General features: G+C 72.1%; 45 protein-coding genes and 1 pseudogene (1 of these 46 cut by a window edge). 30 read left to right on the top strand and 16 right to left on the bottom strand.

Annotated elements, in window-relative coordinates:
• The first annotated feature begins 114 nt into the window (after positions 1-114).
• From ACIOC0_RS29125 to ACIOC0_RS29085, 9 genes are all read left to right on the top strand, one after another.
• Positions 115-759, top strand: a complete 645-nt coding sequence (locus tag ACIOC0_RS29125) for an HAD family hydrolase (RefSeq protein ID WP_402158713.1) — start codon at positions 115-117, stop codon at positions 757-759.
• 69 nt (positions 760-828) lie between these two features.
• On the top strand, positions 829-1,626 hold the full coding sequence (locus ACIOC0_RS29120) for a VC0807 family protein (protein WP_402158712.1): 798 nt from the start codon (positions 829-831) through the stop codon (positions 1,624-1,626).
• 66 nt (positions 1,627-1,692) lie between these two features.
• Positions 1,693-2,922 carry an MFS transporter gene (locus ACIOC0_RS29115; RefSeq protein WP_402158711.1) on the top strand — a complete coding sequence of 410 codons (1,230 nt, stop codon included), beginning with the start codon at positions 1,693-1,695 and terminating at the stop codon, positions 2,920-2,922.
• Positions 2,873-4,045, top strand: a complete 1,173-nt coding sequence (locus tag ACIOC0_RS29110) for an acetoin utilization protein AcuC (protein ID WP_402158710.1) — start codon at positions 2,873-2,875, stop codon at positions 4,043-4,045. The genes ACIOC0_RS29115 and ACIOC0_RS29110 overlap by 50 nt, the downstream gene beginning before the upstream one ends.
• Positions 4,046-4,147: 102 nt before the next feature.
• On the top strand, positions 4,148-4,963 hold the full coding sequence (locus ACIOC0_RS29105; RefSeq protein WP_402158709.1) for a phosphatase: 816 nt from the start codon (positions 4,148-4,150) through the stop codon (positions 4,961-4,963).
• A 134-nt stretch (positions 4,964-5,097) separates the two neighbouring features.
• On the top strand, positions 5,098-5,307 hold the full coding sequence (locus ACIOC0_RS29100) for a helix-turn-helix domain-containing protein (protein WP_130440726.1): 210 nt from the start codon (positions 5,098-5,100) through the stop codon (positions 5,305-5,307).
• A gap of 153 nt (positions 5,308-5,460) precedes the next feature.
• Positions 5,461-5,559 carry a 30S ribosomal protein bS22 gene (locus tag ACIOC0_RS29095; protein WP_003948845.1) on the top strand — a complete coding sequence of 33 codons (99 nt, stop codon included), beginning with the start codon at positions 5,461-5,463 and terminating at the stop codon, positions 5,557-5,559.
• A 216-nt stretch (positions 5,560-5,775) separates the two neighbouring features.
• Positions 5,776-6,837, top strand: a complete 1,062-nt coding sequence (locus tag ACIOC0_RS29090) for an NAD-dependent epimerase/dehydratase family protein (protein ID WP_402158708.1) — start codon at positions 5,776-5,778, stop codon at positions 6,835-6,837.
• 14 nt (positions 6,838-6,851) lie between these two features.
• Positions 6,852-7,922 carry a lysophospholipid acyltransferase family protein gene (locus ACIOC0_RS29085; protein WP_402158707.1) on the top strand — a complete coding sequence of 357 codons (1,071 nt, stop codon included), beginning with the start codon at positions 6,852-6,854 and terminating at the stop codon, positions 7,920-7,922.
• Between the two features lie 68 nt (positions 7,923-7,990).
• On the opposite strand, the gene ACIOC0_RS29080 is transcribed toward ACIOC0_RS29085, so the two are convergent.
• The 3 genes from ACIOC0_RS29080 to ACIOC0_RS29070 form a co-directional block, all read right to left on the bottom strand.
• Entirely contained in the window at positions 7,991-9,241 is a 1,251-nt protein-coding gene (locus tag ACIOC0_RS29080) for a DUF5667 domain-containing protein (protein WP_402158706.1), read from the bottom strand.
• Between the two features lie 259 nt (positions 9,242-9,500).
• The gene (locus ACIOC0_RS29075) at positions 9,501-10,328 is read right to left on the bottom strand and encodes an ECF subfamily RNA polymerase sigma factor, BldN family (protein ID WP_402158705.1); all 828 of its coding nucleotides are present in this window, start codon (positions 10,326-10,328) and stop codon (positions 9,501-9,503) included.
• Positions 10,329-10,720: 392 nt separating this feature from the next.
• Positions 10,721-11,629 carry an HAD-IB family hydrolase gene (locus ACIOC0_RS29070; protein WP_352245151.1) on the bottom strand — a complete coding sequence of 303 codons (909 nt, stop codon included), beginning with the start codon at positions 11,627-11,629 and terminating at the stop codon, positions 10,721-10,723.
• A gap of 153 nt (positions 11,630-11,782) precedes the next feature.
• On the opposite strand from ACIOC0_RS29070, the gene ACIOC0_RS29065 reads away from it, so the two are divergent.
• From ACIOC0_RS29065 to ACIOC0_RS29035, 7 genes are all read left to right on the top strand, one after another.
• Entirely contained in the window at positions 11,783-12,070 is a 288-nt protein-coding gene (locus tag ACIOC0_RS29065; protein ID WP_402158704.1) for a glutaredoxin family protein, read from the top strand.
• A gap of 400 nt (positions 12,071-12,470) precedes the next feature.
• Positions 12,471-13,235, top strand: a complete 765-nt coding sequence (locus tag ACIOC0_RS29060) for a redox-sensing transcriptional repressor Rex (RefSeq protein ID WP_130440740.1) — start codon at positions 12,471-12,473, stop codon at positions 13,233-13,235.
• On the top strand, positions 13,232-15,013 hold the full coding sequence (locus ACIOC0_RS29055) for a glutamyl-tRNA reductase (RefSeq protein ID WP_402158703.1): 1,782 nt from the start codon (positions 13,232-13,234) through the stop codon (positions 15,011-15,013). Before ACIOC0_RS29060 ends, ACIOC0_RS29055 begins: the two co-directional genes overlap by 4 nt.
• Positions 15,010-15,981, top strand: coding sequence for a hydroxymethylbilane synthase (gene hemC / locus ACIOC0_RS29050; protein WP_402158702.1), 972 nt, complete (start codon positions 15,010-15,012; stop codon positions 15,979-15,981). Before ACIOC0_RS29055 ends, hemC begins: the two co-directional genes overlap by 4 nt.
• Positions 15,978-17,687 carry a uroporphyrinogen-III synthase gene (locus ACIOC0_RS29045; RefSeq protein WP_402158701.1) on the top strand — a complete coding sequence of 570 codons (1,710 nt, stop codon included), beginning with the start codon at positions 15,978-15,980 and terminating at the stop codon, positions 17,685-17,687. The genes hemC and ACIOC0_RS29045 overlap by 4 nt, the downstream gene beginning before the upstream one ends.
• 125 nt (positions 17,688-17,812) lie before the next feature.
• Positions 17,813-18,805 carry a porphobilinogen synthase gene (hemB, locus tag ACIOC0_RS29040; RefSeq protein WP_402158700.1) on the top strand — a complete coding sequence of 331 codons (993 nt, stop codon included), beginning with the start codon at positions 17,813-17,815 and terminating at the stop codon, positions 18,803-18,805.
• A gap of 147 nt (positions 18,806-18,952) precedes the next feature.
• Positions 18,953-20,194: a PLP-dependent aminotransferase family protein gene (locus ACIOC0_RS29035; RefSeq protein ID WP_402158699.1), complete on the top strand. Its 1,242-nt coding sequence runs from the start codon at positions 18,953-18,955 to the stop codon at positions 20,192-20,194.
• Positions 20,195-20,218: 24 nt separating this feature from the next.
• Here ACIOC0_RS29035 and ACIOC0_RS29030 read toward each other — a convergent pair whose 3' ends face one another.
• The 4 genes from ACIOC0_RS29030 to ACIOC0_RS29015 form a co-directional block, all read right to left on the bottom strand.
• Complete coding sequence (locus ACIOC0_RS29030; RefSeq protein WP_402158698.1) at positions 20,219-21,016, bottom strand: DUF4253 domain-containing protein; 798 nt, start codon at positions 21,014-21,016, stop codon at positions 20,219-20,221.
• Positions 21,017-21,070: 54 nt separating this feature from the next.
• Entirely contained in the window at positions 21,071-22,840 is a 1,770-nt protein-coding gene (argS, locus tag ACIOC0_RS29025; RefSeq protein WP_402158697.1) for an arginine--tRNA ligase, read from the bottom strand.
• 76 nt (positions 22,841-22,916) lie between these two features.
• The gene (locus ACIOC0_RS29020) at positions 22,917-24,062 is read right to left on the bottom strand and encodes a hypothetical protein (protein WP_402158696.1); all 1,146 of its coding nucleotides are present in this window, start codon (positions 24,060-24,062) and stop codon (positions 22,917-22,919) included.
• A 29-nt stretch (positions 24,063-24,091) separates the two neighbouring features.
• A complete protein-coding gene (locus ACIOC0_RS29015) occupies positions 24,092-25,306 on the bottom strand; it encodes a hypothetical protein (protein WP_402158695.1) in 1,215 nt (404 codons plus the stop codon).
• Between the two features lie 230 nt (positions 25,307-25,536).
• On the opposite strand from ACIOC0_RS29015, the gene lysS reads away from it, so the two are divergent.
• The gene (gene lysS, locus ACIOC0_RS29010) at positions 25,537-27,279 is read left to right on the top strand and encodes a lysine--tRNA ligase (protein WP_402158694.1); all 1,743 of its coding nucleotides are present in this window, start codon (positions 25,537-25,539) and stop codon (positions 27,277-27,279) included.
• Between the two features lie 41 nt (positions 27,280-27,320).
• Here the strand turns inward: lysS and ACIOC0_RS29005 are convergent, their stop codons facing one another.
• The 3 genes from ACIOC0_RS29005 to ACIOC0_RS28995 form a co-directional block, all read right to left on the bottom strand.
• Positions 27,321-28,601, bottom strand: coding sequence for a DUF2637 domain-containing protein (locus ACIOC0_RS29005; RefSeq protein WP_402158693.1), 1,281 nt, complete (start codon positions 28,599-28,601; stop codon positions 27,321-27,323).
• Between the two features lie 76 nt (positions 28,602-28,677).
• Positions 28,678-29,619, bottom strand: coding sequence for a DUF3558 domain-containing protein (locus tag ACIOC0_RS29000; protein ID WP_402158692.1), 942 nt, complete (start codon positions 29,617-29,619; stop codon positions 28,678-28,680).
• 133 nt (positions 29,620-29,752) lie between these two features.
• The gene (locus ACIOC0_RS28995; protein WP_402158691.1) at positions 29,753-30,652 is read right to left on the bottom strand and encodes a DUF3558 domain-containing protein; all 900 of its coding nucleotides are present in this window, start codon (positions 30,650-30,652) and stop codon (positions 29,753-29,755) included.
• A 183-nt stretch (positions 30,653-30,835) separates the two neighbouring features.
• On the opposite strand from ACIOC0_RS28995, the gene ACIOC0_RS28990 reads away from it, so the two are divergent.
• On the top strand, positions 30,836-32,029 hold the full coding sequence (locus ACIOC0_RS28990) for an RtcB family protein (RefSeq protein ID WP_402158690.1): 1,194 nt from the start codon (positions 30,836-30,838) through the stop codon (positions 32,027-32,029).
• A 48-nt stretch (positions 32,030-32,077) separates the two neighbouring features.
• Here ACIOC0_RS28990 and ACIOC0_RS28985 read toward each other — a convergent pair whose 3' ends face one another.
• The gene (locus ACIOC0_RS28985; protein WP_402158689.1) at positions 32,078-33,355 is read right to left on the bottom strand and encodes a GNAT family N-acetyltransferase; all 1,278 of its coding nucleotides are present in this window, start codon (positions 33,353-33,355) and stop codon (positions 32,078-32,080) included.
• A gap of 138 nt (positions 33,356-33,493) precedes the next feature.
• Here ACIOC0_RS28985 and ACIOC0_RS28980 point away from each other — a divergent pair, with 138 nt between their 5' ends.
• Together ACIOC0_RS28980 and ACIOC0_RS28975 are read left to right on the top strand one after the other, a co-directional pair.
• Positions 33,494-33,781 (top strand): hypothetical protein, encoded by a 288-nt coding sequence (locus ACIOC0_RS28980; protein ID WP_402158688.1) that lies wholly within the window; start codon positions 33,494-33,496, stop codon positions 33,779-33,781.
• On the top strand, positions 33,769-34,092 hold the full coding sequence (locus ACIOC0_RS28975) for a hypothetical protein (RefSeq protein ID WP_402158687.1): 324 nt from the start codon (positions 33,769-33,771) through the stop codon (positions 34,090-34,092). The genes ACIOC0_RS28980 and ACIOC0_RS28975 overlap by 13 nt, the downstream gene beginning before the upstream one ends.
• 63 nt (positions 34,093-34,155) lie before the next feature.
• Here the strand turns inward: ACIOC0_RS28975 and ACIOC0_RS28970 are convergent, their stop codons facing one another.
• Together ACIOC0_RS28970 and ACIOC0_RS28965 are read right to left on the bottom strand one after the other, a co-directional pair.
• Positions 34,156-34,932 (bottom strand): SDR family NAD(P)-dependent oxidoreductase, encoded by a 777-nt coding sequence (locus tag ACIOC0_RS28970; RefSeq protein ID WP_351094751.1) that lies wholly within the window; start codon positions 34,930-34,932, stop codon positions 34,156-34,158.
• Positions 34,933-35,073: 141 nt separating this feature from the next.
• Positions 35,074-35,413 (bottom strand): annotated as a pseudogene (locus ACIOC0_RS28965) (YnfA family protein).
• 99 nt (positions 35,414-35,512) lie between these two features.
• On the opposite strand from ACIOC0_RS28965, the gene ACIOC0_RS28960 reads away from it, so the two are divergent.
• The 3 genes from ACIOC0_RS28960 to ACIOC0_RS28950 are packed head-to-tail and all read left to right on the top strand — an operon-like array spanning position 35,513 to position 37,911.
• Entirely contained in the window at positions 35,513-35,986 is a 474-nt protein-coding gene (locus tag ACIOC0_RS28960; RefSeq protein WP_130440789.1) for a MarR family winged helix-turn-helix transcriptional regulator, read from the top strand.
• Between the two features lie 3 nt (positions 35,987-35,989).
• Complete coding sequence (locus ACIOC0_RS28955) at positions 35,990-37,057, top strand: permease (protein WP_402158686.1); 1,068 nt, start codon at positions 35,990-35,992, stop codon at positions 37,055-37,057.
• Positions 37,054-37,911, top strand: a complete 858-nt coding sequence (locus ACIOC0_RS28950; protein WP_402158685.1) for a TIGR03943 family putative permease subunit — start codon at positions 37,054-37,056, stop codon at positions 37,909-37,911. The genes ACIOC0_RS28955 and ACIOC0_RS28950 overlap by 4 nt, the downstream gene beginning before the upstream one ends.
• On the opposite strand, the gene ACIOC0_RS28945 is transcribed toward ACIOC0_RS28950, so the two are convergent.
• Positions 37,881-38,711 (bottom strand): DUF6597 domain-containing transcriptional factor, encoded by an 831-nt coding sequence (locus ACIOC0_RS28945; RefSeq protein WP_402158684.1) that lies wholly within the window; start codon positions 38,709-38,711, stop codon positions 37,881-37,883. The two genes, ACIOC0_RS28950 and ACIOC0_RS28945, sit on opposite strands and share 31 nt — an antisense overlap.
• A 158-nt stretch (positions 38,712-38,869) precedes the next feature.
• Between ACIOC0_RS28945 and ACIOC0_RS28940 the strand changes: the two genes are divergently transcribed.
• The 6 genes from ACIOC0_RS28940 to ACIOC0_RS28915 all read left to right on the top strand — a co-directional run bounded on the left by ACIOC0_RS28940 (position 38,870) and on the right by ACIOC0_RS28915 (position 45,158).
• Entirely contained in the window at positions 38,870-39,955 is a 1,086-nt protein-coding gene (locus ACIOC0_RS28940) for an LLM class flavin-dependent oxidoreductase (RefSeq protein WP_402158683.1), read from the top strand.
• Positions 39,952-40,542 (top strand): CE1759 family FMN reductase, encoded by a 591-nt coding sequence (locus ACIOC0_RS28935; RefSeq protein WP_402158682.1) that lies wholly within the window; start codon positions 39,952-39,954, stop codon positions 40,540-40,542. The genes ACIOC0_RS28940 and ACIOC0_RS28935 overlap by 4 nt, the downstream gene beginning before the upstream one ends.
• 207 nt (positions 40,543-40,749) lie before the next feature.
• Positions 40,750-41,466: a response regulator transcription factor gene (locus tag ACIOC0_RS28930; RefSeq protein ID WP_402158681.1), complete on the top strand. Its 717-nt coding sequence runs from the start codon at positions 40,750-40,752 to the stop codon at positions 41,464-41,466.
• A 4-nt stretch (positions 41,467-41,470) separates the two neighbouring features.
• The gene (locus ACIOC0_RS28925; RefSeq protein WP_402158680.1) at positions 41,471-42,940 is read left to right on the top strand and encodes an ATP-binding protein; all 1,470 of its coding nucleotides are present in this window, start codon (positions 41,471-41,473) and stop codon (positions 42,938-42,940) included.
• 188 nt (positions 42,941-43,128) lie between these two features.
• Positions 43,129-43,332, top strand: a complete 204-nt coding sequence (locus tag ACIOC0_RS28920; protein WP_007502648.1) for a cold-shock protein — start codon at positions 43,129-43,131, stop codon at positions 43,330-43,332.
• Positions 43,333-43,418: 86 nt separating this feature from the next.
• Positions 43,419-45,158, top strand: a complete 1,740-nt coding sequence (locus tag ACIOC0_RS28915; RefSeq protein ID WP_402158679.1) for a DEAD/DEAH box helicase — start codon at positions 43,419-43,421, stop codon at positions 45,156-45,158.
• Positions 45,159-45,225: 67 nt separating this feature from the next.
• On the opposite strand, the gene ACIOC0_RS28910 is transcribed toward ACIOC0_RS28915, so the two are convergent.
• Together ACIOC0_RS28910 and ACIOC0_RS28905 are read right to left on the bottom strand one after the other, a co-directional pair.
• Positions 45,226-46,080, bottom strand: coding sequence for a serine hydrolase domain-containing protein (locus ACIOC0_RS28910; protein WP_402158678.1), 855 nt, complete (start codon positions 46,078-46,080; stop codon positions 45,226-45,228).
• 59 nt (positions 46,081-46,139) lie between these two features.
• Positions 46,140-46,793: a hypothetical protein gene (locus tag ACIOC0_RS28905; RefSeq protein WP_130440804.1), complete on the bottom strand. Its 654-nt coding sequence runs from the start codon at positions 46,791-46,793 to the stop codon at positions 46,140-46,142.
• 322 nt (positions 46,794-47,115) lie between these two features.
• Here ACIOC0_RS28905 and hemL point away from each other — a divergent pair, with 322 nt between their 5' ends.
• Positions 47,116-47,964, top strand: partial view of a glutamate-1-semialdehyde 2,1-aminomutase gene (hemL, locus tag ACIOC0_RS28900; RefSeq protein ID WP_402158677.1) — the 5' portion only. Its footprint extends 468 nt past the window's final position; the window shows 849 of its 1,317 coding nt (coding positions 1-849); its start codon is at positions 47,116-47,118; the stop codon falls past the right edge of the window.

Below are 47,964 nucleotides of genomic sequence, written 5' to 3'. Positions count from 1 at the left end.
GCGCCGATGGTACTGCAGGGGGGACCCTGTGGGAGAGTAGGACGCCGCCGAACAATCATTGGGAAAACCCCCGCACCTCACGGTGCGGGGGTTTTCTGCGTTTAGGGTCTGTATATGCCCTACGACTTGATGATCTTCGACAATGACGGTGTCCTGGTGGACAGTGAGCCGATCTCCAACCGGCTGCTGGCCGCGTATCTCACGGAGCTCGGGCATCCCACCTCGTACGAGGACTCCGTTCGCGACTACATGGGCTCCGCGATGCACCGGATCCACGACCTGGTCCTGGAGCGCACCGGGCAGCGACTGCCGGCGGAGTTCGACGACGAGTTCCACCGGCGGGTGTTCGAGGCCTTCGCGCGCGAACTGCGGCCGGTGGACGGCGTCGTGGGCGTGCTCGAGAAGCTGACCGCCGGCGAGGTGCCCTACTGCGTGGCGTCCTCGGGGAGTCATGAGCGGATCCGGGTGGGCCATCGGACGACGGGGCTCGACCGGTGGTTCGAGGAGTCGCGGATATTCAGCGCCCAGGACGTGGGCAAGGGGAAGCCGGCGCCCGATCTGTTCCTGCACGCCGCCGAGCGGTTGGGCGTCGCGCCCGCCCGCTGCGTGGTCGTCGAGGACTCACGGCTGGGCGTGCGGGCGGCCGTCGCGGCCGGGATGGACGTGTACGGGTTCACCCGCATGACGCCCGCAGCCGACCTGGCGGAGGCCACCCAACTCTTCTCCGACATGAGCGAGTTGACGGCGCTGCTCGACTGACATCTGTCATACCGAGCTCCGGACGATCGTCTCTGGTGACCGGCCCCCACCGGCCGCGAAGCTGAGGGCATGACGACGAACCCGGTTCCCCAGGGCCGCAACACGAAGCAGAACACGAGGAAGAACTTCGCTCCGCTGATCGTGGACGTGGCGGTGCCGCTCGGCTCGTACTACCTGTTCAAGGACGGCTTCGGGATGAGCACCTTCGCGGCGCTCGCCTGGAGCAGCGTCGGGCCGGCTCTGCGGACCGTGTGGAGCGTGGTCAAGGAGCGCAGGGCCAACGCGCTGGCGGGGCTGATCCTCGTCGTGAACATGGTGTCGCTGCTGCTGAGTTTCGTCTCCGGCGACCCGCGGCTGATGCTGGCCAAGGACAGCGCGGTCAGCAGCACCGTCGCGGTCGGGATCCTCCTCTCCGTGGTGCTCGGGAAGCCGATGATGACCGCGGGGATGAAGCCCTTCCTGGTGAAGGGGGACGCGGCCAGGGAGGCCGCCTGGCAGCGGCTGGCCTCGGGCGGCTCGGTCCGCTCGGCCGACTTCCTGCGCCGGGAGCGGGTGTTCTCCGTGGTCTGGGGTGTGGTCCTGCTCGCCGAGTGCGTGGCGCGGGTGGTCGGGGCCTACACCGTCCCCGTGGACACCATGGTGTGGCTCGGCGGGGTCGTCATGGCCGTCTCGATGGTGGGCGGGTTCCTGGTCAGCGGCGCTCTCGGCGCCGGACCGATGGCGGCGATCCTCGCAGCCGAGCTGAAAGAAGTCCCGACCGACGCCGCCCCTGCCGACGCCGAGCCGCAGGCTCCGCAAGCGGCGAACCCGCAGGAGAACACGGCCCGGATCCGCGAGCCCGGGCTCGCCCTCCAGGCCACCCGGTAGAGCTGAGGGAAACTCACCTTTGGCGGAATCTATCCACGATCACCCCGGGGCCCTACGCTCGCCGCCATGACAGACGTACTGCGGCGGGGCAGGGCCTCGTTGGCGTTCAGCTTCTTCGCACAGGGAGTGGCCTTCGCTCTCCTCGTGACGCGGATTCCGGCCGTCCAGGACCGGTACGGCGTCTCCGACGCCCTGCTGCCCGCCTTCCTCGCCGCGGTGCCCGTCCTGGCCGGCGTCGGCAGCGTGACCACGGAGCGGCTGGTGCGGCGGATACCGCCCAGCCGGGTGCTGCGCTGGTCCCAACCGGTCGTGCTGCTGGCGCTGCTCGGGGTCGGCCTCGGCGAGCGGATGGCAGAGCTGGGGATCTCGCTCGCCTTGTTCGGTCTCGCGGTGGGCGCCCTGGACGCCTCGATGAACATGCTCGGGGTCAGCCTCCAGCGGGCGTACCGGCGGAGCATCATGCTGAGTTTCCATGCCGCGTACAGCCTGGGCGGGATCGTCGGGGCCTCGCTGGCGTGGGCGGGGGCGCACTGGCATCTCACGCTGTGGGTGTCGTATCTGCCGGTGGTGGCGGTGCTGTTGCCGGTGGTGCTGGCGGGGAGCCGGTGGTACGTCGACGGAGACGCCCACGCCGGCTCCGGGGCCGCGCCGGTGGACGCAGGGCGGGGCGGCGAGGAGGGCCTCGTCTTCCGGATGCTGCTGCCGCTGTGTCTGGTGATGACCTTCGCCTACATCGGGGACTCGACCGTCTCCAACTGGAGTGCCAAGTACCTCCAGGACGTGTTGGGGAGTTCGGAGCAGCTCGCGACCGTCCCGTACAACGTCTACATGGTGACCACGCTGCTGGGGCGGGCCATCGGGGACTTCGGGGTGCGGCGGTTCGGGGCCGTGGTGGTGGTGCGGCTGGGGGCGACGGTGGCGGCGCTGGGGTTCGGCGTGGTGGCGGTCGCGCCGGGGGCGTGGGCGGGGATGGGCGGGTTCACGCTGGTGGGCCTCGGGCTGTGCGTGCTGGTGCCGCAGACGTTCGCCGCGGCGGGGCGGCTGTTCCCGGGGGCGTCGGACGCGGCGGTCGCGCGGCTCAACGTCTTCAACTATGTGGGTTTCCTGGTCGGCTCGCCGTTGGTGGGGGCGTTGGGGGACGCGTGGAGCTATCGCGGGGCGATGGCGGTGCCGATGGTGTTGGTGCTGGTGACGTCGGTGTACGCCAGATCGTTCGCGCCTTCGCCGGACCGATACGGTGGCGGGCATGAGCGGCCGTGCACAGCTGATGTGGGACGAGGCAGTAACGGGCTATGACTTCGGTCCGGACCATCCGATGGATCCGGTCCGGCTGTCTCTGACGCGTCGACTGGTCGACGCCCTCGGTCTCGACCGTGAGGTGCGGATCGTGTCGGCCAGGCCGGCGGGGGATTCGACGCTGCGGCTCGTCCACCGGGAGGACTACATCGCGGCGGTGAAGGCGGCCTCGCTGGATCCGGGGGCCGCGGACATGTCGTACGGGCTGGGGACGGTGGACGATCCGGCCTTCGCGGGGATGCACGAGGTGTCCTCGCTGATCGCGGGGCTGTCGGTGGGGGCGGCGGAGGCGGTGTGGCGGGGGGAGGCGCTGCACGCGGTGAACTTCGCGGGCGGGCTGCACCACGCGATGCCGGGCGGCGCTTCGGGGTTCTGCGTCTACAACGACGCGTCGCTGGCCGTGGCGCGGCTGCTGGAGCTGGGCGCGGAGCGGGTCGCGTACGTGGACGTGGACGTGCATCACGGGGACGGTGTGCAGGCGGCGTTCTGGGAGGACCCGCGGGTGCTGACGATCTCGTTGCACGAGCATCCGCGGACGTTGTTCCCGCAGACCGGGTGGCCCGAGGAGACGGGCGCGGACTGTGCGCGGGGGTCGGCGGTGAACGTGGCGCTGCCGGCCGGGACGGGGGACGCGGGGTGGCTGCGGGCGTTCCACGCGGTGGTGCCGGAGCTGATCGCCGACTTCCGGCCGGACGTGCTGGTGACCCAGCACGGGGCGGACACGCACTTCGAGGATCCGCTGGCGCATCTGGCGGTGTCGTTGGACGCGCAGCGGGCGGTGCAGGTCGCGTGCCACGACCTGGCCCATGAGCATGCCGGGGGGAAGTGGGTCGCGCTGGGCGGGGGCGGTTACGCGGTGGTGGACGTGGTGCCGCGGTCCTGGGCGCATCTGGTGGGCGTGGCGGCGGGGGCGCCGGTGCCGCCGGAGACGATGATCCCGGAGGGGTGGCGGCAGGAGGTCTTCGCACGGACCCGGCAGTTGGGGCCGATGCGGATGACCGACGGGCGGTGGCCGGTGGAGTGGGCGGACTGGGAGGCGGGGTACGACCCGGCGGACCGGCTGGACCAGGCGGTTCTGGCCACCCGGCGGGCCGCCTTCCCGCTGCGGGGCTTGCTGGCGTAGCCGCGCCCGGCGGCCCGGGACTCGGGGGATCCCTTAGGCCGACCGTGTCCACTTGTCCCGTTTCGCGCGCTCGGTGCGGTCGGGTCCGTCAGCATCGCTGGAGTGTTGAGTTCCGGGGGTCTTCTGGCGCATCTGCTGTCTGCTCGGTTGGCGGGGGTGGTGGCCACCTCCCGGGAGGAGAGTCTGCGGAGCTATCGGTTGTTCGCGGCGCGCGATCCCCGGGTATTGATCGGACTCGATCCCGAACGGACATGGAGTCAGCGGGATGTGATCGAGTTGATGGCGGCCAAGTGTGGGGTTTCGGCCGATCCTGGACTGACGTCGGGGCATGATGTGATCGACCCGGGGCGGACGATCGCCGCCCTGGACGTCTTCGCGGAGCGGCTCGCCTCGGTCGCCCAGCGTGGCGCTCCGGTGCTGCTGGGCACCGGCCACCCGCACCGGCTGCTCGGTTTCTACGCCGGGCTCGCGGACGCTTTGTCGGCGGCGGGATGTGCTGTCCTCACCCCGGCGCAGGGTCGCTGTGTCGACATAACGACCCGGTTCGGTCTACGCACGTACAACCTCGACTACGTACGCGGTGTCGGGTTGGTGCGGGAACCGGAGAGCGAGCGCCCCGGTGGTGCGACCGGCGCGCACACCCATTCCCCCCTCCCGGTTCGACTGGCGCTGGCGGCGGTGGCGGAGGGCGGCGGGCCGCTGCCGGAGTTGGTGATCGGCGACCATGGATGGGTCTGCGGGGCAGGTCAGCTGGGGTTCGAGGCGATGGGGCCGGCGGACACGGACGATCCCGCGCTGTTCGTCGGGGAGGCCGAGGGATCGGTGTCCGTGGCCGTTCCACTTGATGATGCCGTGCGGTCTGGTCACTACCTGCCGCTGATCCGCTACGTACTCGATCGGGCGTCTCTGTCACAGTAGTCCGGCGACGGGTGCACCTCTTCCCCACTCGCATCACCCGCCCCTACATTGGGGAGTGAGCACGCAGCGACGAAGAGTCACCGGAAGGGGAAGCCGGTGGCCGTCGAGTCGAGTGCGGAAGGTTCAGGTGTGTCATGGCTGCTGACCAGAGGCCTCTGAGCGAGGTTCAGTTCCTTACCGTGGCGGAAGTCGCCTCGGTGATGCGAGTGTCGAAGATGACCGTGTACCGGCTGGTGCACAGCGGTCATCTGCCCGCGATCCGGGTGGGCCGGTCGTTCCGTGTCCCGGAGAACGCGGTTCACGAGTACCTCCGCGAGAGCTACGTGGGGGTGGAAACCGTCTGACCGACGCGGTGGGGGAGCCGGCCCAGGGCGCTTCGCCGGCCCCCCACGCCCTCGATTACGAGCTCAGCGCTCGGGCGGGTAGGCTAGCCCCTCGTAGGTCGTATGGGCCCATGTCGCCCAGCACCGAGTGATGAGAAGTGAGCGAGGGTAGTCGTGGGCTCTGTAATCAAGAAGCGGCGCAAGCGGATGGCCAAGAAGAAGCACCGCAAGCTGCTCAAGCGCACGCGCGTTCAGCGTCGTAACAAGAAGTAAGTTCGCGACGCGAACCGCGAAAGCGTGTGTGGCCCCCCATCCTTTGCCGGTGGGGGGCCACACGTTTAGGGGCTGGCTGGTCAGGCCACCTCACGCGTCGGGCGGTCGTCACGGCGCGACATCGACCCGATAGGTTGGCCCGCGGACGGGGAACGCGGCAGGGTACGAGCAGTGCAGCAGTTCAGGCCGGACCGAAACGGAAGGAAGGCGCTGATCTTGGGCAAGGTCGTGCTCGTGACCGGAGTGGCCCGACAGCTGGGGGGCCGGTTCGTACGCCGGATCCTGCGTGACCCCGGGGTCGAGCGGGTGATCGCCGTGGACGCCGTGCGGCCCGAGCACCATCTCGGCGGGGCCGACTTCATCCAGGCCGACATCCGCCAGCCCACCATCGCGCGGGTGCTCGCCGAGACCGGCGCCGACACCGTCGTCCACCTGGACGTGACGGCGACCGCGCTGGGCAGCGGGAGCCGGACGGTGGTCAAGGAGACCAACGTCATCGGGACGATGCAGCTGCTCGGCGCGTGCCAGAAGTCGCCCAGTGTGAAGCGGCTGGTGGTGAAGTCCAGCACCATGGTCTACGGTTCCGCGCCGCGCGACCCCGCGGTGTTCACCGAGACCAACCCGGCCAAGGCCCTGCCCAGCGGCGGGTTCGCGAAGGACACCGTCGAGGTCGAGGGGTATGTGCGCGGGTTCGCCCGGCGGCGGCCCGACGTCGCCGTGTGCGTGCTGCGGTTCGCCAACATCCTCGGGCCGACCGCCGAGACGCCGCTCGCCTCCTACTTCAAGCTGCCGGTGCTGCCCACCGTGCTCGGCTACGACCCGCGGCTGCAGTTCGTGCACGAGGACGACGTGATCGAGGTGCTGCGGATCGGCTCGCACGAGCCGGCGCGGGGCACGCTCAACAGCGGCACGTTCAACATCGCCGGGGACGGCGTGCTGCTGCTGTCGCAGTGCTCGCGGCGGCTCGGGCGGCCCACCGTGCCGCTGCTGCTCCCCGCCGTCACCTGGGCGGGCTCCCTGGTGCGTACGCTGGGTATGACGGACTTCTCGCCCGAGCAGATCCGGCTTCTCACGCACGGCCGGGTGGTGGCCACGGACCAGATGCGCGAGACGCTGGGATTCACGCCGAGATACACCACCGCGGAGGCCTTCGCGGACTTCGCACGCAGTCAGGGGCAGGGCCTCCTGCCCCCCGAGGCCCTTGCGGGGGCCGTCGACCGGATCGCCGCGCTGCCCCTCGCGGGCGGCGGCCACCCCCCGACGCAGAGCGCCAACTGAGGAGCGCATCAACGATGGCGGACGCCAAGGTCATTCCGTTCGACGACGACCGGTCCCGCGGGGGCGCCGTGCAGCGGCCGTCGCGGCGCCGGAGCGCGGGGAGCCGGCGCGCGACCGGCGAGCCGGCGCCGGTCCTCGAGATCGGCGAGGCCGCTGCGGGGAGCACGGCGGCACCGGTCCCGCCCCTGCCCGGGACGGGTGCGCAGGACGGCAGCCCGGCGTCCGGTGGGCCGCGGGAGGACGCCGGCGGCCTGGAGCGGCGCATCGCGGCTGGGCTGTCGTTCCTGCGCCGCCGCCTCACGGGCGACTACGAGGTCGACGACTTCGGCTACGACGAGGAGCTCACCGACCAGGTCCTGATGTCGCTGCTGCGGCCGGTGTACGAGAAGTACTTCCGGGTCGAGGTGAAGGGCGTCGAGAACATCCCGGCCGAGGGCGGTGCGCTGATCGTCGCCAACCACTCCGGGACGCTGCCGCTGGACGGCCTGATGATGCAGGTCGCCGTCCACGACCATCATCCGGCGAATCGTCACCTCAGGCTGCTGGCCGCGGATCTCGTGTTCGTGCTGCCGGTCGTCAACGAGCTGGCGCGCAAGCTGGGGCACACGCTCGCGTGCGCGGAGGACGCCGAGCGGCTGCTCGGGCAGGGCGAGTTGGTCGGGGTGATGCCGGAGGGCTTCAAGGGCATCGGCAAACCCTTCAGCGAGCGGTACAAGCTCCAGCGGTTCGGGCGGGGCGGGTTCGTCTCCACGGCGCTGCGCAAGGGCGCTCCGATCATCCCGTGTTCGATCGTCGGGGCGGAGGAGATCTACCCGATGATCGGCAACGCCAAGACCCTCGCACGGCTGCTCGGGTTCCCGTACTTCCCGCTGACGCCGACGTTCCCCTGGCTGGGGCCGTTGGGTGCGGTGCCGCTGCCGACGAAGTGGACGATCCAGTTCGGGGAGCCGATCCCGACGGACGGCCATCCGCCGGAGGCGGCGGAGGATCCGATGCTGATGTTCAACCTGACCGACCAGGTGCGCGAGCAGATCCAGCACACGCTGTACAAGCTGCTGGTGCAGCGGAGGTCGGTGTTCTTCTGAAACGCCGACGGCTGTGGGGCGCCCTTCCGAGAAGGGCGCCCCACAGCCGTACTACGTGCTCGGGCCGGTCAGTCCGTGTCGTCGCCGTTGATGCCCAGGCCGGGGAGGAGGCCGGGGAGGAGGGGCGGGACGGTGACGTCGGGCTGGGTGGGCAGGCCGGCGGACGGCGGGCTGATGTCGGCGCTCTGCGGCGGGTCGAGCAGGCCGCCGGTGTTGCCGCCGAGCAGTCCGTCGTCCTCGCTGCCACTGGCGGACGGGTTGCCGGGGCTGCCGCTGCCGCCGCTGGGGCGGTCCGCGCCGGGGGTGGTGTCGCCGGTGCTGGGGGCGGACGAGCGGTCGGCGCCCGAGGCGCCGGGGGACGCCGTGTCCGTACCCGCGCCGGTGCCCGTGCGCTGCCGTCGGCCGTCCTGGGCGCCGCCCTGGGCGGGCGGCTGGGGCAGCAGGGACTGCAGCGGGGCGACCTCCTGGTCTATGGCGTCGAAGACCGACGACACCTGCTGACTGACGTCCCCGAGCTGTACGGGCAGCTTCTCGCGCAGGTCGCCCCAGACGTCGCGGTGCGAGCGCGAGAAGGCGGACAGGGCCTGGATGGGGCCCAGGGAGTCCGGGTCGCGTCGGTACGCCTCGTGCAGCAGCCGGTGGCCCTCGGAGGCGTCGTGCTGCATGCCGGACAGGGCACGCCGGATCTCGCCGAGGGACTCGTGGTCGAGTGGGGCGCCGCCGCGGCCGCGCTCCATCAGCCGGCGGGCCTCGCCGAGCCGGGTGGAGGCCTGGTCGAGGTAGGCCCGGCCGCGCTCGCCGTCGCCCTCGGCGAGATAGTTGAGCTTGAAGTCCTCGATGCCCCGCTTGAGCCCGTACAGGGAGTCGCCGGGCAGGGCGTCGGAGCTCGCGGCGGCGACGCCGCCGAACGCTCCGGCGGCCACCCCGACGCTGAGCCCGCCCGCGGTGAGGCCCTTGGCGAGCCGTGAACGCGGTCGGAGCTTGCTCAACGGGGTCGCCCGGTGGGATCCCCGCGCACGGGACCGCTGTTCGGGTACCGATGCGTCCTCGCCCGCGGCGCCCGCCTTCAGCATGGCCTCCATCGCGGCGACCAACTGGGCGCGCTGGACGACCTTGACCTCGGGGTCGAACTCCGGCTGGGGCAGCTCGGCGAGACTCGTCGCAAGGGCCAGGAGGCGGCCCCGCTCGGTCTGGTCCGCAGCGGCCGGGGCCGGTGGCGATCCTTCGGACTGCTCGGCCGCCGTGCCCTGGTCGGACTGTTCCTCCAGGGCCTGGGCGAAGGCGTTCGCCCGCCGGTGCGCCGATACGTTCGCGATCACTGGCGGCACCTCCTCTCGTCATGACGGTCGGCTCCCCGGGGGTTCGGGGGGTTGCACGCCCGCGACCGCTTCCACACGATCAGGTGATCGGGGAGGGCCGGGACGTGACCACAGGGAGCCTGTATCCCGCACAACGACTGGCGCGGCACTTGGGTTACGGACTGCGGATGATCGGATGGGGAAGTCAACGGACTTTCACCGAAAGTGAGTTGAGGTGGCCCTCAGCAGGCGGGGCAGCGGGGGCGGCAGGACGGCGGAGTCAGCGGGCGTCGTCGGGGAGGAGCCGGGCGAGCGTACGGACGGCCCGGTACTGGAGCGTCTTGATGGCGCCCTCGTTCTTGCCCATCACACGGGCGGTCTCGGCGACGGACAGCCCCTGGAGGAAGCGCAGCGTGACGCATTCCTGCTGCTGGGGGTTGAGCCGGCGTACGGCGTCCAGCAGCGCGGCGTTGGAGAGGGACTCCAGGACGGAGTCCTCGGGGGAGCGCTCGACCTCGTTGGCGTCGAGCATCTCGCCTGTGGTCACCTCCAGCCGGAAGCGGCTGGACTTGAAGTGGTCGGCGACGAGGTTGCGGGCGATGGTGACGAGCCAGGCCCCGAAGTCGCGGCCCTGCCAGGTGAAGGTGCCGATCCGGCGCAGGGCGCGCAGGAACGTCTCACTGGTGAGGTCCTCGGCGGTCGCCTTGCCGCCCACCCGGTAGTAGATGTACCGGTACACGGTGTCGCTGTACTGGTCGTACAGCCTCCCGAAGGCTTCGGCCTCGCCGGCCTGGGCGCGCTCGACGAGGTCCATCATCCGGGCGCTGTCGCTGTCGGCGGCCGGCCGGCGGGCGGTGGCCGCGCCGGTCGCGCGTCCCCGTCTGCCGGCCGTGCGTCCGTCGCCCGACCGCCGCCCCTCGACGACGCTGCGCGCCGGCGCCTGCTCCAGGCCGTCGGCCAGTGCGTAGCACGGCCCGCTCGGAGCGGCGGCGAAGGCGGGGACGGCGTACGCGGTGGGGACGAAGCCGCGCAACAGGTCCTGGACCGTAGCGACCTTTGCGCGCAGCGTAGCCAGGCCCGAGGTGTCAACCCCGACGTGTGGGTACACGGGACTCCCAGAGGCAGAGCTTCCATCACGTGCAGTGCGGGACCTTTCACCCGTCGTAGCGACGGAGGGGTACCGGTTTGCGTCTGAGGAGAATAACGCTTCGTACAGGCGCTGCTACACCGAGTTGCTCAAAGTGTCGATTACATCGCCTCTGCAGCCGATTGTCGCCCGATCAAGTTGCGGAAAGTGACCGTCTGTTGATCGGAACGGTTCGAGTTTCCGGTCGCTCCGGGGCGTGTTGTGGCGGTGCGCGGACAACGGGCGTCGTCCGGGCACAGTCAGGGGCCGCAGGGGCCGGATCGGCGTCCTCCGGTCAGGGCCGCCGGCCGTGGACCGCTGGTCAGGCCCGCTGCTCGGCGGGTCGTCCGGTTGACGCGTCGGTCAACGGCGCGTCAGCGGCGCCGGCGGTGCAGGGCGATCGCCGCCGCCGTGCCGCCCGCCACCGCGCCCACCCCGGCGGCCGCCGGGATGCCGACCTTGGCCGCCTTGCGGCCCGTGCGGTAGTCGCGCAGGCGCCAGTCCAGGTCGCGGGCGTGCCTGCGGAGCTTGGCGTCGGGGTTGATGGCGTAGGGGTGGCCGACGAGGGAGAGCATCGGGATGTCGTTGTGGGAGTCGCTGTAGGCGGCGCAGCGGGAGAGGTCGAGGCCCTCCGCCGAGGCCAGGGCGCGCACCGCCTCCGCCTTGGCCGGGCCGTGCAGCGGCTCGCCCACCAGCTTGCCGGTATAGACGCCGTCCACCGACTCCGCGACCGTGCCGAGCGCGCCGGTGAGGCCGAGGCGGCGGGCGATCACCTGGGCGATCTCCACGGGCGCCGCCGTGACCAGCCACACCTTCTGTCCGGCGTCCAGGTGCGCCTGGGCCAGTGCCCGGGTGCCGGGCCAGATGCGCTCGGCCATGTACTCGTCGTAGATCTCCTCGCCGATCGACTGGAGTTCGCTGACACGGTGGCCCTTGACGATGGAGAGCGCCGAGTCGCGGGCCTCCTGCATGTGTTCCGGGTCCTCGATGCCCGCGAGCCGGAACCACGCCTGCTGCCAGGCGAACCGGGCGAGTTCGCGGGTTTCGAAGAACTTCCGTTTGTACAGGCCACGGCCGAAGTGGAAGAGGGCGGCGCCCTGCATCACGGTGTTGTCCAGGTCGAAGAAGGCCGCGGCCTTCTCGTCGCCGTGGACGGGGAACTGTGCTTCGTCCTGGGTGTCCTGACTGGACTTGCGGGCGGCCTCCGCCGAGGCCTCGCCTGCCAACACGCTCCGCGCCGTGGCGGAGCGCCTACGGGGAGTGAGCCATCCGAGAGCGGCCATGGCGTGAGCATAGCCAGTTCATCCCGTGGTTCCGGAGTCACGAGGTTGGAACGCTGTGAACTCTCCACGACCGTGTCGTTAAAGAAGTGGGGTGGGGAGCGGGAGAAAGCGGAATCGGGACGGCGGCGGCCGCCCGCGCGTCGCCGCGCGAGAATGGCTGACATGAGTCCCCTCTTCCGCCGCAAGGCCCCCGCCCCGCAGGACCGGCTGGTGACGTTGATCGGCAAGCCGGGCTGTCATCTGTGCGATGACGCACAACTGGTGATCGAGAAGGTGTGCGCCGATCTCGGCGTGCCCTGGGAGAAGCGGGACATCACCGAGGACGCGGAGCTGCACGACCGTTACTGGGAGCAGATCCCGGTGGTCCTGGTCGACGGTGAGCAGCACACCTTCTGGCGGGTGAACGAGGAGCGGCTGCGCAGTGAGTTGACGGGCGGGTGACGGCCGGGTGACCGTCGAGGGGCCGGTGAGCGGCGGGTGGGCGTGCGCCTGCGCGCCGGCGAGCGGACGTCCGGCGGCTCGGCGGGCCGGGCGGTCGATGATCGACAACTGACCGACCAGTCCAAGTGAGCCCCGAAGTCGCTTAGGATCGACGGTGACCAGGTCTCGGGGGCGGGATTCGTGAGGAGAGTGTGCGGTTTTGCCCCCGGTAGTGAAGGAGCGCGGGCGCGCGAGCGCCGCCTTTCCGTGCATAGGCCGGGGGCGCGTGACCCCGGTCACGTTGGCCGGGCAAATCGGACACCATCTTTGTGCACGCGTTCACAAAGACATAGCCTGCTTTCGACGGGGCGGTCTGGGGACGTATGACCGCCTGCAGCCCCGCTCTACCCGCAGGAGCACCGTGGCAACTGGCCGAACTCACCGACCGGCGACCCGTAGCCGAGGGATTCCCGAGGCCACCGTCGCCCGGCTTCCGCTGTACCTCCGTGCGCTGACCGCGCTGTCGGAGCGCTCGGTCCCCACCGTCTCCTCCGAGGAGCTCGCGGCCGCGGCGGGCGTCAACTCCGCGAAGCTGCGCAAGGACTTCTCCTACCTGGGCTCCTACGGGACGCGCGGGGTGGGCTACGACGTCGAGTATCTCGTCTACCAGATCTCCCGTGAGCTCGGCCTCACCCAGGACTGGCCGGTAGTGATCGTCGGCATCGGCAACCTCGGCGCGGCGCTCGCCAACTACGGCGGGTTCGCCTCCCGCGGCTTCCGCGTCGCGGCCCTCATCGACGCCGACCCCGCGATGGCCGGGAAGCCGGTCGCCGGGATCCCGGTGCAGCACAGCGACGAGCTCGAGAAGATCATCAGCGACAACGGCGTGTCGATCGGCGTCATCGCGACCCCGGCCGGCGCCGCCCAGCAGGTGTGCGACCGGCTCGTGGCCGCCGGCGTCACCTCCATCCTGAACTTCGCGCCGACCGTGCTGTCCGTCCCCGACGGGGTCGACGTGCGCAAGGTCGACCTCTCCATCGAGCTGCAGATCCTCGCCTTCCACGAGCAGCGCAAGGCCGGTGAGGAGGCCGCGTCCGGCGACGGCGCCGGCCCCGCGCCCACGCCCCGCCGCGCGTCCGCAGACCAGGGCCCTGACGGGGACGTCCCCGCCGTGATGCCGGCATGAGTCTCCTCGTCGTGGGACTGAGCCACCGCACCGCCCCGGTCAGCGTGCTGGAGCGCGCCTCGCTCTGCGCGGACGCCCAGGCGAAGCTGCTCCAGGACACGCTCGCCGCCGAGCCGGCCGCCGAGGCCGCGGTGCTCGCCACCTGCAACCGCATCGAGCTCTACGCCGACGTGGACAAGTTCCACGCCGGTGTCGCCGAGCTGTCCACGCTGCTCGCCCAGCACAGCGGGGTCGGCCTGGAGGAGCTCACGCCGTACCTGTACGTGCACTACGAGGACCGCGCCGTCCACCACATGTTCTCCGTGGCCTGCGGTCTGGACTCGATGGTCGTCGGCGAGGGGCAGATCCTCGGCCAGATCAAGGACTCGCTGGCCCGCGCGCAGGAGCTGCACACCGCCGGACGGCTGCTGAACGACCTGTTCCAGCAGGCGCTCAGGGTCGGCAAGCGCGCCCACTCCGAGACCGGCATCGACCGCGCCGGCCAGTCCCTGGTCACCTTCGGCCTGGAGCAGCTGGCCGCGGGCGGGGACGTGACCGCGTGGGCCCGCGGCAAGCGCGCCCTGGTCATCGGCGCCGGCTCCATGTCCTCGCTGGCGGCGGCCACGCTCGCCCGGGTCGGCGTCGCCGAGGTCGTCGTCGCCAACCGCACCTTCGACCGCGCCGAGCGCCTTGCGCACCTGCTCGAAGAGCAGTACGGGCCCAGCCTGACCGAGGCGGGGGAGCCGGGGCTGACGGCCCGCGCCGTCCCCATGGAGGCGGTGCGGCATGAGCTGACACGTGCCGACGTCGCCGTCTCCTGTACGGGGGCGACGGGGCTCGTCCTCACGGCGGACGCGGTCGCGGCGGCGGTCGAGGGCCGCACCGGAGCGCCCGTCGCCTTCACCGAGGACACGTACGCGCAGGAGTCGTCGCGGGCCGGTGTGCGGCCGCTGCCGACCGCGCCCGCGGGCGCCGCCGGCATTGACGACAACTGCCCGCTCGACCTGCAGGCCGTGCAGCAGTCCGGCTTCTCCGTGATGGGGGAGGCCGCCGTGGCCGGCATGGACGCCGCGACGCTGGAGCAGCACGCCGCCTGGGTCGCCGGCGCGGGCGTGGACCGCCGGGAGGCCGCCCGCCGGCCCGAGGCGGACGCCGAGCTGATCACCGCGCTCGCCGCGACCGCCGCCACGCTGGGCCGGGTCCCCGAGCGCCGCAGGCCCGAGCAGGCCGCCGCGCCGCTACGGCCGGAGCCGGTGCTGTTCGTGCTGGACCTCGCCATGCCGCGGGACGTCGACGCGGCCGCGCACCGGCTCGCCGGGGTGCGGCTGGTGGACATCGAGTCGCTCGCCGAGGTGTCGGCGGACGCTCCGATGGCCTCCGACGTCGACCAGGTCCGCCGGATCGTCGCCGACGAGGTCGCCGCGTTCGGCGCGGCGCAGCGGGCCGCGCACATCACGCCCACCGTGGTCGCCCTGCGCACCATGGCTGCCGACGTCGTGGCCGGCGAGATCGCCCGGCTCGAGGGGCGGCTGCCCGGCCTGGACGACAAGCACCGCGCCGAGATCACACAGACCGTGCGGCGGGTCGTCGACAAGCTGCTGCACGCGCCGACCGTGCGGGTCAAGCAGCTCGCGGCCGAGCCCGGCGGCGCCGGGTACGCGGACGCGCTGCGGACCCTGTTCGACCTCGACCAGGAGGCGGTGGCCGCCGTCTCGCGGGCCCGTGAGGACGCGGGGGCGGACGGCGACCACAGCATCGAGATCATCGAGAACCACGCCAAGAACCGAGGGCCGGCATGAGTACGAAGGCACTGAGGCTCGGGACCAGACGGAGCAAGCTCGCCATGGCCCAGTCCGGGCAGGTGGCGGACGCCGTACGCCGGGTGACCGGGCGGCCCGTCGAGCTCGTCGAGATCACCACCTACGGCGACACCTCCCGTGAGCACCTCGCACAGATCGGGGGCACCGGGGTGTTCGTCACCGCGCTGCGCGACGCGCTGGCGCGGGGCGAGGTCGACTTCGCGGTCCACTCGCTGAAGGACCTGCCGACCACGCAGCCCGAGGAGCTGGTCCTGGCCGCCGTACCGGTACGCGAGGACCCGCGCGACGTGATCGTCGCCCGGGACGCGCTGAAGTTCACCGACCTGCCGCGCGGAGCGCGCATAGGCACGGGTTCGCCGCGGCGGATGGCGCAGCTGAACGCGTACGCGCGTGCCCACGGGCTGGACATAGAGACGGTCCCGATCCGGGGCAACGTCGACACGCGGATCGGTTTCGTCCGGGACGGTGAGCTGGATGCCGTCGTCCTGGCCGCCGCCGGACTGAACCGGATCGGGCGTAGTGAGGAAGTGACCGACTTCCTGTCGGTCGACACGGTTCTGCCCGCCCCCGGCCAGGGGGCACTGGCGATCGAGTGCAGGGCGGCCGACACCGCCCAGGACGCAGCTCTGATCGCAGCCCTCGGCGAGCTCGACGACCCGTTCACCCGGGTCGCCGTGACCGCCGAACGGTCACTGCTCGCCGCCCTGGAGGCCGGCTGCAGCGCCCCTGTGGGTGCGCTGGCCGACCACCTGGCCGACGGGCAGATTGTCAAGGAAATGCGCCTGCGCGGCGTCGTCGGCACGACCGACGGTTCGCGCACGGTGCAGCTGTCCACCACCGGTCCCGTGCCCGACACGCACGACCGGGCAATGGCGCTCGGTCGCGAACTCGCAGCCGAGATGCTTGCCCAGGGCGCGGCCGGTCTGATGGGGGAGCGAGCACAGTGAGCCCCACCGCCCTTCCTGCCGCCGCCGTTCCTGAGCACGGGCACGTCACCTTCCTCGGTGCCGGACCCGGGGATCCGGGACTGCTGACCCTGCGCGCCGTGGAGGCCCTGGCCCACGCGGACGTCCTCGTCGCCGAGCACGAGGTGCTCGACGTCGTCCGGACGCACGCCCGGCCGGGCGTCACCGTCGTGAACGCGGAGACCGGTCCTTCGCCGGATCCGCTTCCGGGCACGGTCGCGCCTCTCGCCGCGGTCGTTGACGGCGCGTCAACAACCGTTGCTGATCCCGCGGTGCGGGATGCCGCACATCTTGTCATGGAGGCCGCGCGGGGCGGCAGGCGGGTGGTGCGTGCGGTGTCCGGGGACCCCGGACTCGACACGTACGCGGCGGAGGAGATGCTCGCCTGCGCCGCGGCCGGCGTGCCCTTCGAGGTCGTTCCCGGCGTCGCCGCGGCGGTCGGCGTGCCCGCGTACGCGGGTGTGCCGCTGCGGGACGCGCAGGGCGCGGACGTCCGGTTCGTGGACGCCCGTACCGCCTCCGACCGGTGCTGGACCGAGGTCGGCGCGTCGGACGGCACGGTCGTGGTGTCGACGACCCTCGACTCGGTCGCCGCGGCGGCCGGCGAGCTGGTGTCGGCGGGCCGCAAGCCCGACACCCCGCTGACGGTCACCGTCGCCGGTACGACGACCCGGCAGCGCACCTGGTCGGCCACTCTCGGCACGATCGCGCAGACGCTGAAGCAGGCCAAGGTGCTGCCCTCGCCCGAGGGCGGCCGGCCGGTGATAGCCGTGGTCGGCGAGCGTTCCGCCCCCGCACAGCGCGACCAGCTGGCGTGGTTCGAGTCCAAGCCGCTGTTCGGCTGGAAGGTGCTCGTGCCGCGCACGAAGGAGCAGGCGGCGTCGCTCTCCGACCAGCTGCGGTCCTACGGGGCCGTGCCGCACGAGGTGCCGACGATCGCCGTCGAGCCGCCGCGCACGCCCCAGCAGATGGAGCGGGCGGTGAAGGGCCTGGTCACGGGCCGCTACGAGTGGATCGCCTTCACCTCGGTGAACGCCGTCAAGGCGGTCCGGGAGAAGTTCGAGGAGTACGGCCTCGACGCGCGGGCCTTCGCCGGCATCAAGGTCGCGGCGGTGGGCGAGCAGACCGCGAAGGCGCTCATCGCCTTCGGCGTGAAGCCGGATCTGGTGCCCAGCGGTGAGCAGAGCGCCGCCGGTCTGCTGGAGGACTGGCCGCCGTACGACCCGGTGTTCGACCCGATCGACCGGGTGTTCCTGCCGCGGGCCGACATCGCCACCGAGACGCTGGTCGCCGGTCTCATCGAGCTCGGCTGGGAGGTCGACGACGTCACGGCCTACCGGACCGTGCGGGCCTCGCCGCCGCCGGCGGAGACCCGGGAGGCGATCAAGGGCGGCGGCTTCGACGCGGTGCTCTTCACGTCGTCCTCCACGGTCCGCAACCTGGTGGGCATCGCCGGCAAGCCGCACAACGTGACGGTGATCGCCTGCATCGGCCCGGCCACCGCGAAGACCGCCGAGGAACACGGTCTGCGCGTCGACGTCATGGCGCCGGAGCCGTCCGCGCTCAAGCTGGCCGAGGCCCTGGCCGACTTCGGCGTCCGCCGCCGGGCCGCGGCTCTGGAAGCGGGCGACCCGGTCACCCGCCCGAGCGAGCGCCGTCCGGGCGCCCGGCGGCGCCGGGCCACCTGAGACACCGGCCGCACGGCCCCGCCCCGGGTCGACGTCAGTCGCCGGGGGCGGGGCCGTCCGCGTGGGCGGCTCCACCGACCCGGCGTCGGTAAAGGGGCTGCCGGGGCGGGCGTAGCGTAGAGCGCATGACGAAGTACGGATCCTTTCCCGGTACGCGTCCCCGGCGGCTGCGCACCTCCCCCGCGATGCGGCGCATGGTCGCCGAGACCCGGTTGCATCCGGCCGACTTCATCCTGCCCGCGTTCGTGCGGGAGGGCGTGAGCGAGCCGGTGCCGATCCAGGCGATGCCCGGGGTCGTCCAGCACACCCGGGACAGTCTGAAGAAGGCGGCCGCCGAGGCGGTGGCGGCCGGGGTCTCCGGGATCATGCTGTTCGGGGTGCCGGAGGAGTCGAAGAAGGACGCGCTCGGCACCCCGGGGACGGATCCGGACGGCATCCTGCAGGTGGCGATCCGGGACGTGCGGGCCGAGGTCGGGGACGACCTGCTCGTCATGTCCGACCTGTGCCTGGACGAGACCACCGACCACGGGCACTGCGGTGTGCTGGACGAGGAAGGGCGCGTCGACAACGACGCCACCCTGGAGCGGTACGCCGAGATGGCCCAGGTCCAGGCCGACGCCGGCGCCCATGTGGTCGGCCCCAGCGGGATGATGGACGGGCAGATCGGCGTCATCCGGGACGCCCTGGACCAGATCGGCCGGGAGGATGTCGCGATCCTCGCCTACACCGCCAAGTACTCCTCCGCCTTCTACGGGCCCTTCCGGGAGGCGGTCGGGTCCTCGCTGAAGGGGGACCGCAAGACCTACCAGCAGGACCCGGCCAACCTGCGGGAGTCGCTGCGCGAACTGGCGCTGGACCTGGAGGAGGGGGCCGACATGGTGATGGTCAAGCCGGCCGGCCCCTACCTGGACATCCTCGCCCGCGTCGCCGACAGCGTGGACGTGCCCGTCGCCGCCTACCAGATCTCCGGCGAGTACTCGATGATCGAGGCCGCCGCCGAGAAGGGCTGGCTCGACCGCGACCGGGCCATCCTGGAGACGCTGACCGGCATCAAGCGGGCCGGGGCGCGGAACATCCTCACCTACTGGGCCACCGAGGCGGCCCAGAAGCTCCGATGAGCCCGGCCTCGGCGCCCGACGCCTCCCGGTAGGCGTCGGGCCGTCACACCGTGCGTCCGCATTGCGGAAAGTAACGTGTAGACGGCATGCACTTCCCTAGGCTGCGGGACGCGAGGCGTACGTCCCCGCAGCCGAAGGAGCCGTGCCATGACCGTCGTCCCAGCCGACACCTCAGCCCCCGCCGACGCGGCGTCGACTGCCTTTCCCGCCGCGCCCGTTCCGGCTCTCGCCGCGCGCACCCTCGCCGTCGGCGGGTCGCCCGTGCGGGACATTTTGGCCGTCACCGCCCGGCCCGAGGTGATCAACTTCGCGGGCGGGCTGCCCGCACCGGAGCTGTTCGACCGGCAGGGCGTCGCCGACGCCTTCCGGCACGTGCTGGAGGAGACGCCCGGGCGGGCCCTGCAGTACTCCACCACCGAGGGCGAACCGGCGCTGCGCGAGCCGCTGGCGGCACGCATGTCCGCGCGGGGACTGCCGACCGGCGCCGACGACCTCCTCGTCACCGCCGGTTCGCAGCAGGCGCTGTCCCTCCTGGCCGCAGCCCTGCTCGACCCGGGCGACACCGTCCTCGTCGAGGACCCCTGCTACCTCGCCGCCCTCCAGGTCTTCGGCCTCGCGGGAGCCCGGGTCGTCCCGGTGCCCGGCGACGCGGACGGCCCCGATCCCGAGGCGCTGGCCGACCTGGTGGCCAGTGAACGCCCCAAGCTGCTCTACACCGTCCCCACCTTCCAGAACCCCACCGGCCGCACCCTCCCCGCCGAGCGCCGCGCCGCCCTCGCGGCCGTCGCCGCCCGCCACGGCCTGTGGATCGTCGAGGACGACCCCTACGGCGAACTCCGCTACGAGGGCGAGCGCGTCCCCTGGATCGCCGCCCACCCCGACGCCCGCGACCGGACCGTGCTGCTCGGCTCCTTCTCCAAGGTCATGGCCCCCGGTCTGCGGCTGGGCTGGCTGCGCGCCCCGGCACAGCTGCGTCGCGCCTGCGCGGTCGCCAAGCAGGCGGCCGACCTGCACACCCCGACCGTCAACCAGCTCGCCGCCGCCCGCTACCTGGCCGTCGCCGACCTCGACGCGCATGTGGCCCGCGTCGCCGGCGTCTACCGGGAACGCCGGGACGCCATGCTCGCCGGACTGCCCGGCGCCCTCCCCGAGGGGTCGGTCTGGAACCGGCCCGAGGGCGGCATGTTCCTGTGGGCGCGGCTGCCCGACGGCCACGACACGGCCGCCCTGCTCCCCGCGGTGGTCCGGCACGACGTGGCCTACGTCCCCGGCGCGCCCTTCCACGCCGGTGAGCCCGACCCGGCGACGCTGCGGCTGTGCTTCGTGACGCAGACGCCGGAGGAGATCGCGGAGGGGCTCAGCCGGCTGGGGCGGGCGCTCGGCGCGTGATGTCGGTCAAGCGCGTGACGTCGGTCAGTCCCACCAGAAAGTCCAGGCGCGCTCCCCCACGAGGTCCTTCGCGTACTCCCGCAAGGTCCGGTCGGCGAAGTTGTCGGGGCAGAAGGCGTAGTGCTCCGCCGCCAGCGCCTCGGCGTCGGCGAGCGTGACGGGCGGGGCGGCCACCGAGACGGTCAGCACGGCGAAGCCGAGGGCGACGACGCGTATGTGGAAGCGGTCCTCCCAGGACCGCAGGACCGCGCAGAGCCGGGCCACGTCGTTGTCGTGATCGAGCGGCCCGCACCAGCCGACGGCCGCCGGCACGTCGGCGGAACGGCGGGCCGGGACGAGGGCCAGCCGGGGCTCCTCGAACCGGGGACGGGAGCCGTCGCAGAAGGCGTCCGCGAGCCGCGCGGCGGCGACCGCGGGGTCGACGGTGAGGGAGGGGGCGGGCGCGAGACCGGGCCAGTCGGCGCTGTCCCCGTCGGTGACGTCGCCCGGCTCGCACTCCTCCCAGTGCTCGGCGAGGACCTCCTCCGCGTCGTGATCACCGGGGTAGGAGGCCAGCCGCGGCGCCAACTCCCATTCGTCGGGCCCGCCGTGGGTTCCGCTCACCTCGACGAGCACGGGCAGCAGACCCGCGCGGGCCGCCGGCCCGCCCAGCGCCGCCCAGCTCCCGGCGGACGCCGGCTGCTGCGCGCACCACAGCAGCGGCTCGTGCCACGTCCCCGCGTCCGTCGTGTCGATCAGCCGGCCCGGCGGCAGCCGGAGACCGAGGGTGCGACCGCTCGGGTCGGAGGCCAGTGTGGGCAGCGGGTTGGGAAGAGTCGCCATGACGGCGACTGTAGGGGCCGCCACTGACAACCGGTCACCGAGCCGGCGGCGCCGTCAGAGCTTGTCCGGGGTGCGGATGCCCAGGAGGGCCATCCCCCGGTGCAGCGTGCGGGCCGTCAGGTCGATGAGGAACAGACGGTTCTCCTTCTGCTCCACGGTCTCGGCCTTCAGGACCGGGCACTGGTCGTAGAACGTCGTCAGGTGCGAGGCCAGCTGGTAGAGGTACGAGGCGAGCTTGTGGGGCTCGTGCGCGGCCGCGACCTCCAGGACCGTCTCCCCGAACTGGTCCAGGTGCAGACCCAACGCCCGCTCGGCGGGCGCGAATTCCAGCTCCGGGTGGGGAGTCGGGGTCGCGCCCTCGGACTTGCGCAGGATCGACTGGACACGGGCGTACGCGTACTGGAGGTACACCGAGGTGTCGCCGTTGAGCGAGACCATCTGGTCCAGGTCGAACTTGTAGTCCCGGACCGCCGACGTCGACAGGTCGGCGTACTTCACCGCGCCGATGCCGACGTGCCGGCCGTTCTCCACGATCTCCTGCTCGGTCAGGCCGACCTTCTCCGCCTTCTCCCGCACGACGGCCGTCGCCCGCTCCACCGCCTCGTCGAGGAGGTCGACCAGCTTCACCGTCTCGCCCTCACGGGTCTTGAACGGCTTGCCGTCCATGCCCAGCACAGTGCCGAAGGCCAGCTGGAAGGCCTTCACGTCGTCGTTGAGCCAGCCCGCCCTGCGCGCCGTCTCGAAGACCATCCTGAAGTGCAGGGACTGGCGGGCGTCCACGACGTAGAGGAGCGAGTCCGCCTTGAGGTTGAAGACGCGGTCGCGGATCGCGGAGAGGTCGGTCGCCGCGTAGCCGTAGCCGCCGTCCGACTTCTGCACGATCAGCGGGACCGGGTTGCCGTCCGGGCCCTTGACGTCCTCGAAGAAGACGCACAGCGCGCCCTCGGAGCGGACCGCCACGCCGGACTCCTCCAGGAGGCGGCACGTCTCGGCCAGCATGTCGTTGTACCCGGACTCGCCGACGATGTCCGCGTCCCGGATCTCCATGTCCAGCTTCTCGAAGACGGAGAAGAAGTAGATCTTCGACTCGTCGACGAACTTCTGCCACATGGCGAGCGTGCGGGGCTCGCCGGCCTGGAGGTCGACCACCCGGCGACGCGCCCGCGTCTTGAACTCCTCGTCGGAGTCGAAGACCTTGCGCGCGGCCTTGTAGAGGCGGTCGAGGTTGGACATCGCCTCCTCGCCGCTCACCTCGGCGTCCTTGTGGTCCAACTCGTGCGGGTGCTCGTCCAGATACTGGATGAGCATGCCGAACTGGGTGCCCCAGTCGCCGATGTGGTGCCGGCGCACCACCGTCTCGCCGGTGAACTCCAGGAGTTGGACCGCCGCGTCCCCGATGACCGCCGAACGCAGGTGACCGACGTGCATCTCCTTGGCCACGTTCGGCTGGGCGTAGTCGATCACCGTCGTGCCCGGGTGCTCGGCGTACGGGACGCCGAGCCGACCGGTGTCGTCGGCGTAGCGCGCGGCGAGGTTCTCCGTGATCGCCTTGTCCGTGATGGTGATGTTCAGGAAGCCGGGGCCCGAGACCTCGACGTCCTTGATCACCTCACCGGTGACGACCTCGGAGACCACCTTCGTCGCCAGCTCCCGCGGGTTCGCCTTCGCCTTCTTGGCCAGCGCGAGGATGCCGTTGGCCTGGAAGTCGGCCCGGTCGCTTCGTCGCAGCAGCGGGTCCGCGTCGGCGGCCTCCGGCAGGGTGGCCGAGAGGGCGGACGCGAGGTGCTGCTCGACGGAGTCGCTGAGGGACGTGACCGAGGCCATAGGAGTGGGTGCCGTTCTCCTCGTGGAATGGGTGGACCTCGTCAGTATCCCATGGGGGGCAAACCGGTTTTCCGGCTCACATGTGCCTGCCCCGCTCCCTGCGCCGGCCGCGGCTCAGCAGTACGACGGCGCCCCCCGTCAGGACCAGTGCCGTGGCGGTGGCGGCGGTCCCGGCGACCGGACCGCCGCCGGTCTGGGCGAGTTGCCCGCCGCCGCCCTGCGCGGAGGCCTGCGAACCGCCCGCCGGGGCGGTGGACGAGGGGGCGGACGACGCCGAGGGCGTCGGCGTGGCCGCGGGGGAGGACGCCGGCGGCTCGGACGGGGTGGGCTTCACCGTCGGTTTCGGGGAGGCGGAGGACTCCTTGGCGATATCGAAGACGAGGACGGCCTTGTCGTTCGACGGATTCGTGTCGAGCGGGCTCAAGGCGTAGAAGGAGGCCGGCACCTCGTACCTCGTGCCTGCGGCCTTCTTCGGGAATTTCCAGGTGAAGGGGAAGGTGACGGTCTCGGCCGGGGCGAGCTCGCGGAAGACGTCGCAGATCAGCTCGCCCGGATCGGCCCAGCAGTTCTTGTCGTAGTCGGTCGCGGGCCAGTAGTCCCAGCCCAGGTAGAAGCGCACGGCTTCGAGCCGGACGGGGCCGGGACCGTGGTTGGTCACCACGAGCTCGGTCTTCACGCGCTCGCCGACCGGCGTCTTGCCCGAGGGCGCCTTCCACTTCATTCCGAGATCGGCGGGCTTGCGGACGGTGACCTTCCCCGTCGCGGTGTTGTTCTCCGGCTTGGCGTCGACCGTGTCGCCGAGGTCGGCAGTGGTGGTGAACTTCAGCTCCGTCCCCGGCGCGACGTCCGCGCCGACCTTGACGACCACCTGCGCCGAGACGTCCGACTTCCCGTCCTTTGCCGCGCACTTCACGCTCCGGCCGTCGGCGGAGGGCGTGCAGAGGGCGTCGGCGGCGTCATGGCCGGTCCGGACGTAGGTGACGCCCTGAGGGAGCGTCAGGGTGAGACCGAGCCGAGTCACCCGACCCGTCATGAGATCGGCGATCGCCCGTACGCCGAACGTCTCGCCGGGCGCGGCGACCTCGTGGTCGAAGTACTGCCTGGCCTCCACGTCGACCGGATCGGCGCCCGGCGCCGCGTGCGCCCCCGTCACCGTGGCGGTCAGCAGTGACAGCGTCGCCGCCGCTGCTCCGGCGTACAGGCGTCCCCGTCGTGTGCGCATGTGAAAGTTCCCTTGTTCGACAGAAGTGGTCAACGTGAGTCGCGCTCGTCGCGGCGCATCCGCGCCCGTACAGCGAGCAGCGCGCCACCGGCGAGGACGAGCACCGCCGCGCCGGCGGCGAGGACGGGCATCGGCCCGGCGCCGGTGGCGGCCAGGTGCCCGCCGCCGCTCTGCGGGGTGACACCCGAGCCGCCCCCGGTGGCCGGTGCCGGCGAGGCGGTCGCCCCGGGGCCCGACGGGGACGCCGTCGGCGTGGGTGTCGGCTTCGGGCCGGCCGTCGACGTCGGCGTCGGAGTGGGCTTCGGCGGCTTCGGGCCGGGCGGGGGCGTCTTGGCGACGTCCAGGACCAGTTCGGCGCGGTCGTTGTCCAAGCACGGGTCGAGCGCGTCGTGGGACAGGGTCGTCGGCACCCGGAACTTCTTGCCGCCCGACTCCTTCGGGAAGGTCCAGCGCAGTTCGAACGTGTGGCTCTCGCCGGCCGCCAGCTCCGACGGGGTCTCGCAGACCAGGACGTCCGGGTCCGCCCAGCAGCTCCGGGGCGCGGACGGCCAGGTCCGGAACGCCGTCGAGTCGATGTGCAGCTTCACGGCCTGGCCCGCGGTGGCGGAGCCCGGCCCGTGGTTGGTGACGACCAGCTTCGTCACGACCGGCCGGCCGGGCCGCGCCGGGACCGTCGGCGGCTGCCAGGAGACGCCGACGTCGGTGCCGGTCACCGCCCTGACGGTCGCCGTCGCCGTGTTGTCCTCCGGCTTGTCGTCGATCGCGTCGCCGATGTCGGTCGTCGCCGTGACCGTGAGGGCGGCGCCCGGGTTCACGTCCTTGCCGACGCGGATGCCGAGCTGCTCCCATACGTGCTCGTGCGGGGCGTCCAGTGAGCGGCAGGTGACGGTCCGGCCGTCGGCGGAGGGCAGACAGCGCCGGTACTGGAGGTTGTCCGGGTCGGTGGGGCGCGCGTAGGTCAGCCCGGCCGGCAGGGTGAGCGTCACGGCAAGCTTCGGGACGGCGCCGGTGACGAGGTCGGTGACGAGGTGCAGATGGAACACGCGGCCCGGGGCCACGGAGGTGGGCTCGGGCCGCAGGGTCGTCCGGACGTCGGCGTGAGCGGGTGCGGCGGACGCTGCTGCGGGTGCGGCCTGGGCGATCGTCGGAGTGAGGGAGCCGAGCAGCAGCGCTGCGGTCGCCGTGGCCCCCGCCGCCGTCGTCGCCGTGGGCCTCGCCGTCGTACGTCTCGGTCCGGACCGCATGCCCCCACACCCTTCACCCGGCTGGTTCGACGAACAGTTGGACAACCCGGGGACGCCGACGGTTGTACATGAGTTGTGCGCGACGGTCGGAAGTCGTTTTCGTGCTCGGGGGTGGGGCTGGGACAATGAGTGGGCCGGACGTGCGACCGTGACGGCCGCCGTCGGGGAAGTTCCAGACGCATCCCTGATCGATCCAGACGCATTCCTGATCGATCACTGACAAAGAGGACGTGCCGAACGTGGCTCAGAGCACCGAGACCACCGACTGGGTCTCCCGTTTCGCGGATGAGGTCATCGAGGAGTCGGAGCGTCGGGCCCCCGGCAAACCCGTCGTGGTCGCGTCCGGTCTCTCCCCCTCCGGCCCCATCCACCTGGGGAACCTGCGCGAGGTCATGACCCCGCACCTCGTCGCCGACGAGGTCCGCCGGCGCGGACACGAGGTCCGGCACCTCATCTCCTGGGACGACTACGACCGCTACCGCAAGGTGCCGAACGGCATCCCCGGCGTGGACGCCTCCTACGCCGAGCACATCGGCAAGCCCCTGACCTCCGTACCGGCCCCGGCCGGGTCGCCGTACCCGAACTGGGCCGAGCACTTCAAGGCCGCGATGGTGGAGTCGCTGGCCGAGCTGGGCGTGGAGTTCGACGGGATCAGCCAGACCGCGCAGTACACCTCCGGCGTCTACCGGGAGCAGATCCTGCACGCCGTCCGGCACCGGGGCGAGATCGACGCGATCCTCGACCAGTACCGGACCAAGAAGGCCCCGGCGAAGAAGCAGCAGCAGAAGCCGGTCGACGCGGCCGAGCTGGAGGCCGCCGAGGGCTCGGGCGCGGCCGCCGAGGACGACGGCAGCTCCGGTTCCGCCGGCTACTTCCCGTACAAGCCGTACTGCGGCAACTGCGAGAAGGACCTCACCACGGTCACCTCCTACGACGACGACAGCACCGAGCTGACGTACGCCTGCGAGGCCTGCGGCTTCTCCGAGACCGTGCGGCTCAACGAGTTCAACCGGGGCAAGCTGGTCTGGAAGGTCGACTGGCCGATGCGCTGGGCGTACGAGGGCGTCGTGTTCGAGCCCAGCGGCGTCGACCACTCCTCCCCGGGGTCCAGCTTCCAGGTGGGCGGCCAGATCGTCGGCATCTTCGGCGGGGAGCAGCCGATCGGCCCGATGTACGCGTTCGTCGGCATCAGCGGCATGGCCAAGATGTCCTCGTCGAAGGGCGGTGTGCCCACCCCCGGCGACGCGCTGAAGATCATGGAGCCGCAGATCCTGCGCTGGCTGTACGCCCGCCGCAGGCCCAACCAGTCCTTCAAGATCGCCTTCGACCAGGAGATCCAGCGGCTCTACGACGAGTGGGACAAGCTGGACGCCAAGGTCGCCGACGGCTCCGCGCTGCCGGCCGACGTCGCCGCGCACTCGCGCGCGGTGCGCACCGCCGCCGGCGAGCTGCCCCGCACGGCCCGGCCGCTGCCGTACCGGACGCTGGCCTCCGTCGCCGACATCACCGCGGGCCACCAGGACCAGGCGCTGCGGATCCTCTCCGAGCTCGACCCGGAGAACCCGCTGACCTCCCTGGAGGAGGCCCGGCCGCGCTACGACCGGGCCGAGGCCTGGATCAACACGCAGGTCCCCGCCGACCAGCGGACCATCGTGCGCGAGGAGCCGGACGCGGAACTGCTGAAGTCCCTCGACGAGACGTCCCGGCAGTCGCTGCGGCTGCTGCTCGACGGGCTGGAGTCGCACTGGTCGCTGGACGGGCTGACGCACCTCGTGTACGGCGTGCCGAAGGTGCAGGCCGGGTTCGCGGCGGACGCCACGCCCAAGGAGCTGCCGGCCGAGATCAAGACCGCGCAGCGATCGTTCTTCGCGCTGCTGTACCACCTGCTGGTCGGCCGTGACACCGGCCCGCGCCTGCCCACGCTGCTGCTGGCGGTGGGACAGGAGCGGGTGCGGGCCCTGCTCGGGGAGTAACCGCCGGACGACGAAGGGGCCCTCCTCGGAGGGCCCCTTCGTCATGCGATGTGGTCTTCTTCCAGTTCCGCCGAATGGCGCTTCTGGAAGCGTTCCGTCAGGGTCTTCAGGTCGCCCGGGCTCAGGGTCGTCCCGTAGGTCGCCTGGATGTTGTCGCCGAGGACGCGCGGGGTGGGGTAGCTGCCGTCTATCGACTGGCGGAACACCTGGTAGTAGGCGTCCTCGTCCGGCTCCGGGGCGCCGCCGCCGTCGCCCAGTTCCCGGGTGCGGCCGGGAGCCACGGGGATGGGGAAGCTGCCGGTCTCCTCGGGGGACGGCTCCTGCGGCGGGGGCTCCTGCGTGTACTGCTCCTCGTACTCCTCGGCCTGGAGCTGCTCCTCGTACCACTGCTGGTACTGGGCCTCGGGGTCGTAATCGGGGTTGTAGCCGCCGTGGTACTCGACCTGCTGCGGGTGCCGGGCGTGCAGCCACTGGTTCACGTCGGGCTCTGCCCTGCCGCCCTGCTGCGGAGCGTTATGGTCGCCGCCCAGTGCGGGGCGCTGCCGCTCGCCGGGAGCCGCCGCCACCCGTGCCGGCTCGGCCTGGGGCTCGGGTACGGGCTCGGGCTCCGGGGTCGGGGGCAGCAGGGCCGGCTTGATGCCCGCCGCCGCGAGACCCGCCGGGGCCGTCTGGGCCAGGGGGACGCCGTAGCGGGCCAGACGCAGGGGCATCAGCGACTCGACCGGGGCCTTGCGCCGCCAGGCACGGCCGAAGCGGGAGCGCAGCCGGGCCTGGTAGACGAGACGTTCCTGCTCCAGCTTGATGACCTGCTCGTAGGAGCGCAGCTCCCACAGTTTCATCCGCCGCCACAGCAGGAACGTCGGAATCGGGGAGAGCAGCCAGCGGGTGAGGCGGACGCCCTCCATGTGCTTGTCGGCGGTGATGTCGGCGATCCGGCCGATGGCGTGCCGAGCGGCCTCGACGGACACCACGAACAGGACCGGGATCACCGCGTGCATGCCGACGCCGAGCGGGTCCGGCCAGGCGGCGGCGCCGTTGAACGCGATCGTCGCCGCCGTCAGCAGCCACGCCGTCTGCCGCAACAGGGGGAACGGGATCCGGATCCAGGTCAGCAGCAGGTCCAGCGCGAGCAGGACGCAGATGCCCGCGTCGATGCCGATCGGGAACACGTAACTGAAGTTCCCGAAGCCCTTCTTGAGGGCCAGTTCGCGTACCGCCGCGTAGGAACCGGCGAAGCCGATGCCCGCGATGATGACGGCGCCGAACACGACGACACCGATGAGAACGCGGTGCGTCCGAGTCAGCTCTATAGGCGCGGCCACCCGCACCCCCCTCCCTTTGCGTGTTGTTGCGCGCAACAGGGTGGCACACGTGTACGGCGAACGGACTGCCGGTCTGTCAGCTCTTCGGCGCGGCGGAGGCCGAGGCCGACGGCGACCCGGCCGATGCGGACGGCGCCGGCGAGGAGGCCGGCGGCTTGGACGGCGACGCGGTCGAGGGCTTGGACGGCGGGGTGCTCGCGCCCGAACCGCCTTCCGTGGAACCGCCGTTGGCCGCGCGGACCGCCGACACGACTTCCTTGGCGGCCTTCTCCGCGGCCTTCGTCAGCGTGTCCGCGCTTGGGGTCTTCTCGCCGGCCAGACCCGCGCCGTTGTAGTCGAGGGAGACGACGACGTTTTCCACGCGCGCGACGACCGTCTGCTGCTTGAAGGCGCCCTCGCTCTTCTTCAGGTCGTACCGCACGGTCGTCGCCTGGTCGCCGGTGCCGGTGAGCGCCTGCGTCTTCGCGTTCGCCGCGCCGGAGACCTCCTGGGCGCCCTTGACCTGCTTGGCGTAGTAGTCCTGCGCCTGCTGCTCGCCGGAGGTCGACGTGTTGGAGTCGAAGCGCAGCAGGGAGACGTTCAGCCAGCGGAACTGCGAGCCCTTGACCCCGTTGTTCTGGAGGCTGGACCAGGAGCACGAGGCGCGGGCGTCGGTGTCGCTCGACGCGCCCTCCTTGCCGGACGCCGACGCCTTCGGCACCAGATCGGTGAGGGTCTGCTTCGACAGCGACTTGCAGGCCTCCGGCAGCTTCGCGTACGCGGCCGCCGGCACGGTCGGCTGCGCGCTGACCGTGGCGCCGGCCCCCGCGGCGGCTTCGGCGCCGGTCTTCTGCGCGGCGTCGTCCGAGCCGGAGTCGGAGGAGCAGCCGACGGCGAGCAGCATCACGGGCAGCGCGGCCGCTGCGGCGAGGGCGCGGTTCAGGCCTCCGACGCGCCGCGTGCGGCGCTCGTGCGGGGCGCGCCCGTCACGGTCCGCGCGCTGGTCGTGCTGGTCGTCTCGCTGGGCTCGTCGCTGCATGGTTCCTTCACTCATCACGCTTGTGGTTCCTGCGGTCTGATCGGGTCCAAGGGGCCACGGTACGCCGTGAAGGAGGTGTGCGGTTCCGCTTCCCTCGGGCGGCCGGCGGAGGGCGGACGGGGGTGAAGTCGCCTCAGCCGCGCAGGGAATCGGCGAGCTGGGCGGCCAGATTCCGGGCCCTGTCCTGCATTTCCTCGCTGTCGGGGACCGTGCCGATCGTCGTCGGCTGCTCCTCGTACCGGACGGTCACAATGACGTTCGACGTGCGGAACGCCACAGTCACCGTCCGCTGCTTGGCCGTCGAGGCTGAGCTGTCGAGGGCGTCGTCGACGAACGCCTCGTCGCCCAGGCCTTCGAGCAGGCGGGGCTGGAGCTCGGCGGAGGTGGTGGCCGACGGGGACGGGCCGGTGGACGAACTCCCCGAGGGGCTCGCGGGGGCGCTCGCCGGAGGAGCGGCCGAGGCGGAGCCCGCGCCGCCGGCCGCGGGGCTGACGCCCGAGGAGGGGCTCGTGCCCGTCGGCGAGGGGGCGGTGGAGGAGGAGGGCGAGGCGGACGGGGAGCCGGTCGCCGAGGCGACGGCGGGCGCGGGCAGGTCGGCCGCCGTGACCTTGCCTGCGAACAGGTCCTCGGCCTCGGTGTCGTCGCTGACGGCGGTGTCGTACGACACCACGCGCTCGAAGTCGACGAGGAGGTGGTCGGTGGCGTCCGCCGACTCCACCTTCCAACGGCAGCCCGTCTTGCGGTCGGTGTCGAACGTCTGGGTCGCCTCGCCCCCGTAGGCGGCCTCGCGCCGGACCGGGTCGGCGATCTCGCGCGCGCCGGGCAGCAGTGCGTCGAGCGTGCCGCGGCTGACGGCGCGACAGGCCTCCGGGAGGGTGGCGTACCGGCCGGGCTCCGCGGCGGCGCTGGCGGTGCCGGCCTTGCCAGGGTTGGCGTCGTCCGTGGGGCCTCGGTCGTCCGAGCCGCCGGTGCAGCCGGCCAGCAGCGCCGCGATGAGGGCGGCGGCGCCGGGTACGTACGCCTTCCGCTGCACGGTCGGCTCCTCTCGACGGTCACATCCTGGACGGTTATTCGCTTGCCGGGCGGGGGCGGCCGCTGGAGACAATGTGTATCGCACGCGACGCCGTGGATGCCGGTCCGCCGTCCGGTACGTCGACCTTGGCACCGGTTTTGCGATTCGATACTTCTGTTGGTTTTCCGGGGGAATGAGGGCTGTATGTCGTACGTGGAGATGCCGGGCGCGAAGGTCCCCATCCGTATGTGGGCCGATCCGGCGACGGTCGAGGAGGGGGCGCTCCAGCAGTTGCGCAACGTCGCCACCCTGCCCTGGATCAAGGGCCTCGCCGTGATGCCGGACGTGCACTACGGGAAGGGCGCGACGGTCGGTTCGGTCATCGCGATGCGGGGCGCGGTCTGTCCGGCGGCGGTCGGCGTCGACATCGGCTGCGGGATGTCCGCGGTGAGGACCTCCCTCACGGCGAACGACCTTCCCGGGGACCTGTCCCGGCTGCGCTCCAAGATCGAGCAGGCCATCCCGGTGGGGCGCGGGATGCATCAGGACGCGGTCGACCCGAGCGGGATGCACGGTTTCGCCACCGCGGGTTGGGACGACTTCTGGGGACGGTTCGACGGGATCGCGGACGCGGTCAGGTTCCGCCAGGAGCGCGCCACGAAGCAGATGGGAACGCTCGGTAGTGGGAACCACTTTGTCGAAGTCTGCACGGACACGACCGGTTCCGTCTGGCTGATGCTGCACTCCGGTTCCCGGAACATCGGCAAGGAGCTCGCCGAGTTCCACATCGGCGTGGCCCAGAAGCTGCCGCACAACCAGGGGCTGGTCGATCGCGACCTCGCCGTCTTCGTCGCGGACACCCCGCAGATGGCGGCGTACCGCAACGACCTGTTCTGGGCGCAGGAGTACGCGAAGTACAACCGCACGCTCATGATGGCGCTCCTGAAGGACGTGGTCCGCAAGGAGTTCCGGAAGGCGAAGCCGACGTTCGAGCCGGAGATCAGCGCGCACCACAACTACGTCGCGGAGGAGCGCTATGACGGGATGGACCTGCTCGTGACCCGCAAGGGCGCGATCCGGGCCGGTTCCGGCGAGTACGGGATCATCCCGGGCTCCATGGGCACGGGTTCGTACATCGTGAAGGGCCTCGGCAACGAGAAGGCGTTCAACTCGGCCTCGCACGGCGCGGGTCGGCGCATGAGCCGCAACGCGGCGAAGCGGCGCTTCTCCACGAGGGATCTGGAGGAGCAGACGCGGGGCGTGGAGTGCCGCAAGGACTCCGGCGTCGTGGACGAGATCCCGAGCGCGTACAAGCCGATCGAGCAGGTCATCGAGCAGCAGCGTGACCTGGTGGAGGTCGTGGCGAAGCTGAAGCAGGTCGTCTGCGTGAAGGGCTGACGACGGCGAAGGGCTCGGGCCCGGTGGCCCGGGCCCCTTCCGCGCGCGTCAGCCGAGCCGTTTCTCCAGCAGTGTCACCGCGTACGGGCTTCCGCCGCCGCCGGGGCTGCCCGGCGTGGGCGGCTTGGCGCGCTGCTCGCCCACGACCTTGTAGCCGGCCGCCTCGTAGTAGGCGCGCAGGCGGGGGTTGGAGGCGAGGCAGTCCAGGCGGGCGCAGGCGCGGCCGGTCGCGGCGATGACGGACTCGGCGTGTGCCAGCATGCGGCGGCCGGTGCCGGGCGGGGAGGTGTGCGGGGCCGTCATCAGACGGTGGACGTACCCGGCCTCGGGCGGGCGGGGGCCCCAGGCCGCCGGGTCGTCCCACCAGAGTTCCCAGGCGCCGGCGATGACGCCCGCCGCCCGGGCCAGCCACACCTCGCCCTCGCGCATCCGGGTGCGGAAGTGGGCCTCGGACTTGCCGCCCGGCGTCCACTGGTCGATGCCCCGGGCCGTCTGCCACAGGGCGGCCGTGTCGTGCAGACGGACCAGTGCGGGGGCGTCCTCGGGGGTCGCCCGGTGGAACGTCAGCTCGGGCCAGGCGGTGGGGACCGGCTCCAGGAGCTTGCCGCGCAGGGTGGTGGCGAGGGCACGCGGGTCCAGGCCGAGGACCTGGGCCACGTACCGCTCGGCGCTGCCGTGGCGGGAGTTCAGGGCGGCGAGGTACAGGCGCATCACCTGCGCGGGGGCGCGGCCGAAGCCGGGCCAGGCGGGCGTGCGGCCGTCGTTGCGTGCGCGCCAGTCGGCGAGCAGGGCCTCCGTCGCCAGTTCCGTGAGGCTGAAGTCCTCGGCGATCACCTGCTCCTCGACGCCGAGCAGCCCCAGGACCAGCGCCGCCAGCTGGCCCGTGCGGTCCTTGCCCGAGGCGCAGTGGAAGACGAGCGGGGCGTCGGTCGCCGCGATCAGCTCCAGCGCCTCGCGGATCTCCTTCGCGCCGTCGTGCGCGACCTCCATGTACCGCTCGGCGAGATAGGGGGCCGGGTCCACGTCGGCGCCCTGGACGGCCTGGTCGTAGGGGCGGTGCTCGATGCTGAGGTTGCGGTACGTGAAGGAGGGGTGCGCCGGGATCCGGCCCCGGCCCTCCGCCTCCCAGGGGTGGCGCAGGTCGATCACCGTGCCGACGCCGAGCGACAAGAACCGCTCCCAGTCCGGTGTGCCCTCGGTCAGCTTGCCCAGCGAGTCCGCCCGGAACAGCCGCCCCGGACGGACCCGGTGACGGCCGTCCGCGGTGCGATAGCCGCCCAGGTCACGGAAGTTGTGCAGCGTCTCGAACGGTATGTGTCTGTCCACGGACGCGACTTTACGGCCCGGACGGGAACCGGGCCGGGCCGTCGCGCTGTCTTCGCCTTCGCCAGAGACGCGAGTGCACGGAGCCGTCCGGCCCGCTGCCGGAGCCGGCTCGCCGAATGCCGGATGACGGGGGTTGCGATGAAGCGCGTGCGTGTGTCGGTCTGCGCGGCGGGACTGGTGCTGGTCCTGGGAGGTCTGCTCGCCGGCTGCTCCTCCGACGAGTACAACGACGAGCGGGGCAAGGGCGACGCCCCGGTGCAGGGCAAGGCGGGGGACGACACCCCGGCCGAGGTGTACAACATGCCCGACGGGTTCGGGAACCTCGCGACCAAGTGTGTGGGGCACGGGTACCGGGCGTATGTCACGACCAACAGCGGCGGGCCGTCCAACGTGCAGCTCGTCGAGGACAAGACGTGCGCGGGCTGAGGCGTCGGGGGCGGCGTGGGACCCGGTCCGCGCTCGCCCTGCTGCTGTTGCTGCTCGCCGCCGTCCTGTCGGGGTGCTCCCTGGACGACGACGAGCGGGGCATGGGCGACGCCCCGGTGCTGGGGAAGGCGGGGGAGGACACCCCGGCCGAGGTGTACAACTTCCCGGACGGGTTCGGGAACCTCGCCACCAAGTGCGTGGGCAGGGGCAAGCGGAGCTACGTCACGACGAAGTACGTGACGTCGGACGGGGAGACCTCGTCCACCGTCCCCGCCAACGCGCTGATCGTGGACGATCCCGAGTGCCCGTGAAGGGGTGCGGCCCCGCGTGTGCCGCACCCACGCACACCGCCGGGTGAGGGAGCCGGCCGGGCGTCAGAGTTCCCTGTGGACCTTCGTGTTGGAGGCCTGGGCGCGGGGGCGCAGGACCAGGAGGTCGACGTTGACGTGGCTGGGGCGGGTCACCGCCCAGGTGATCGTCTCGGCCACGTCGTCGGCGGTGAGGGGTTCGGCCACGCCCTCGTACACCTTCGCCGCCTTGTCCTGGTCGCCGCCGAAGCGGGTCAGGGCGAACTCGTCGGTCTTCACCATGCCGGGGGCGATCTCGATCACCCGGACCGGCTGTCCGACGATCTCCAGGCGCAGCGTCTCGGCCAGCACATGGGCGCCGTGCTTGGCGGCGACGTAGCCCGCGCCGCCCTCGTAGGTGCCGTGCCCGGCCGTGGAGGACACCACCACGACCGTGCCGTCGCCGCCGGCGACCAGCTTGGGCAGCAGGGCCTGGGTGAGGTTCAGGGTGCCGATGACGTTCGTCTCGTACATGGTGCGCCAGTCGGCCGGGTCGCCGGTGGCCACCGGGTCGGCGCCGAGCGCGCCGCCCGCGTTGTTGACGAGGACGCCGATCGTCCGGAACGCCGTGGCGAACTCGTCCACGGCGGCGCGGTCGGTGACGTCCAGCTGGTACGCGGTCGCCGAGCCGCCCGCCGCGACCAGTTCCTCGGCCAGCGCCTCGATACGGTCCTTGCGGCGGGCGGTGAGGACCACGCGGTAGCCGGCCGCGGCGAGCCGGCGGGCGGTGGCGGCGCCGATTCCGCTGCTCGCACCGGTGACGACGGCGATGCGGGAGGCGGCGGACGGTACGGCGGTGGCCATGGGACTGACTCCTGGGTCGGCGTGGGCGGCGCGCGGGACGCGACGCGAGGTGCGCGAGGGACGCAGCCAGGATAGGCACGCGGAGATCACCGGCGACCGGTGATCTTGCTTTTCGGGCGCACCGGTTCGCGTCGCCCCCGGTCAGCCGCCGTTGCGCGGCGCCCACATGATCAGGGCCATGCCGGCGAGGCTGACCAGCACGCCGGTCACGTCCCACCGGTCGGGGCGGTAGCCGTCGGCGACCATGCCCCAGGCCAGCGAACCGGCGACGAACACCCCGCCGTACGCGGCCAGGACGCGGCCGAAACTCGGCGTCCGCCTGGAGCGTGGCGACGAAGCCGTACGCGCCGAGGGCCATGACGCCGGCGCCGGGCCACAGTCATCCGCGGTGCTCGCGCGCCCCCTGCCAGACCAGCCAGGCGCCCCCGATCTCCAGCAGCGCGGCGACGGTGAACAGGGCGGCGGGGCGGAGCACGGACACACGAGCAGCGTCGCACGTGCCGGGCGCCGTCTTCCGGTCGGGCCGGTTCCGCGGCGTCGTACGATGCGCGGACGGCGCTGACGAAAGGGTGTGCGGGCGATGTCCGGGAACGTGCGGTCGCGGTTGCTGGACGAGCTGTCCACCGTCTCCCGCCGGTACATGGCGGCGTTCGCGCTGTTCAACCAGGCCGTCGCCGACCGCCTCGGGCTGCACCCCACCGATCTGCAGTGCCTGAACCTGCTGTCGCTGGAGCGGGAGCCGGTGACGACGGGCCGGGTCGCGGAGCTGACGGGGCTGACCACCGGGTCGGCGACCCGGCTGGTGGACCGGCTGGAGAAGGCGGGCTATGTCGTGCGGCGGCGGGACGCGGCCGACCGGCGGCGGGTGCTGGTGGCGGCCGTGCCGGAGCGGATCGCCGAGTTCGGGCGGACCTGCGAGCGGCTGGGCGGCGACTGGTCGCCGCTCTTCCAGGACCTGGACGACACCGAACTCGCCGTGATCGTCGGGCACATGAGGCGGACCGTGGAGTTCAGCGGCGAGCAGGTCGCGCGGCTGCGGGAAGGCGCGGTGTAGGGCATGGGGGCGGTCGGTGACACCGGCATACACACGGATGTACGGGCGGACAGCGGGGACGGGCGCGAGGGCGGCCGCGGGCAGGACGGCGACCGGGAGGCGCGGCCCGCACGCGGGCTGCCCCGGCACTGGCTTGTGCTGCTGCTCGCGGCCGCCGTGGCGCCGGGCGCACTGCTGGTGCTGGTCGGGCGGGGGCTGGAAGAGCCGGCCGTGCAGGCGTGGCGGACGGTGTGCCTCGCGGTGACCGTGCAGGCGATGCCGTTCCTGCTGCTGGGGACGGCTCTGTCGGGGGCGATCAACGCGTTCGTGCCCGAGCGGGTGTTCAGCCGGCTGCTGCCGAAGCGGCCGGCGTTCGCGGTGCCGGTGGCGGGGGCCGCGGGGGTCGTGCTGCCGGGCTGCGAGTGCGCGTCGGTGCCGGTGGCGAGCAGTCTGATCGGCCGGGGGGTCACCCCGGCCGCCGCGTTCGCGTTCCTGCTCTCCGCGCCGGCCGTGAACCCGGTGGTGCTGACGGCCACCGCGATCGCCTTCCCCGGCAGCCCGGCGATGGTGCTCGCGCGGCTGCTCGCCTCGCTGGTCACCGCGGCCGTGATGGGCTGGCTGTGGCTCTGGCTGGGGCGTGCGGAATGGCTGAAGCCGGCCGTGCGGCACACCGGGCACCGGCCCGGCAACAGCCGGTGGACGGAGTTCCGGCGCGGCTTCCAGCACGACTTCCTGCACGCGGGCGGGTTCCTGGTGGTCGGCGCGATGGCCGCGGCGACCTTCAACGTGGCGGTGCCGCGTTCGGTCGTCGACACGTTCGCCGGGTCGCCCTGGCTGTCGGTGCTGTTCCTGGCGGTGCTGGCGATCGTGCTGGCGGTGTGCAGCGAGGCGGACGCGTTCGTGGCGGCCTCGCTGACCGGTTTCTCGCCGGTGGCGCGGCTGACGTTCATGGTGGTCGGGCCGATGGTCGACCTGAAGCTGATCGCGTTGCAGGCGGGGACGTTCGGGCGGGCCTTCGCGATCCGCTTCTCGACGGCCACGGCCGTCGTCGCGGTGGTGTGCAGCGCGGTGGTGGGAGGGGTGCTCCTGTGAAGCGGTTCGCGCAGGCGGGGCTGCTGGTGCTCTGCGGGCTGGGCCTGTTGCAGGCCTCGCTGCTGACCGACGGCTATCTGCGCTACGTGAAGGAGGGCATGCGCCCGCTGCTGATCGCGTCGGGGGCGGTGCTGGTGCTCCTGGGGGCGGCGGAGGCCTGGTCGGCGCGGCGCGCCAGGGCCCGGGACGCCGGCGACCACGGGCCGGGCGGCCGGGTGCACGACGGTCACGCGCACGCGGGTGACGGGCCGGGCGGCCACGCGCACACCCCGCACGACGACGGTGCCGATGACATCCACGGCCACGCCGGTGAAGGCGCTCACGGGCACGACCACTCCGGCGTCCCCCGAGTCGCCTGGCTGTTGTTCCTCCCCGCGCTCAGCCTGCTCTTCTACGCCCCGCCCGCGCTGGGCTCGTACACCGCCGCCCGTGAGGCGCCCAAGGCGGTCGCCGTGGTCGACGAGGACGGGTTCGGCCCGCTGCCCGCGACCTCGCCGCTGCCGATCACGCTGACCGACTTCACCCAGCGGGTGCAGCAGGACGCCAAGCAGGCGATCAAGGGCCGTACGGTCCGGATGACGGGGTTCGTCACCCCGGCCGGCGACGGCCGCGAAGGCTGGTACCTGACCCGGATCCTGCTGTCGTGCTGCGCGGCGGACGCCCAGTCGGTGAAGGTGCGGGTGTACGGGGTTCAGGCGCCGAAGGCCGATGCCTGGGTGACGGTGACGGGCACCTGGCATCCCGAGGGCGCCCTCGGGACGTCGTCGGCGGCGGTCGCCCTGGACGCCCGGGGCGTCGAGAAGGTCGAGCGCCCCACGAACGGCTACACGGACTCGCTGCCGATCGGCTCGTGACCCGCACGTTTTCTCCGGCCCGGTGAGTACGCGGTCGGCGGCACCCCCACGGTCGCCTTGAAGTCCCGTACGAGATGGGCCTGGTCCGCGTAACCCAGGTCGGCGGCCAAGACCGCCCAGTCGACGTTCGTCGAGGTCTCCGCGCGCTCCAGGGCCTCGTGGATGCGGTAGCGCAGGATGACCCACTTGGGGCCGACGCCCACATGGGCGGCGAAGAGGCGCTGGAGGCCGCGGACCGAGACGCCCTCCGCGCTCGCCAGGTCCGCGACGCGGCGGATCGTGCGGTCGGCGCGGATGCGGTCGGCCAGGGCCATGGCCCGGTCGGCGTCCGGGTCGGGCCGGGGGCCGAGGGTGAGGAGGCAGGCGTCGAGGGCCGCCACGCGGGCGTCCTCGTCGTCGGGGCCGAGGACGGCGGCGGGGTCGACGCCGGCCAGGCGTACGCGGCGGCCCGTCCAGTCGCCGACCGGGCGGTCCGGGGCGAACGGGCGGAAGCCGCCGGGCCGGAACTGCACACCGCAGACCCGGCCGGCGCCTTCGAGTTTCCGTGTGAAGAGACCGAGGCCGACGCCGGCGATCTCGGCGAAGGGAGCCTGGTCCCCGTACCGCTGGAAGACGATGTTCACCGAGGGGTGCGGGACGACATGGGAGGCGTACGGCTGGTCCAGGTCCCAGTCGATCAGCCAGTAGTGCTCCAGGTAGGGGCGCAGCGGCGGGGCCGGTTCGCGGCGCCGGAAGCGGACGCGCGCGAAGAGCTCCGCGGCGTCGACGATGCCTCGGGTGTCGCGGCGTGGGGCGGCCATGCGTCGATCGTAGGACGGGCCACTGACATCGCTCCCGCTACTCGTTCCCCGGTGATCGGGGTACCCGGCGAGCGGTCCCTGCGGAGGGGAATAGGAGCCGGGGCGCCGTCGTTCAGCGGTATAGTTGAACAGTAAACAATTTTGGAGGTTGAGCGGCCATGCAGTTCGGGATCTTCACCGTCGGCGACGTCACGCCGGACCCCACCACGGGGCGCACGCCGACGGAGCGTGAGCGGATCAAGGCCATGGTCGCCATCGCGCAGAAGGCCGAGGAGGTCGGCCTGGACGTCTTCGCCACCGGCGAGCACCACAACCCGCCGTTCGTGCCCTCGTCCCCGACCACGATGCTCGGCTGGATAGCGGCCCGCACGGAGAACCTGATCCTCTCCACCGCGACCACTCTCATCACCACGAACGACCCGGTGAAGATCGCCGAGGACTTCGCGATGCTCCAGCACCTGGCCGACGGCCGCGTGGACCTGATGTTGGGCCGCGGCAACACCGGTCCGGTCTACCCCTGGTTCGGCAAGGACATCCGCGAGGGCATCAACCTCGCCCTGGAGAACTACCACCTGCTGCACCGGCTGTGGCGCGAGGACGTCGTCGACTGGGAGGGCACGTTCCGTACGCCGCTCCAGGGCTTCACCTCGACGCCCCGCCCGATGGACGGTGTGCCGCCGTTCGTCTGGCACGGCTCCATCCGCTCGCCCGAGATCGCCGAGCAGGCCGCCTTCTACGGCGACGGCTTCTTCCACAACAACATCTTCTGGCCGGCCGACCACACCAAGCGGATGGTCGAGCTGTACCGCGCCCGCTTCGCGCACTACGGGCACGGCACGGCCGAGCAGGCCATCGTCGGCCTCGGCGGCCAGGTGTTCATGCGCCGCAACTCGCAGGACGCGGTGCGCGAGTTCCGCCCCTACTTCGACAACGCGCCGGTCTACGGGCACGGGCCGTCCCTGGAGGACTTCACCGACCAGACCCCGCTGACCGTGGGCACCCCGGAGCAGGTCATCGAGAAGACCCTGACGTTCCGCGAGTACGCGGGCGACTACCAGCGCCAGCTGTTCCTCGTCGACCACGCGGGCCTGCCGCTGAAGACCGTGCTGGAGCAGATCGACCTGCTCGGCGAGGAGGTCGTGCCGGTGCTCCGCGAGGAGTTCGCCAAGGGCCGCCCGGCGAACGTGCCGGACGCGCCGACCCACGCCTCCCTCAAGGCCGACCGGAAGGTGACCGTCGCATGAAACTCGTCGTCGTCTCGGCGGGACTGAGCGTCCCGTCGTCCACCCGGCTGCTGGCCGACCGGCTGGCGACGGCCACCGCCGAGCGGGCGGCGGCGGAGGTGGAGGTCGTGGAGCTGCGCGACCTCGCCGTGGAGATCGCGCACAACCTGACCAACGGCTTCCCCGGGCGCAGGCTGGCGGCCGCGCTGGACGCGGTGACCGCTGCGGACGGCCTGATCGTCGTCACGCCGGTGTTCTCGGCGTCGTACAGCGGACTGTTCAAGTCGTTCTTCGACGTCCTGGAGCGGGACGCGCTGGCGGGCAAGCCGGTCCTGATCGCCGCCACCGGCGGCTCGACCCGCCACTCCCTCGTCCTGGAACACGCGCTGCGCCCCCTGTTCGCCTACCTGCGGGCCGTCGTGGTCCCGACCGCGGTCTACGCCGCCTCCGAGGACTGGGGCGCGCAGGGACTGCCCGAACGGGTGGACCGGGCGGCGGGCGAACTGGCGACCTTGATGAAGGGCCTGCCCACGGCGAGGGGACCGAAGGCCGGCGGCGTCGAGGTCACCCCGTTCGCGGAACGACTGGCGTCGCTTTCGCGTCGCTGACCACTCGGCGCCGGCCGGTCTCGTCAGCCCGTCTGGGGGTCCCCCCCTCTGGGGGAGCTTGAGGACGAGGCCCGTCCAGGGCCGAAGCGGTGCTGGGGGCGGCAGCCCCCGGCACCGCCCACTCCGGAAGTGAGAGCCGAGTAAGAAGCCCCGCTGCACCCCGCCCGAACCAGCCGAACCGCCGGAGGCCCTGGCAGAGTGGACGCCGTGCCCCAGACCGTGCTCCTGGCCGAAGACGACCGCGCCATCCGCCATGCCCTGGAACGGGCCCTGACCCTGGAGGGCTACGAGGTCACCGCGGTCGCCGACGGTGTGGAGGCGCTGGCGCACGCCCACAAGTCGCCGCCGGACGTCCTCGTCCTCGACGTGATGATGCCCGGCATCGACGGCCTCCAGGTCTGCCGGGTGCTGCGCGCCGAGGGCGACCGCACTCCGATCCTGATGCTGACCGCGCTCGTGGAGACCGCGGACCGGATCGCCGGACTGGACGCGGGCGCCGACGACTACGTGCCGAAGCCCTTCGACGTCGAGGAGGTCTTCGCCCGTCTGCGCGCGCTGCTGCGCCGCACCGGCCCCGGCGCCCGGCCCGAGGTCCCGCCGAAGCCGACCGCGCCGCCCGCCCGCTTCCTGGAGGCGGCCGGGCTGCGCATGGACCCGCAGGCACGGCGGGCCTGGCGCGGGGAGCGGGAACTGGAGCTGACCCGCACCGAGTTCGAGCTGCTGGAACTGCTGGTGCGCAACGCCGGCATCGTCCTCGACCACTCCACGATCTACGACCGCATCTGGGGCTACGACTTCGGCCCCGGCTCCAAGAACCTCGCCGTCTACGTCGGCTATCTGCGCCGCAAGCTCGACGGGGCCGGCGGCGCCCCGCCGCTGATCCACACCGTGCGCGGCGTGGGCTACGTGCTGCGGGAAGACTGACGCGATGGCTCGCACGGGCCGTTCTGTCCGCACGGGCGGCCGGGTGGGCGGGCTGCTGTCCCGGCGGCGCGCGAAGCTGGTCTCGCTGCGCACCACCTTCGCGGTGTCCTTCGCCACCGTGACCGCCGTCGTCACCGTCCTCGTGGGCGTCCTGTCGTACAGCGCCGCGGCACGGCTGGTGCGGGTGGACCAGGAGTCGGTGTTCGACGAGGTCGTGCAGGACCTGCGGGACGAGGTGCGCGCGCGGGCGATGCGGCCCGGTGACTTCTCCTCGTCCGCGCCCGGCCACGACATCGTGCGCCCGGCCCGTACGGACGTGCAGGTGCTGGGGCCGGACGGCGCGGTCGTCGACCCCGGCGCGCCCGGGCTGCCGGTCAGGGCGGCCGACCGTGACATCGCGGCCGCCGCGACCGCCGGGACGCTCACCGAGCACGGCGACGTCGACGTGGGCCACGACGCGTACCGGGTGGCGACCGTCGCGCTCGGCGGCGGCCGGGGCGCGGTGCAGATCGCGCAGGAGTTCAGCGGCACGGAGGACCTGCTGCGGGCGCTCCAGCAGCGGACCCTGATCCTGATGATCGCCGTGGTGACGGCGGCCGGCCTGTTCGGCTGGTGGCTGGCCAGGCGCATCACCCACCGCCTGGTCATCCTCACCACCGCCGCCGAGGACGTAGCCCGCACCCGCAGGCTCGGCGTCCAGGTGCCCGTCACCGGCCATGACGAGGTCGGCCGCCTCGGGCGGGCCTTCGACCGGATGCTGGGGCGGCTCGCGCAGTCGGAGGAGGACCAGCGGCGGCTGGTGCAGGACGCGGGGCACGAGTTGCGCACCCCGCTGACCTCGCTGCGCACGAACATCTCGCTGCTGCGCCGTATCGACGAGCTGCCGCCCGCGGCCCGTGAGGAGCTGGTCGCCGACCTGAGCCAGGAGGCCCGTGAACTCACCGATCTCGTGAACGAGTTGGTGGAGCTGGCGGCCGGTCAGTCGGACACCGAGCCGCCCCGGCGGGTCGATCTGGCCGACCTCGCCGAGGACGTCGCCGGGCTCGCGCGCCGCCGTACCGGGCGGACCATCCTGGTCCGCGTGAGCGGGGACACCACCACGGACGGGCGGCCGGCGATGCTCCAGCGGGCGCTCAGCAACCTCGTGGAGAACGCGACCAAGTTCGACCGCGGGGGAGCGGGCCCGATCGAGATCGCCGTCACCGGCCCGGCGGGCCCCGGACCGGTCCGTATCGAGGTCCTCGACCGCGGTCCCGGCATCAGCGAGTCCGACCTCACCCGTGTCTTCGACCGCTTCTACCGCGCCGCCGACGCCCGCTCCCTCCCGGGCTCGGGGCTCGGTCTGTCGATCGTCCGGGAGGTGGCCCTGGCCCACGGCGGCGCCCCCTTCGCCGCCCGCCGGGAGGGCGGCGGCTCCACGATCGGCTTCACGGTGGGCGGCGGCCCCGCGGATCACCGGCTGGACGAGGTCTGAGTCGCCGTCCTCACCCGGTCGGGCGTGTTGATTTCCTCCCCGGACCGGCAAGCTGTGCTACGGTTTAACCGTTGCAGTTGTGGTACCCATGAACTTATGTGCGCCTGACGGGAATGTTTCTCCTTCAGGCGCATCAGTTTTTTCCGGCTTCTCCGGATGGGGCCTCTGCCTACAGAAGGAGAAATGTCATGGCACAGGGAACCGTGAAGTGGTTCAACTCCGAAAAGGGTTTCGGTTTCATCGAGCAGGACGGCGGCGGCCCTGACGTCTTCGCCCACTACTCGAACATCGCGACCCAGGGATTCCGCGAGCTCCAGGAGGGCCAGCGGGTCTCCTTCGACGTCACGCAGGGCCAGAAGGGCCCGCAGGCGGAGAACATCGTCCCCGCCTGATCGCCGGACGCGTATCCACTCACCGGGGTCCGCACCGTCATGGTGCGGACCCCGGTTTGTGCTGTTCCCAGGAAGGCAGTAGCCGCATGTCCCGAAGAAGGTCCCAGAAGCCGAACCGGCGGACCTCGTCCCCCTCACCCTCGTCGTCGTCGGGGGCGTCGCCCACGGAGTTCCGGCTGCCGGAGAGCACGACCCCCGCGCTTCCCGCCGTCGAGGACTTCGCCGCTCTGGACATGCCCGCGGCACTGCTGAAGACGCTCACCGCACAGGGTGTGACCAGCCCCTTCCCCATCCAGGCCGCGACGCTGCCGAACTCGCTCGCCGGCCGGGACCTGCTGGGCCGCGGACGCACGGGCTCGGGCAAGACCCTCGCGTTCGGACTGGCGCTGCTGGCCCGCACGGCCGGACTGCGCGCGGAGCCCAAGGCGCCGCTCGCCCTCGTGCTGGTGCCCACCCGGGAACTCGCCCAGCAGGTCACGGACGCGCTGACGCCCTACGCGACGGCGGTCAACCTCCGGCTGACCACCGTGGTCGGCGGGCTGTCCATCACCAAGCAGGCCGGTGCGCTGCGCCGCGGCGCCGAGGTGCTGGTGGCGACCCCCGGCCGGCTCAACGACCTCGTGGACCGCGGGGACTGCGTGCTGGACGACGTACGCATCACGGTGCTGGACGAGGCCGACCAGATGACCGACATGGGCTTCCTGCCGCAGATCACCAAGCTGATCCAGCGGGTGCGGCCCGACGGGCAGCGCATGCTCTTCTCGGCCACCCTGGACCGCAACATCGACCGTCTGGTCCAGCGGTTCCTGACCGACCCGGTGGTGCACTCAGTGGACCCGTCCGCCGGAGCGGTGACCACCATGGAGCACCACGTGCTCCACGTCCAGGACGAGACCGACAAGAAGGCCGTCACCACGCGCATCGCGGCCCGTGACGGCCGGGTCATCCTCTTCCTCGACACCAAGAGGTCCGCCGACCGGCTCGCCAAGCGGCTGCTGGCCGTCGGCGTCCGCGCGGCGGCACTGCACGGCGGCCGCTCCCAGCCGCAGCGCAACCGCACCCTGGAACAGTTCAAGAGCGGCCACGTCACCGCGCTGGTGGCGACGAACGTCGCGGCCCGCGGCATACACGTCGACGACCTCGACCTCGTCGTCAACGTCGACCCGCCCACCGACCACAAGGACTACGTCCACCGGGGCGGCCGTACGGCCCGCGCCGGGGGCTCCGGCAGCGTGGTCACGCTGGTCCTGCCGGACCAGAAGCGGGACGTCACGCGGCTCATGTCGGACGCGGGCATCCGCCCCCGCACGGCCCGTGTCACCTCGGGCGACACGGAACTGGCGACCCTCACCGGTGCCCGTGAGCCGTCCGGAGTGGCCGTCACCGTCGAGGTCCCCCAGCCGCAGACGCCTCAGGCGCCTCGCCAGAAGCCCTCCCGCCGACGCCGCCCCGAGGGCGCCCGCAGGCCGGCGACGCCCACGGAAGGCCGCCCGGCCCGGGCGAAGACATCCGAGGACGCCCCCGCGACAGGCGGCCGCGGCACCACCCGCCGCACGAAGCCCACCGGTTCCGCCGCTCGCCGCACCGGTGCCGACGGAACTGCGAACGGGACCGGCAGGGCCGCGAACGGGACAGGCAGGACTGCGAACGGCGGCAACAGGACGGCGAACGGAACCGCGGCCGGCCGTGGCTCCACGCCCTCCGCCTCCGAGAAGCCGACGCGCGGGTCGGGCCGCCGGGCGACCCCCAAGACCGACACCCCGCGAACCGGGGACCGCAGCCGCGCCCCCCGCCGCTCCGCCACCCCCCGGAGCGACCGCCCCTGACGGCGCCCCCGGCGCACACGACAAGGGGCGAGGCCAACGGGCCTCGCCCCTTGTCGCGAGAGGCAGTTCACACCGCGCGCTGTCCCTTTGCCGCACGCAGGTAGTCCAAGCCGACGCGATCCGTGACGTCGGGAGAACTGCTCAGGCGATGCACCACCGTCCAACGCCCGTCCGGGACGGCGCCGACGAAGACAGACGCGGTGCGCGTGGCTCCGTTGTGCCAGATCACGGGCAGCGGGCCGGTGCGTTGCCACCCCAGCCCAGGTTCTCCCAGCGAACGGTCGTGTACAAGACCCGTCAGTACGCGTGCCACGGTGCGGGGAGTCGCCCACAGGCCGCCGGCGGGCAGGATGGCTCCCGTCATGGTCCACGGTTTCATGGTGCGGCCGAACAGACCTGTCGGCAGCAGCCGACTGCGTTGCGGTGGGCAGGCACTCATGGCCCCAGGCGGCAGGCCGAGCGGGGACAGCACGAGTTCGGTGACGAGATCCTCGTACTTCTGCCCGGTCGCCGAGACCATGGCAGCCCCGAGCACCGCATAGCCGAAGTTGGAGTACTCCTCATGCTCTCCGGCCGGGGCGACAGCGAGCTGATCGAGGCCGGCGAGCAGGCCCAGCAACCGGTCATCGGTGAACTTCTTGTACGGGTCGAGGCGGGATGTTCCCGGAGGCAGTCGAGGCAGACCTGAGGTGTGCTCCGCGAGGTGACGCAAAGTGATGCCGGTGCCCGGCGGCACGCCGAGCCATCGTTCGACGGGATCGTCAGGCTTCAGCACGCCGTGCGAGGCCAGCTGCTCCAGGATCGTTCCGGTGATGACCTTGGTGAAGGATCCGACCTCGACAAACTTGTCGGGATCATGTTCGCCGGTGACGATCGGATCCCTGTCGGAGCTTCCGATGACACAAGTGGGGACGCTGCGCATACCTGTCGATTCGCCGTTCAGGAGGTCGAAAGCCCGCCCCCTGCAATGGGTGGCCCCGCTCAGGGCCACACAAGGCAGTAAGGCTGATGGCCCGCCTCGTGCAGGCGGTGGCTGAAGTCCTGCCATTCGTGCAGGAGTTGGTACACGTTGAACGCGTCGCGGGGGCCGCCGCGGTCGGGGACCGTGGACCAGATGAACGCCGCCGCGCCCACCGCCTCCTCGCCGATGTCGCGGAGGGGGTCGACGACCGTCATGGGGAGCTTCACGACCGCGTAGTCGGGGTGCAGGACGACCAGTTCCAGCGGCGGCACCTTGTGCAGGGGGACGCCCTCGATGCCCGTGAGGACCATCGCCGCCATCGTCTCCGGCTTGATCTTGGTGAACATGCCGCCCATGCCGAGCTCGTCACCGCCGAGTTCCTCGGGGCGCATCGAGATCGGGACGCGGGCCGCGGTGGCGCCGTCCGGCGCGCCGAAGTACTTGTACGTCACCCCCACCCGACCACCATTCCTGCTCCCCGCCGAGAGCCGCTCGACCGCTTGGTCGAGGCGCTCGGACTCGCTCGGTACCCCGGGCACGTCCGGCATGCCGGGTACGCCCTGTGTCTGTCGTACGTCGTCGACTTCCTCCGCGTCGCGCCGGTGCCTTCCCCGCCGGGCACGTCGAGGACCCAGGTCATCAGTCCCCTCGCCCAGTCCGCCACCGCGATGCATATCTCCACCCGACTGCTTTTCTAGGACGCGCGGCCCCCGCCGCGCAACCCGATCATCGTGTCAGTGACCTCCCCCGCGGCCGCACGCCGAAACGTGCGGTGAACTCGCGTCCGCGGGATGTGCGCAGTCACACGACACATCGTCGTAAGTGAGCTACGTCCACGAGGCTCGGTCCGTTTCAGTTTCGCAGACGACCGGCCGGTGGGGACTCGGTGACGGCCCCCGTTGTGGCCGATCCTCGCTGGCCTACCCTGAGGGGGTCACTGGCAACGCAGTCCCGAGACCCCCCAGAAGTCGGAGAAGGTCGGAGTAGCCGCAGGTCATGAGTGAAATGCCGTATTCATACGATGCGCCTGCCTCGCAGGCCCTGTTCGACCGGGCGGCCGCCGTCACGCCGGGCGGCGTGAACTCGCCGGTGCGCGCCTTCCGCGCCGTGGGCGGAACGCCCCGGTTCATGGTGTCCGGATCCGGCCCCTACCTGACCGACGCGGACGGGCGGGAGTACGTCGACCTGGTCTGCTCCTGGGGCCCCATGATCCTCGGGCACTCGCACCCCGAGGTCATCGCCGCCGTCCAGGAGGCCGTCGCCCGCGGCACGTCCTTCGGCACGCCCGGTGAGGGCGAGGTCGCCCTCGCCGAGGAGATCGTCGCGCGCGTCGAGCCCGTCCAGCAGGTGCGGCTGGTCTCCAGCGGCACCGAGGCGACCATGTCCGCGATCCGGCTGGCCCGCGGGTTCACCCGGCGCACCAAGGTCGTCAAGTTCGCCGGCTGCTACCACGGCCACGTCGACTCGCTGCTCGCCGCGGCGGGCTCCGGCGTCGCCACCTTCGCGCTGCCGGACACCCCGGGCGTCACCGGCGCCCAGGCCGGTGACACCATCGTGCTGCCGTACAACGACCTGGAGGCCGTGCACGAGGCCTTCCACCGGCACCCCGGCGAGATCGCCTGCGTGATCACCGAGGCATCGCCCGGCAACATGGGCGTCGTGCCGCCGCTGCCCGGGTTCAACCAGGGCCTCAAGGACGCCTGTGCCGCCAACGGCGCGCTCTACATCTCCGACGAGGTCATGACCGGCTTCCGTACCAGCCGCGCCGGCTGGTACGGCGTCGACGGCGTCCGGCCCGACCTGATGACCTTCGGCAAGGTGATGGGCGGCGGCTTCCCGGCCGCC

This window comes from Streptomyces sp. NPDC088254, from assembly GCF_044740925.1.
Classification (GTDB): Bacteria; Actinomycetota; Actinomycetes; order Streptomycetales; family Streptomycetaceae; genus Streptomyces.
The sequence above is the reverse complement of the archived record's forward strand: the minus strand, read 5'-3'. Positions and strand labels throughout refer to the sequence as shown.

Bases quoted from the DNA above. Each gene is read 5' to 3' on its own strand.
- ACIOC0_RS29055 (WP_402158703.1), top strand. From the start codon at position 13,232: ATGAGTCTCCTCGTCGTGGGACTGAGCCACCGCACCGCCCCGGTCAGC.
- ACIOC0_RS28955 (WP_402158686.1), top strand. From the start codon at position 35,990: ATGGGGGCGGTCGGTGACACCGGCATACACACGGATGTACGGGCGGAC.
- ACIOC0_RS28945 (WP_402158684.1), bottom strand. From the start codon at position 38,711: ATGGCCGCCCCACGCCGCGACACCCGAGGCATCGTCGACGCCGCGGAG.
- ACIOC0_RS28970 (WP_351094751.1), bottom strand. From the start codon at position 34,932: ATGGCCACCGCCGTACCGTCCGCCGCCTCCCGCATCGCCGTCGTCACC.
- ACIOC0_RS29100 (WP_130440726.1), top strand. From the start codon at position 5,098: ATGGCTGCTGACCAGAGGCCTCTGAGCGAGGTTCAGTTCCTTACCGTG.
- ACIOC0_RS29120 (WP_402158712.1), top strand. From the start codon at position 829: ATGACGACGAACCCGGTTCCCCAGGGCCGCAACACGAAGCAGAACACG.
- ACIOC0_RS28925 (WP_402158680.1), top strand. From the start codon at position 41,471: ATGGCTCGCACGGGCCGTTCTGTCCGCACGGGCGGCCGGGTGGGCGGG.
- ACIOC0_RS29070 (WP_352245151.1), bottom strand. From the start codon at position 11,629: ATGGCCGCTCTCGGATGGCTCACTCCCCGTAGGCGCTCCGCCACGGCG.
- ACIOC0_RS29020 (WP_402158696.1), bottom strand. From the start codon at position 24,062: ATGCGCACACGACGGGGACGCCTGTACGCCGGAGCAGCGGCGGCGACG.
- hemC (WP_402158702.1), top strand. From the start codon at position 15,010: ATGAGTACGAAGGCACTGAGGCTCGGGACCAGACGGAGCAAGCTCGCC.
- ACIOC0_RS29035 (WP_402158699.1), top strand. From the start codon at position 18,953: ATGACCGTCGTCCCAGCCGACACCTCAGCCCCCGCCGACGCGGCGTCG.
- ACIOC0_RS29125 (WP_402158713.1), top strand. From the start codon at position 115: ATGCCCTACGACTTGATGATCTTCGACAATGACGGTGTCCTGGTGGAC.
- ACIOC0_RS29000 (WP_402158692.1), bottom strand. From the start codon at position 29,619: ATGCAGCGACGAGCCCAGCGAGACGACCAGCACGACCAGCGCGCGGAC.
- ACIOC0_RS29030 (WP_402158698.1), bottom strand. From the start codon at position 21,016: ATGGCGACTCTTCCCAACCCGCTGCCCACACTGGCCTCCGACCCGAGC.
- hemB (WP_402158700.1), top strand. From the start codon at position 17,813: ATGACGAAGTACGGATCCTTTCCCGGTACGCGTCCCCGGCGGCTGCGC.
- ACIOC0_RS28980 (WP_402158688.1), top strand. From the start codon at position 33,494: ATGAAGCGCGTGCGTGTGTCGGTCTGCGCGGCGGGACTGGTGCTGGTC.
- ACIOC0_RS28915 (WP_402158679.1), top strand. From the start codon at position 43,419: ATGTCCCGAAGAAGGTCCCAGAAGCCGAACCGGCGGACCTCGTCCCCC.
- ACIOC0_RS28935 (WP_402158682.1), top strand. From the start codon at position 39,952: ATGAAACTCGTCGTCGTCTCGGCGGGACTGAGCGTCCCGTCGTCCACC.
- ACIOC0_RS29110 (WP_402158710.1), top strand. From the start codon at position 2,873: ATGAGCGGCCGTGCACAGCTGATGTGGGACGAGGCAGTAACGGGCTAT.
- ACIOC0_RS29065 (WP_402158704.1), top strand. From the start codon at position 11,783: ATGGCTGACATGAGTCCCCTCTTCCGCCGCAAGGCCCCCGCCCCGCAG.
- ACIOC0_RS28905 (WP_130440804.1), bottom strand. From the start codon at position 46,793: ATGCATCGCGGTGGCGGACTGGGCGAGGGGACTGATGACCTGGGTCCT.
- ACIOC0_RS28910 (WP_402158678.1), bottom strand. From the start codon at position 46,080: ATGCGCAGCGTCCCCACTTGTGTCATCGGAAGCTCCGACAGGGATCCG.
- ACIOC0_RS29085 (WP_402158707.1), top strand. From the start codon at position 6,852: ATGGCGGACGCCAAGGTCATTCCGTTCGACGACGACCGGTCCCGCGGG.
- argS (WP_402158697.1), bottom strand. From the start codon at position 22,840: ATGGCCTCGGTCACGTCCCTCAGCGACTCCGTCGAGCAGCACCTCGCG.
- ACIOC0_RS28940 (WP_402158683.1), top strand. From the start codon at position 38,870: ATGCAGTTCGGGATCTTCACCGTCGGCGACGTCACGCCGGACCCCACC.
- ACIOC0_RS28960 (WP_130440789.1), top strand. From the start codon at position 35,513: ATGTCCGGGAACGTGCGGTCGCGGTTGCTGGACGAGCTGTCCACCGTC.
- ACIOC0_RS29115 (WP_402158711.1), top strand. From the start codon at position 1,693: ATGACAGACGTACTGCGGCGGGGCAGGGCCTCGTTGGCGTTCAGCTTC.
- ACIOC0_RS29015 (WP_402158695.1), bottom strand. From the start codon at position 25,306: ATGCGGTCCGGACCGAGACGTACGACGGCGAGGCCCACGGCGACGACG.
- ACIOC0_RS28990 (WP_402158690.1), top strand. From the start codon at position 30,836: ATGTCGTACGTGGAGATGCCGGGCGCGAAGGTCCCCATCCGTATGTGG.
- ACIOC0_RS28920 (WP_007502648.1), top strand. From the start codon at position 43,129: ATGGCACAGGGAACCGTGAAGTGGTTCAACTCCGAAAAGGGTTTCGGT.